This is a genomic window from Streptomyces sp. NPDC002537 (assembly GCF_053594975.1).
The window spans coordinates 1-56,967 of the sequence record NZ_JBSFWT010000023.1; the positions used below are offsets into that span (position 1 = coordinate 1).

Here is a 56,967-nt window from a genome sequence, read left to right on the forward strand (position 1 = left end):
GGTGCGGGACGTAAAGCGAAGCAGTCCCGCACCACCCCGGAGCGGCACGGCCCCGCGCTTGAGGACGGCGCCGAGCCAAAATTCAGCCCGTCCGGCGATTGAGGACGCGGCCGCAGGCCGCCCCCGCCGCAGGCGGCCAACCGGCCCGCACCCGGCAACGACGCCGCACCCGACAACGGCTCACCCCCGCCGGAGGCGCACCGTTCGGTGGACGGGATCGGTATCGATCTTCGGAACGACGTGCTCCCCGATCAGCCGGATCGTCCGCACCGTGTCCTCCCGCGGCACCCCCACCGGCAGCCCGAACGCGAGCTGGTCGGCCCCCGCCTGCTCCCACCGCTTGCACTGGCGGAGCACCTCGTCGGGGTCGCCGCAGATCATCAGTTCCTCGGCGATGAGGAGTTCGATGATCTCCTCGGTGTATTCCGGCAGCAGCTCGGGCCACCGCGGGATCCCCTCGGGACGAGGAAACGTGTCGTGGTAGCGGAAGAGCAGCGACTGGAGGTAGTGCAGTCCGCCCGCGGCCGCGGTCCGGACGGCCTCGGCATGGGTCTCCGCGCAGATCGCGGTGGAGGTCACCATGACGTTGTCGTTGACGAAGGCGCCGACGGGCTCGGCGTCCTTGACGGCCGTCTTGTAGGAGTCGACGACCCATTCCATGTCGGAGACCTTCTGCACGCTGAAGCCGAGCACACCGAGCCCCTTGCGGGCGGCCATCGCGTAGGAGGAGGGCGAGCCGGCCGCGTACCACATGGCCGGGTGGGCCTTCCCGTACGGCTTGGGGAGGACCTTGCGCGGCGGGAGGGACCAGTGCTTCCCCTGGAATCCCGGGTACTCCTCGTGGAGCCACATCCGGGGGAATTCGGCGATCGTCTCCTCCCAGATCTCCTTGGTGAGGTTCATGTCGGTCACACCCGGGAGGAATCCGAGGATCTCATGGCTTCCGGCGCCCCGTCCGGTGCCGAACTCGAAGCGCCCGCAGGTGAGATGGTCGAGCATCGCGGCCTTCTCGGCGACCTTGGCGGGGTGGTTCACCTGTGGCAGCGGATTGAAGATCCCGGAGCCGAGGTGGATGCGCTCGGTGGCGTGCGCGAGATAGCCGAGGAAGACGTCGTTGGCGGAGAGGTGGGAGTACTCGTCCAGGAAGTGGTGTTCGGAGGCCCAGGCGTATTTGAAGCCCGCCCGGTCCGCCTCGATGACGTATTCCGCCTCCTCCAGCAGCGCGTGGTGCTCCGCCTCGGGGTCGGTCCGCGACCTGCTCGCCGGAACGTAACCCTGCACAAATATCCCGAATTCCATGGCGATTCACCGTCCCAGGAGTCCCGACGGTTCCTGACGATCCGTCAGATGAACCGACTCTGGCATCGGCGGCACGGACCGTCAACCACCCGCCCAGGAGAACGCCGAGGAGGACACCAAGGAGAACACCCGGCAGAACGCTCAGGAGAACAGCGACGTGCCCGCGAGCAGCCCGCCGTCCACGACGAACGGCTGGCCCGTCACATAGGACGAGTCGTCGCTCGTCAGGAACAGCGCCATGCGGGCCACTTCCCCCGGCCGTCCGATCCGCCGGAGCGGCACCGTTCTCCGGTACAGTTCGGCGGCTTCGGCCGCGGCCCGTTCCGGGTCCGCCGTGGGGTCGAGCCGGACCGGGTCCGTCATCGCCGTGTCGACCGCGCCGGGGCACAGCGCGTTGACCCGTATGCCTTTGCCGGCGAGCTCCAGGGCGGCCACGCGGGTCATGGCGAGGACCGCGCCCTTCGTCCCGGCGTACGCGGCGATGAACGGCATCCCGGCCAGCGCGGCGTACGAGGCGGTGTTGACGACCGTCCCGCCGCCCGCCGCCGCCAGCTCGGGCACGGCGGCGCGCATCCCGAGGAACGTCCCGAGCTGGTTGACGCGCACGACCTCCATGAACTCGTCGCGTGAGGTGTTCACCAGCTCGTTGAAGCGGACGATCCCGGCGTTGTTGACGAGCCCGTCGAGCTTTCCGAACGCGTCCTTCGCGGTGGCGACGGCCGCGGTCCAGTCGCCCTCCTCGCCGACGTCCAGGTGCGCGTACACGGCCGATCCGGGGCCGATCTCCTCGGCGACCGTCCGCCCCTCGCCGTCGAGCACGTCGGCGAGGACGACCTTCGCCCCTTCGGCGGCGAAGAGACGGGCTTCCCGCTCGCCCTGCCCGCGGGCGGCTCCGGTGATCAGGACGACGCGGTCGGTCAGCTTTCCCATGGGTGTGCGGCCCCCTTCTCGCCAGTCGTTCAGTCGTTCAGCAGCGGCGCCACTTCGCCCGCGAACAGCTCCATCTGGTCGAGCAGTTCGGCCAGTCCCCTGCTGCGGAACCGGACCTGGATCTGGTCCACGCCCATCGCGCCGTACACCCGCAGGGATTCCGCGACCGTCCCCGGTTTCCCGCACAGCGTGAGCGGGCCGACGTCCCAGCCGGGCGCGCCGATGTGGAGCGCCTCGGAGATCGCCCCGACGGCGAACGGCCCGTCCTGTCCGGCCTCCTCGCGCAGCCGCCGCAGCGCGGCGATCCGGGCGGGCAGCCGCTCGCGGGGGTCGCCCTGCGACAGCCAGCCGTCGCCCCGGAGGGCCGCCCGGCGCAGCGCGGCGGGCGAGGAGCCGCCCACCCAGACGGGCGGCCGCGGCGTGCGGACGGGGCGGGGTCCCTGCCCCAGGCCGCGGAAGGCGAAGCGCGCGCCGCGGAACTCGGGGAACTCCTCGGGCCCCAGGGCCGTTTTCAGTGCGTCGACGGTCTCGTCGAGGATCGCCCCGCGCCGCCCGAAGTCCACTCCCAGCGCCTGGAATTCCTCCCGCACATGCCCGGCCCCCACCCCGAGCACCAGGCGTCCGCCCGAGAGCCGGTCGACGGTGGCGTACTGCTTCGCCAGCACCAGCGGGTGCCGCAGCGCCGCGACGGACACATGGCTGAGCAGCAGCGTCCGCTCGGTGACGGCCGCGAGGTACGCCAGCGTGGCCACCGGGTCGTACCACACGGTGCCCATCGCGGCCGCGAGCCGCACGGGCACCGCCACGTGGTCGCACGTCCCCAGATAGGCGAACCCGAGCCGGTCGGCGGCGCGGGCCACCTCCCGCAGCTCCCCGGGCCCGGCCTCGACCTCCCAGGGCTCGGCGTACAGGGTGCTCAGGGAGGTGACGGGCACCTGCATGCCGTACGAGAGCCACCCCTCGGGCAGCACGCGCAGCCCGTCGGCGCCTAGGCCGCCCCCGCCCACAGCCCCTCCTCCGTCAGCCCGAGAAGCTCGATGGCGTTGCCCCGGACGATGCGTTCCACCACGTCCGGCGGCAGGTGCCCCATCTGCTCCTCCGCGACCTCGCGGGAGCGGGGCCAGGTGGAGTCGGAGTGGGGGTAGTCCGTCTCGTAGAGGACGTTGGCGGCGCCGATGGCGTCGAGGTTGCGGAGGCCGAAGGCGTCGTCGAAGAAGCAGCCGTGGACGTGGTCGGCGAAGAGCTCGGAGGGCGGGCGGAGGACCTTGTCCGCGATGCCGCCCCAGCCGCGGTTCCCGGTCCAGATGGTGTCGGCACGTTCCAGGATGTACGGGATCCAGCCGATCTGTCCCTCCGCGTACATGATGCGCAGTCCGGGGAAGCGGTCGAAGACGCCGGAGAGCAGCCAGTCGGCCAGGGAGAAGCAGCAGTTGGCGAAGGTGAGGGCGGAGCTCACCGCGGGCGGCGCGTCCTCGGAGGTGGACGGCATGCGGGAGGAGGAGCCGATGTGCATGGCGATGACGGTGCCGGTCTCGGCACAGGCGCGCAGGAACGGGTCCCAGGCGTCGGTGTGGACGGACGGCAGGCCCAGGTACGGGGGAATCTCCGAGAAGCAGACGGCGCGGACGCCCCGCGCGGCGTTGCGGCGCACCTCGTCGGCGGCGAGCCCGGCGTCCCAGAGGGGGACGATGGCGAGCGGTATCAGGCGCCCGTGCGCGTCCGGGCCGCACCACTCCTCGACCGTCCAGTCGTTGTAGGCGCGGACGCCCAGCAGGGCGAGCTCACGGTCCTTCGCCTCGGTGAAGGTCTGCCCGCAGAACCGGGGGAACGTGGGGAAACACAGCGCGGACTGGACATGGTTGCGATCCATATCGGCCAAACGTTCCGGGACACTGTAGGACCCCGGTCGCATTTGTTCGTAGGTGATTCCCTCCAGCTTGACGTCATCCCTGGAGTATCCGACGGCGGTATCCAGCCGGGTGAGCGGACGGTGCAAATCCTCATAGACCCACCAGTCCGCCACCGGACCGGACTCCCCCGGGTCCCCCATGACGGGGGCGAACCGTCCGCCCACGAAGGTCATTTCCCTGACCGGCGCGCGCACGACACGTGGTCCGACGTCGTGGAACCTGGCCGGGAGCCGGTCCCGCCAGACGTGCGGCGGCTCGACCGTATGGTCGTCGACGGAGATGATCCTGGGGAAACTCTCCATGGCCGACACGTTAGCGACTGACTGACGATCCGTCAGTACCGAGTGGGGCCCGGCTCTTGCAGGGCTTGTGGAGAGGCTGGACCACTGCTGACGCAGGGGCCGCGGACAAGGCAGACTGGCCGGTGGGACCGAGCAGGACAGGCAGGGGGTCACAATGGCCGGCGACACAGGGCACGGGCACCAACTGCGCTTCACCGTGCTCGGGCCCGTGCGGGCCCGGCGCGGCAGGGAGCTGCTGCACACCGGTTCGCCCCAGCAGCGGGCGCTCCTCGCCGCCCTGCTGCTGCGCGGCGGCCGCACCGCCACCGCGCCCGAGCTGGTGGACGCGCTGTGGGGCGACGAGCCCCCGCACGCCGCTCTCGCCGCGCTCCGCACGTACGCCTCCCGGCTCCGCAAGGCGTTCGGCCCCGACGCCGACGCCCTGGTCAGCGAGTCCGGCGGCTACGCGATCCGGGTGGGGCTCGGCTGCCTCGACATCGACAAGGCCGAACACCTCGCCACCGAGGCCGAGAAGGCGCGCGCCTCGGGCGACCGGGCGCGCGCCCGCGAGCTCATCAACGAGGCGCTGGGCGTCTGGGACGGCGAGCCGCTGGCCGGCCTGCCCGGCCCGTACGCGGAGACCCAGCGCGCCCGGCTGGAGGAGTGGCGGCTCACCCTCATCGAGGCCCGGCTCGACCTCGACCTGGAGGTCGGCGCGCACGCCGAGGCCGTCTCCGAGCTCACCGCGCTGACCGCCGCCCACCCGCTGCGCGAGCGCCTGCGGGAGCTGCTGATGCTCGCGCTCTACCGCAGCGGGCGGCAGGCGGAGGCCCTCGCCGTCTACGCCGACACCCGCAAGCTCCTCGCCGACGAACTCGGCGTCGACCCCTGCCCGGAGCTCGCCGAGCTCCAGCAGCGCATCCTCCAGGCCGACGCGGACCTCACGCTGCACATCGCGCCGGACGACCGCCCGCAGGCGGGCCCGACGTTCATCCGGCCCGCGCAGCTCCCGGCGACGGTGTCGGACTTCACCGGCCGCACGGCTTTCGTGGACGAGCTGAGCGACCAACTGGCCACCGCCGAGGGCCGGGTGATGGCGGTCTCCGCGGTCGCGGGCATCGGCGGCGTGGGCAAGACGACGCTCGCCGTGCACGTCGCGCACGCGGCCCGGCACCACTTCCCGGACGGGCAGCTGTATGTGGACCTCCAGGGGGCGGGGCCGGTGCCCGCCGAGCCGGAGGCCGTCCTCGGGTCGTTCCTGCGGGCCCTGGGCACCCCGGACGCCGCGATCCCCGACGGCCTCGACGAGCGGGCAGCGCTCTTCCGCTCCACGCTGGACGGCCGCCGCGTCCTGGCGCTGCTGGACAACGCGCGCGACGCCGCGCAGATCCGTCCGCTGCTGCCGGGCACGGAGGGCTGCGCGGCGCTGGTGACCAGCCGCTCGCGCATGGTGGACCTCGCGGGCGCCCACCTCGTCGACCTCGACGTGATGAGCCCGGACGAGGCCCTGGTCCTCTTCACCCGCATCGTCGGGCACGAGCGGGTCAACGCGGAGCGGGACGCCGCGATGGACGTCGTCGCCGCCTGCGGCTTCCTGCCGCTGGCCATCCGCATCGCCGCCTCCCGGCTGGCCGCCCGCCGCACCTGGACGGTCTCCGTCCTGGCCCGCAAGCTCGCCGACGAGCGCCGCCGCCTGGACGAGCTCCGCGCCGGCGACCTCGCCGTCAAGGCCACCTTCGAACTCGGCTACGGCCAGCTGGAGCCCGCGCAGGCCCGCGCGTTCCGGCTGCTCGGCCTCGCCGACGGCCCCGACATCTCCCTGGCCGCCGCCTCCGCCGTCCTCGACCTGGACCCCGACGCCACCGAGGAACTCCTGGAGTCGCTCGTCGACACCTCGCTCCTCGAATCCGCCGCCCCGGGCCGCTACCGCTTCCACGACCTCGTCCGCCTCTACGCGCGTGCGTGCGCCGAGCGCGACGAACAGCCGCCCGCCGAACGCGACGCCGCCCTGTCCCGGCTCCTCGACTTCTACCTGGCCAGCGCCGCCGACGCCTATGCCGTGGAACGCCCCTGCGACAAGCTCCTCACCCACCTGGCCCCCACCACGCACCCGGGCCTGTCCTTCACCGACGGACAGGCGGCCAGCGACTGGCTGTTCGCCGAGGCCGGCTGCCTGCTCGCCTGCGTACGCCAGCAGGCGTGCGCCACCGGCGACACCCTGCGGCGCGCTGTCGACCTGCTGCTGACGGCCAAGGACCTCGCCGAGTCCGGCGCGGACTCCCGCCAGTACGAGCAGGCCGCCACCGCCCTGCTGACCGCCGCACAGCGGGCCGGGGACGAACTGGCGGAGGGGCGCGCCCGGACGGTGCTGTCCCATGTGGACCGCATCGCGGGCCGGTTCACCCCGGCCGACGAGCACGCCCGGCTGGCGATCCTGCTCGGGAAGGCCTGCGGGGACGCCATTCCCGCCTGCCACGCCGCGAACATCCGCGGCATCATCGCCATCTACCAGCACCGCTACGACGACGCGGAGCTGTACCTGGAGCAGGCCCTGGACGCGTTCCGGGCCGACGGCAACCGTCCGGGCGAGGCGAGCGCGCTCAGCAACCTCTCGCGCGTCCTGCTGGACACCGGCCGCACCGCCCAGGGCGTACAGCTCGCGGAGCAGGCGCTCGCGCGCTACTACGAGATCGGCGCCTCCTGGCGGGTCGCCAACGGCCTCTACGCGCTGGGCGTCGCCCTCACCCACGCCGCACGGTACGAGGAGGCGCTCGGCAGGCTCAGCGAGGCACTGCCGATCTTCCGCGACAACCGGCAGCGGCTGTGGGAGGGCATGACGCACTACCGGATGGCGGACGTCCACCTCTGCGCGGGCCGCCCGGCCGCGGCCGCCCACCACGCGGAGCAGGCGCTCAAACTCCGCAACATCGGCGGGGCATGGCGCCGCGGCAACATCCTCACCCTCCTCGGCCGCTCCCTCGACGCCCTCGGCCAGCCCGGCCGCGCCCGCGCCTGCTGGGCCGAGGCCCTCGGCATCTACGAACAGCTCGGCGCCTCGGAGGCGGCGGACGTACGGAGTCTGCTGTCAGGGGTGGTGGCAGCGGCGTAGGGGCGGGACGGGCGACCCCGCCCGTCCCGGGGACACTCTTTCGGGATCCGGGGCGGAGCCCCGGTTTCGGGAAGGGGCGGGATTGGGGAAGAACCCCAGACGGACCCGCGGTCGAGGGGTGCGGTCGAGGGGTCTGCGAGGTCTCTCCCACTCCGGCAGAGGACCCGCGAAAGACACCGGAGCAACCCCGCAGCAACGCTGTCACGTGCCCGTTCATCGATCGTTTATCGCCCCGGGGCACTCTTACTCATGTCGATCCGTCGCGTCGGGGGGCAGGCGGGTCGTAGGTGAAACCTCACCTAGGGATGGTCAGCACCTGATCAGCCCTCACACCCGTCCGGCGATCCTCGGGGGAGTCGCCGGGCGGGTTCGCGGTCCCCGAGGATCACCTCCCCTTCACCAAAAGACTCGCATCCATCATCGGAGTTGATCGACATGAGCGATGAGCGCAAGCTCAAGCCAGTCGTGGCCACACCGCAGGACGATCACGTGACAGGGGGTGGCGGCGGTACCCTCGCCGCCCCGGATCTCTCTCCGGAATTCGCTCCGCCGCCGGACGACCACGCCACCATCGGTGAGCCGCTCGTCATGGACGACGACCACGTGACCGGGAACCCCCTCAAGCAGAGCTGATCCGACCGGATTCGTCCTGGGCGGCCACGCCCGACCCGGACGAACCCTGGACGACACGGGGGAATCACGGGGGAACTACGGGGGAACCAGGGAAAGGCCCTACGGGGGATGTCCGACGGGGGAACGGGGGACGTCCGAGGGGGACGGACGAACGGACAAGGGCCGGACCGACGGGGGAAACACCAAACGGGGGGAAGAACGGAGGGGGCCACACACGGGGGAAATCACGGGGGGAATACGGGGGAAACACGGGGGATGGAAAACGGGGGGAAAGCTCAACGGGGGAACAACGGGGGGAATCGCGAACGGGAACGCTTCAAGGGGTCGATCCAACGGGGGAAACGGGGGACAGATCCCAGAAGAAACGTTCATCGGGGGACCGTTCACGAGGAACAGCGCAAACGCGCCCCAGGGCCAGGGGACTCTCCGCCAGGGGAGTCCCACGGGGGAGCCCGACGGCGCGCGTTCGACGGGGGAAGTCCGGGAAGTCCGGCACGACAACTGAATCACGACAACTGAACGACAACTGAACAGGGACGTCCCAACGGGGGGACAGACCAACGGGGGACTGACAGGGGCCGGCGTCGGCAGCGCGGAGGGGGAGCCGTCGACGCCGGCCCCTGCGGTCATATCTCAGCGACGTCAGCGATCGTCAGGACCGCAGGCCCCGGACGCGACGACCGGAGCGCGGACGCCGTCCTCGCCACCCGCCGCGTTCGCCGCCGAGTACATCGCACCTGCAACACCGCCCCCGATCCAGAGGAGTTGAAATGCCAAGCACCACTACGCGCGTCAAGAAGTCCGTCGCCATCGCCGCGTTCGCCGCGGCCGCGGCCATAGCCACCGCGGTGCCCGCCACCGCCGACGAGCACGCGGGGATTTCCGCCCCGGTCTCCATACAGCTCAAGGGCGACGTGAGCCCGCACGACGACCACACCACCGGCGGCACGGACGACCACACGACGGGCGGGGCGGACGACCACAGCACCCTCGGGGCCGATGACCACACCACGGGCGAGCACCGCTAGACCCTGAACCCGCCCCTGAGAAAGGCGCGGCCCGCACCCACACCAAGCCAACCGTGCACCGGGCCGCGCCTTTCGCGTGGGTGCACGAACCCGGCCTGTCCGGGCAACAACTCAGCTCACCTGGGCGACATTTTCGGCCCGCCGGGGCAACAACTCAGCCCGTCCTGGGGGCACCTCCCAGCGGTAGCTGGGGGAGTTTGAGGACGCGCCCGAAGGGCGCTCTCCGCCGCAGGCGGGAACGGTGCCGCACCCGGAAGCGCACCCTCACCGCCGCAGCTCCCCCTTCACCACCTTCCCCGCCGCGTTCCGCGGCAACTCCCCCACGAACTCCACCACCCGCGGCACCTTGTAATGAGCCATCTCCCGCCGCGCCCACCGGATCAGCTCGTCGGCCGAAGGCGCCCCCGCACCCCGCCGTCGCACGACGAACGCCTTGCCCGCCTCCCCCAGCCGGCCATCCGGCACACCGATCACGGCAGCCTCGAGCACCCCCGGGTGCCGGGCCAGCACCTGCTCCACCTCCGCCGGGTAGACGTTGAAGCCGCCGGCCACGTACATGTCCGTGATCCGGTCGGTGACCCGGAGGTTGCCCTCGTCGTCGAGCACGCCGATGTCGCCGCTGTGCAGCCACCCGTCCGCGTCGACGGCCGCGGCCGTGGCCTCCGGGTCCTCGAAGTAGCCCGACATCACCTGGTAGCCGCGCACCAGGATCTCCCCCGGCTCGCCGGGCGGCAGCGCCTTGCCGTCCGCGCCGACCACCTTGACCTCGGTGTCCGGGACGGCGCGGCCCGACGTGGCGGCGACCACCTCGTCCGCGTCGCCGCGCCGGCACATCGTGACCATGCCCGTCGCCTCGCTCAGCCCGTAGGCGGTCAGCACGGTCGTTATGCCCAGCTCCCCGCGCAGCCGGCCGATCAGCCGCCGCTCCACCGGCGCCGCGCCCGTCACCGCCAGCCGCAGGGACGAGAAGTCGTACGTCCAGCGCGCCGGATGGTCGAGCAGCGACTGGAAGAGCGTGGGCGGCCCCGGCAGCACGGATATGCGTTCCGCCGCGATCTGCGCCGCCACCGTCTCCACGGCGAAGGCGGACTGCGGAACCATCGTCGCGCCCCGCATCAGACAGGCGAGCACCCCCGCCTTGTAGCCGAAGGTGTGCGAGAACGGGTTGACGATCAGATACCGGTCCCCCTCCCTGAGGCCCGCGAGGTCGCACCAGGCCCCGAAGGCGCGCAGGCTCTGGGCGTGGCTGGTGACCACGCCCTTCGGCTCACCCGTGGTGCCGGAGGTGAAGACGATGTCGGAGGGCGCGTCGGGCGCCGTCGCGTTGGCCCGCGCCCGTACCGCCCAGGCGGGCACCGCCTCCCCTGCGGCCAGGAACTCCCGCCACGTACGGAACTCCGCGGGCGCGTCCTCCGCCAGGACCACGACCTCCCGCAGGCAGGGCAGCCCGGCCAGCGGCGGCCCGGCCACCCGGTCCCGTGCCCCGGCGCGCCGCCCCGCCGCCCCGCGCAGCGCGGCGACGTAGGACGTGCCCAGGAACGTGCCGGTGACGAAGAGCAGTTCGGCCCGCGTGCGCTTCAGCACCTGGACCGCTTCGGCGCCCTTCAGCCGCGTGTTGAGGGGGACGAGGACCGCACCCGCCGAGACCGCGCCCAGCGCCGCGACGATCCAGTCGACGGTATTCGGTGCCCAGACGGCCACCCGGTCACCCGCCTGCACCCCCATCGCCAGACACCCCGCGGCGGCCCGCTCGACACGCGCGGCGAGCTGCCCGTAGCTGATCCGGGTCCGGCCGTCGACCACGGCCTCACGGCCCCCGTACCGCGCCGCGGCCGTGCGGACCAGCCGGGGTACGGACATGAATTCCAGATCCCCGCGCATCGCGCACCCTCCCCCACTGGCTGACTATGCGTCAGATTAGCGATAGCCTTCCGCGCTGTCAGCAGCGACAGTGCCCGGAGCACGGAGGTGGCGATGACCGCAACGCTCAAGGACACCACCGCGATCGCCGGCATAGGACAGACCCCCTTCGCGCGCCGACTTCCCTCATCCGAAAAGGCCTTGGCCTGCCAGGCGGTCCTGGCGGCGCTCGACGACGCCGGCATCCCCCCTTCCCAGGTCGACGCCTTCGCCTCGTACACCATGGAGGAGACCGACGAGGTCGAGGTCGCCAAGGCCATCGGCGCGGGCGACGCGACCTTCTTCGCCAAGGCCGGATACGGCGGTGGCGGCTCCTGCGCGACCGTCGCCCACCTCGCCGCCGCGATCGCCACCGGACAGGCGACCGTCGGAGTGGCCTGGCGCTCCCGCAAACGCGGCTCCGGCCCGCGCCCCTGGCAGAACACCACGGCCCAACTCCCCACGCCCGCCCAGTGGACCCGCCCCTACGGTCTGCTGCGCCCGGTCGACGAGATCGCCATGCTCGCCCGCCGCTACATGCACGAGTACGGCGCCACGCGCGACCACTTCTTCAACGTCGCCCTCGCGTGCCGCAACCGCGCCCGCCAGAACCCGGCCGCGATGATGCGCGACCGCCCCCTGACCCGCGAGGCGTACATGACGTCGCGCTGGATCAGCGAGCCGCTCTGCCTCTTCGACAACTGCCTGGAGACCGACGGCGCGCTCGCCTGCGTGATCGTCTCCGCCGACCGGGCCCTCGACTGCCGCCACGCCCCGGTCTACGTCCACTCCGTCGCGCAGGGGCTGCCCGCCCAGCACCACGGCATGGTCAACTACTGGAACGACGACCCGCTGACCGGCCCCTCCTGGACCGCCGCGCGACATCTGTGGAAGACGGCCGACTTCGGCCCCACCGACGTCCAAGTCGCCCAGATCTACGACGCGTTCACCCCGCTCATCCCGCTCTCGCTCGAAGGCTACGGCTTCTGCGGGCGCGGCGAGGGGGCGGCCTTCACCGAGGACGGCGCCCTCGAACTCGGCGGCAGGCTCCCGCTCAACACGGCCGGCGGCGGGCTCGGCGAGGCCTACGTCCACGGCTTCAACCTCATCAACGAAGGCGTCCGGCAGCTCCGCGGCAGCTCCACCGCGCAGGTGCCCGGCGCCAGGACATGTCTGGTCACGGCGGGCGAGGGCGTCCCCACCTCCGCGCTGCTGCTGAGGAGTTGAGTATCCATGTCCTCCATCATGAAGGGCACCACTGACAACGGGCTCCTCGTGCCCTGGCCGGACGCGGACGGCGCCCCCTTCTGGGACTTCGCCGCCCGCGGTGAGCTGCGCGTACAGGAGTGCGCCGACTGCCACCGGCTGCGCTTCCCGCCCCGGCCCTGCTGTCCCGCCTGCCAGTCCTTCGCCGACGAGTGGCGGGCGATGAGCGGCCACGGCCGCATCTGGTCGTACGTCCTGCCCCACCCGCCCCTCCTGCCCGCCTACGCCGAACACGCCCCGTACAACGTCGTCGTCGTGGAACTCGCCGAGGCCCCGGCCATCCGCCTCGTCGGCAACGTCGTCGCCGCGCCCGACGCCCCGCCCGACTCCGTGGACCCCGCGCTGCTGTACATCGGCGCGCCCGTGCACGTCGCCTTCGCGGAGCTCACCGAGGGCGTGACCGTGCCCCGCTGGCTGCTGGAGCGCCCATGACCGCCGACGGCCCGCCGCCCGTCCGCACGGAGGTGGGGGACGACGGGGTCGCCCTCGTCACCCTCGACCGGCCCGCCCGGCACAACGCGATCGACCTGGCGACCGCGGCCGCCCTGGCCTCCGTGTGGCGTCGCTTCCGCGACGACGACGCCGTTCGGGCCGTCGTGCTCACCGGCGCCGGCGACCGGGCCTTCTGCAGCGGCATCGACCGCTCCGTGACCGTTCCCCAGCCCGCCTCGCCGTACTCCGTCGACGACCCGCTCCGCACGGTCGGCCCCAAGGCCGCCGACCTGTGGAAGCCCGTGCTCGCCGCGGTCGGCGGCATCGCCTGCGGCGGGGCGTTCTACCTGCTCGGCGAGGCCGAGTTCGTGATCGCCGCCGAGAACGCGACCTTCTTCGACCCGCACGTCGCCTACGGCATGGTCAGCGCGTACGAGACGCTCCACATGGCCCAGCGCATGCCCTTCGGCGAGGCCGCCCGCACGGCCCTGATGGGCACCGCCGAACGCCTCTCCGCGCGGCGCGCCTACGACATCGGTCTGGTCTCCGAACTGACCCCGCCCGGCGGGGCCGTCCCCGCGGCCCTGCGCGCCGCGCGCGTCATCGCGTCCTGCCCCACCGAGGCCGTGCAGGGAACCGTACGGGCCCTGTGGGCCGCCAAGGAGGCCGCGTACGAACGGGCCCTCGCCCTCGCGCCCCACCTGATCTCGCTCGGCAATCTGCCGCCCGGCCGTCAGGAGGGACTCTTCGCCGCCCGCGACCGGACGTACCGCCTGCGGTGAGCCGTGGATGGCGGGCCCGGAGGAGCCGCCGTAGCGTTCGGGACATGGCGATCCTGCGCAACGCGCTCGGCTCCCTCCTGGCACTCGCCGGGGCCGTGGCAGCCGTCTGGAGCCCGTTCCGGCCCTGGTACGCGGGGCGGCGCGGCACGGACTACGGCGTCAGGAACCTCTTCCGGAGCGTGGGCGTCACCGGGGGCCACGCCGATCTGCTCGGCTCGCTCTTCGCGCCGATGCTCGTCGCCGCGCTGGTGGCGCTGCTGGGCCTGCTGAAGCGCTCGCGGCCCCTCCTGGCCGCGGCGGGCGTGCTCGTCCTCGGCTTCACGGTGCTGTGGGCCGTCCGCCAGGGGCAGGTGGCGGGCTCCCTCAGCATCGGCGACGAAGGCCACGGCCTGAACGCGGGCGGCGTCACGGCCTTCACGGCGGGCTGTCTCCTGCTCCTGGCGGCCGCGGTCACGCCCGGCGGACGCCGCCCACGCGACGGCACCGGAACACCGCCGCCGTACGAACGGCCTCCGCATGAACGACCGCCGCATGAACCGCCGTCGTACGAGCGGCCGCCGTACGAGCAGGAGCCCGTCGAGCCGCCTCCGTACGCCCCGCCCCCGGGTACGCCGCCCGAGCCGCCGCCCTGGCCCAGGCCGCCCCACGACGCGGGCTGAACGCGCGCCCCCGGCCGCCCCCGACCGGGGAGCTCAACGCCGCGACAGGCCCGTCCCCTTCGCCGCGTCCAGCGCGTAGACGCACCGGTCCTTGCTGCAGGCGTAGACCACCCCGCCCATCGCCACCGGCGACCCGGTGATCTCGCCGCCGGTGGCCAGCTTCCAGCGCAACTGGCCGCCCGCCGCGTCGACCGTGTACAGGCAGTGGTCCGCGGAGCCGAAGTGGACCCGGCCGTCGGCGACCACGGGCGCGCCCACCACGTCGCCGCCCGCGGCGAAGCGCCACCTCGGCGTGCCGGTGACCGCGTCCAGCGTGTACAGCGCGCCGCCGCTGCCCAGGTGGACGGCTCCGGACGCGACCAGCACCGGCTCCGTCGACTGCCGGGGCTCGGTCGCGATCCGCCAGCGGTCACGGCCCGTCGCCGCGTCCAGGGCGTACACCGTGCCCAGGTAGTCGGCGGCGTAGACGCCGCCGCCCGCCACCGAGGGGCCCGGCGCGAAGGCGGGCGGGCTGAGGAAGACCGCCGGTGCCTCGAACCGCCAGCGCACGTCCCCGCGCGCCACGTCGATGGCCAGCACGCGCGTACCCGCGGCGACGTACACCACGCCGTCCGGGGCGGCCAGCAGCCGCACCGGCACTCCGCCGCACGACGCCGCGTCGCCCACGGGGTACGACCAGCGCTCGGCGCCCGTGCGCGCCTCCAGGGCGCGCAGCCGCCCCTCGGCCCACACGTACACCGTGCCGTCCTGCACGAACGGGCCGCAGTCGGGTGTCTCGAAGTCGGTCTGGAGACCGCCCGTCTCCCACAGCAGTTCGCCGTTGGCCGCCTCCCACGCCTGGACGCCGCCGCCGCGCGTACCGGTGACGATCGTGCCCCGGTCCGCACGGAGCGAGTACACCCAGCCGTCCGTGGCGAGGCGCCAGCGCTCGGCGCCGTCGGCCGCGTCCAGCGCGTAGAGCGTCGGCCCGTCCGATGCGTGGATGCGGCCGTCCGCGACGGCCATGGCCCAGGCCACGTCCCGGGTCTTGAACTGCCGCCGCCCGCTGGCCACATCGAGGGCGTGGACCTCGAAGGACGTCACGTACAGCAGGTCGCCGGCGACGGTCGGGGTGCCCCATACGTCATTGGACATGCGGAACCGCCAGGGCCGCCAACGCCCCTGGTCGCCCTGGGCGTTGCCGGCGTCCGGGGCGGGCGCGGGCGCCTGCGCGGGGACGGCGGCGGGCGCGCCGCCGGTCACCCCGGCCGGCGGGCGGACCCAGCCGGTCGCCGCCCCGGCGCCCGTGGCGGCCTGCGGCTCGCGCGCGTCGGCGACGCGCGGGCCGGGCCCGATGGGGACCTGCGACCCGGCGAGCCGTACGGAGCTGTCGGGCGCGGGCGCGCCCGCGTGCCTGCCCTGCCCGCCGCGGCCGGCGCCGACCGCGGCGGGCGCCTCGGGCGGCCCGCTCAGGCCGCCGCGAGGGTCGGGGGCGGCCGTCCCGGTCCGCCCGGTCCCCTCGCCCCAGGCGGGGCCGCTGCGCGCACCGGTGCCCGGCGGAGCGTACGAGGGCACGGGCGCGCGGGACGGCGTCGGCGGCTGCGTCGGCCGGGGCGGCACACCGGGGCGGCTGCGGCCGCCGCTCCGCGCACCCGGCGCGGCGGGCCGGTGGCCCGCCCTGCGCTGCTCGATGAGGGTGACGGCGTTGTCCGGCAGCCAGGCCGACGCCGTGCCGCTGTCGTCGTCCCCGCCGGAGGCGAAGAGGTGCGGGGCGAGCTGCGCCTGGAGGTCCGCCGGAGTGGGGCGGTGCTCCGCCGCCATCTGCATGCAGGAGTCGATCAGGGGGCGCAGTTCGTCGGGCAGGCCGCTCAGGTCCGGGCCCTCGCGCAGCAGCATGAAGACCGTCTCGACCGGGTTCGCCCCGTGGAAGGGCGCGTGCCCGGTCGCGGCGAAGACCAGTGTCGAGCCGAGCGAGAAGATGTCGCTGGCCCCGGTCACGCTGCGGGAGTCGCGCGCCTGCTCGGGGGACATGTAGGCGGGGGTGCCGACCGCGACGTTGGTCATCGTCAGCCGGGTGTTGGAGACGCCGGAGGCGATGCCGAAGTCGATGACCCGGGGGCCGTCCTCCACCACCAGGACGTTGGACGGCTTGAGGTCGCGGTGGACCAGGCCCGCGCCGTGGATGGACTGGAGCGCCTCGGCGACACCGGCGGCCAGCCAGCGGACCGCCTGCGCGGGCAGGGGCCCGCACTCGTTGATGATCTCCTCGAGGGAGGGCGCGGGCACATAGGCGGTGGCCAGCCAGGGCACGGCGGCGCGCGGATCGGCGTCGACGACGGCGGCGGTGTAGAAGCCGCTGACCGCCCGCGCCGCCTCCACCTCACGGGTGAAGCGGACACGGAAGAGCTGGTCCTCGGCGAGCTCCGTGCGCACCGTTTTGATAGCGACCCGCCGGCCGGACGCCGAGCGGGCGAGATAGACCAGCCCCATGCCACCGGCACCGAGTCGGCCGAGCACCTCGAACGGGCCGATCCGTCTCGGGTCGTGCTGGGTAAGCTGCTCCACCACTGGCCTGCCACCTCCCCGTGGGGGCTTGAAGGGTTTCAGCCCCGTGCAGCGTCTCACCGCGAATTATCTCCGGGGTACGCATACTGATTCTTCCTGGCGACGGGCGCGGTTGCGAACCCGGGTCGCGCTTCGCCGTGTCTCCGCCCCGCGCGGAGCGCCCCGCCCCGCGCGCCGTGCCCCTCACTCCCGAACCATGACTCTCCGTTACCTCCGCGGGGCTCGTCGCCCGCCCCGGGAGGAGTTCCCACTGCCACGTTATCGGGGGAACGCGGATTCCACGTGGCCTGTGGACAACTGTGGGAAAGCCCTCCCGAGCGGCCCCGTCCACAGCCTGTCGATAAGACGATTCACCGGTACGGGCCAATCCGCTCCGCTTCTCGCGGAGACCTCCACATGCCGCCTGAGCTGGCCTTACGCACCACCCTTGCCCCCTCCCCCCATTTGCATGCGGCCGAATCGCGCTCCGATCACCCCTCGGTAAGCTGACGGCATGACAGGACAAGTACGCACCGTCGACGGCCGCGTGGCCGGCCGACGCGGACAGGCGACGCGGCAGAAGCTGCTCGACTGCCTCAGTGAAATGCTCAGCTCCTCGCCGTACCGCGACGTGAAGGTCATCGACGTCGCGCGCAAGGCAGGCACCTCCCCCGCGACCTTCTACCAGTACTTCCCGGACGTCGAGGGCGCCGTCCTCGAGATCGCCGAGGAGATGGCGAAGGAGGGCGCGAGCCTCACCGACCTCGTCGCCGGGCGCTCCTGGGTCGGCAAGTCCGGCTGGCAGGCCGCCGAGGAACTGGTCGACGGCTTCCTCGGCTTCTGGCGGAAGCACGACGCCATCCTGCGCGTCGTCGACCTCGGGGCCGCCGAGGGGGACAAGCGGTTCTACAAGATCCGCATGAAGATCCTCAACGCGGTCACCAACTCCCTCACGGACTCCGTCAAGGAGCTCCAGTCCAAGGGCAAGGCGGACAAGGACGTCAACGCGGCCGCGATCGCCGGTTCCCTCGTCGCGATGCTCGCCGCGGTGGCCTCGCACCAGAAGGGCTTCCAGAGCTGGGGCGTCAAGCAGGCCGAGCTCAAGCCGAACCTCGCGCTGCTCGTGCACCTGGGCATCACCGGCAAGAAGCCGACCAAGTAGCGCGGCAGCGCCTCGCACGTCCTGTCATCGCAGCGGCGGGCCGCCACCGGCTCGGGCCGGAGCGGCCCGCCGCAGTGACATCACCCACCCGACGCCGACCGCGCCGTCACCGCGGTTCCAGCCGGAACAGCCGGATCTCACGCTCCACGCGCGCCTGGTACCGCGCGTACGGGGGCCAGAATTTCACCACCGCCGCCCATGCGGCAGCCCGCTCCGTGCCGCGCAGCAGCCGTGCCCGCACGGGGACGTCCCGACCCTTCCAACTGATCTCCGCGTCGGGGTGCGCCAGCAGGTTCGCCGTCCAGGCCGGATGGCCGGGCCGGCCGAAGTTGCTGCCGACTACCACCCAGGCGCTCGCGGGATCGCCCTCCCGCATACAGGCGAGCGGCGTCCTCCGCGGCTGCCCGCTCCGCGCACCGGTCGACGTGAGGACGACACTCGGCAGCAGACGCGCGCTGAGCATCGTCCTTCCGCCCGACAGCCGGTGCACCGCGCGGTCCAGCGCCGGCAGGAAGTACGGCCCGATACGCGCGAACGTCCGGGTGGACGACATCTTCTGCACCACGCGTTCCAGAACGGTCGTCACAGGGCCACCGCTTCCCGTGCGTCACGGGCGACAAACAGGCCGGCGATGTCCGCCGCGCGCGCCCTCAGCCGATGGACCGGGCCGAACAGCAATTCATCCGAAGCGGCCCGCTTGAAGTACAGCTGCACGTCGTGCTCCCAGGTCACCCCGATGCCGCCGTGCAGTTGGACGGCCTCTCCCGCGACCGTCCGCAGCGCCTCCAGCGCCTGCCCGAGGGCGAGCCCCCCGGCCACCGCGGCCCCGGCGCCGTCCCCTTCCGGCCGTTCCCCGGCGGCCCATGCCGCGTAGTACGCGGCCGAACGTGCCGTCTGCACCGCCACGTAGAGGTCCGCCAGCCGGTGTTTGACCGCCTGGAAGGACCCGATCGGCCTGCCGAACTGTTCCCGGGACCGGACGTACGCGACCGTCCGCTCCAGCGCCCGGTCCGCCGCTCCCACCGCCTCCGCCGCCAGCACCGCCGCCACGGTGCCGCCGAGCCGGGCGAGCGCGCCGGGAGCGTCGCCACCGTCCCCGAGGAGCTCCGCCTCGGCATCGCGCAGTTCGACGCGGGCCTGCGGCCGCGTCTCGTCCAGGACGGTCAGCCGGACACGGGTCACCCCTCGCGCCCGCTCGGGCCGCAGGACGAACAGCGCGGTCCCGCCGTGCGCGTAGTCGCCCCTGTGGGCCGCGACGAGCAACAGGGCCGCGCTGTGCCCGTCGAGGACCCGCGTCGCCTCCCCGTACAGCCGCCAGCCGGAGCCGTCCGCGGCCGGGCGCGCCTGGACGCCGCCCGCGCGGCCGCCACCGGCCCACGGCCCGTCGTTCGCACCGGTCAGCCCGAGCGCGGCCGACGGCTGCCCGCCGGGCAGCACGAGCGCCCCCGTCAGCCCACCCGCGGCCAGGGGCGGCAGCAGTTCCGCGCGTTGCGCCTCCGTGCCGAAGGCGGCGATCAGCGGCGCCACCAGCCCGGCCGTGGCCAGCAGCGGGGACGGCAGCAGCGCCCGGCCGGCCTCCTCGCCCGCCAGCGCCGCTTCCACCGGCCCGCAGCCCGCGCCGCCGTAGCGCCGCTCCACCGCGAGCCCCGGCAGGCCCAGTTGCTCCGCGAGCCGCCGCCACAGCGCCTTGTCGTATCCGGCGGCCGTACGGACCGCGGCCCTGACCTCTTCCGGCCCGCAGCGCTTGAGCAGCAGCTCGCGCAGAGTGCGCCGGATCTCGTCCTGTTCGTCGCTCAACGCGGCATCCATGCCGGACTCCTCCCGAACCTGACGTCCGTCATGCTAGGTGGAGCAACCCGGCTTTCCCAGCCCTCAACTGATGTACCGTCAGATCCATGAGCCCGGACCGCCCGCGCAAGGTCGCCGTCGTCGGTGTCTCCCTCTCGGACTGCGGCCGCGTCGACCATGCCACCCCGTACGCCCTGCACGCCCAGGCCGCACGCCGCGCGCTCGCGGACTCCGGCCTCGACCGGTCCGTGATCGACGGCCTCGCCTCCGCCGGTCTGGGCACGCTCGCCCCCGTGGAGGTCGCGGACCATCTGGGGCTGCGGCCGACCTGGGTGGACTCGACCGGCGTCGGGGGCGCGGCCTGGGAGGTCATGGCCGCCCACGCGGCCTGCGCCATCGCCGCGGGGCACGCGAACGCCGTCCTCCTCGTGTACGGCTCCACCGCCCGCGCCGACCTCAAGGCCGGCCGCCGCACCGCCGCCCTCTCCTTCGGCACCCGCGGCCCCGCGCAGTTCGAGGCCCCGTACGGACACACCCTCATCGCCAAGTACGCGATGGCGGCCCGGCGTCACATGCACCAGTACGGCACGACGCTTGAACAGTTTGCCGACGTCGCCGTTCAAACCCGCGCCAACGCGGCGTGCAATCCGCACGCCATGTACCGCGACCCGATCACGGTCGACGACGTGCTCGGCGGGCCGGTGATCGCCGATCCGTTCACCAGGCTGCAGTGCTGCATACGGTCCGACGGCGGCTGCGCGGTGCTCCTCGCGGCGGAGGAGTACGTGCCCGCCACGGTCAAACCACCCGTGTGGGTGCTGGGCGCCGGAACCGCGGTCTCCCACGCGACGTTGTCGGAGTGGGACGACTTCACGGTGACCCCGGCCGCGGTCTCCGGGCGGATCGCCTTCCGGCAGGCGGGAGTCACCCCGCAGGACATCGACGTGGCGGAGCTGTACGACGCGTTCACCTATATGACGCTGGTGACGCTGGAGGACCTCGGCTTCTGCGCGAAGGGGGAAGGGGGCGCGTTCGTGGAGAAGGGCCGGCTGACGATCGGCGGCGGGCTGCCGGTCAACACCGACGGCGGCGGGCTGTCCGCCTGCCACCCCGGCATGCGGGGCCTGTTCCTCCTGGTCGAGGCGGTGCGCCAGTTGAGGGGCGAGGCGGAGGAGGGCCGCCAGGTACGCAGGCGCGGCGGCTCGCTCCCCCGGCTCGCCGTCGCCTCGGGCACGGGCGGCTGGTTCTGCTCGTCGGGCACGCTGATACTGGCCCGCGACTGACACCCGTGGCACGTCCGGGCCGGGCCGTCGGCACACGGACGCCCGGCCGGGCTCCGCGGACGCTTGGATGGGCACCATGAACGACGACACCATGAACGACGGCATCTTCAGCGACGGCATCTTCAGCGACGAAACTTTCGACGACGAAACCGCCGGCAGCCGCCAGGAGTCCTTCCGCGCCCTGCTGCGCTCGCTCCGGGTGTGGGACACGACCCTGCCGCACTTCGACCCGGCCTCCGCGCCCGTCGATCCGCTGCCCCTCTTCCAGCAGTGGCTGCGCGAAGCCGCCGAGGCCGGAACGCCGGAGCCGCACACCATGACCCTGGCGACGGCCGACGCGAACGGATGGCCGTCGGTGCGGACCGTCATGCTGCACGACGCGGACGAGCACGGCTGGCACTTCGCCACCCACCGCACGAGCCGTAAGGGCCGGGAGCTGGCCGCCCGCCCGGAGGCCGCGCTGGGCTTCTACTGGCCCGCGGTCGGCCGCCAGGTCCGGGTGCGGGGCACGGTGACGGCCGCCGGCCCCGCGGAGAGCCGGGCCGACCTGGCCGAGCGCTCACCCGGAGCCCTCGCGGCCGCACTGGTGGGCAGGCAGAGCGAACCGCTGCCCTCCCTCGCGGAGCTGGAGCGCGCCTCCGACGCGGCGTGGGAGCGGGCCCTGCGGGAGCCCGACGCCCCCGTCGACACCTGGACGCTGTACGTCCTGCGGGCGGACGAGGTCGAGTTCTTCCAGGGCGACGCCCGGCGACGCCACGTGCGCCTCGACTACCGCCGCGCCGAGGGCGGCCAGTGGGTCACCGGGCTGCTCTGGCCATGAGATCGGGCTCCGGGTCGGTGGCGATCCGGGCGTGCAGGTGGACGTCCCACATCTCGCCGTCACCGCCCGGCATCTCGCCCCGCAGGGTGCCTTCGAGAAGGTACGCGCAGTGCTCGGCGACCCGGCAGGAGGCGCCGTTCCCCAGGGCGTGCCCCAGTTCCAGCCGGTGCAGGCGCAGTTCGTCGTGGAACGCCCACCGCGTGAGCGCCTCCAGGGCCCGGGAGGCATAGCCCCGGCCCCGGTACTCGGGCAGGATCCAGTAGCTGACCCGGGCGCTGCGCCGCACCGGGCTGATCATGGACAGGGCGACGCTGCCCACGACCGTATCGGGCCCCTCCGCCTGGGCCGTCACCGCGAACGACACCCCCTCCCCCTGCTCGCGTTCGGCCGCCCGGCGCCGCAGGAAGGTCCGCGCGCCCTCCTCGTCCGGGGCCGGCACGGTGCCGCCGTTCCAGCGGCGGAACTCCTGGTCGGCCATCCCCCGCAGCACGGCGTCCAGGTCGCTGTCCTCCCAGGGGCGCAGCAGGAGGTCGAACTCACCGATCCAGGCCGGGTCCCACGCATGCGATTCCGTCATGTGCGGCATTCAACAGGGGCGGAAGACCGGTACCTCCAGTGGGGTTTCGGCCACCGCGCGGAACGTCACCCGGAGGTCCATGCCGATCCGCAGCAGGCTCTCGGGGCAGTCGACCACCTCGGTCGTCATGCGTGGCCCTTCCGCGAGGTCCACGACGGCGGCCGTGCAGGGCGGTCGCCCGTCGAACGGTGGAAGGTCGTTCACATGGACGACGGACCAGGTGTAGAGCGTGGCGCGGCCGCTCGCCTCCTCCCAGACGACGTCCTCGCTCCAGCAGCGTGGGCAGATCTCCCGTGGATAGTGGTGCGCCCTTCCGCATCCCCCGGCGCGGCAGCGGCGTATCAGCAGCCTCCCCTGTGCGGCGGCCTCCCAGTAGGGACGGGTGAAGGCGTCGGTCTCCGGAATGTCGAAGCGCGCCCGCATATCCAATGCGCCAACCCCCTTGCATCACAGATCATTTGCCGCCTTTCCCGGTGCCCTCACATCTTTCCTGACGTCACGTCAGATCGGTAGCCTGGCCGTACGTCAGTCCGTCGGCCCTTGAGCAGGAGTGGACGAGAACGATGCTTGGATCGACTCACGGCACCCTCACCACCACCTCCCGCCCGGCCCGCGTGGCGGCCTGCGGCGAACGCCGGAGGCCCGCCGTCCACGGCAGCACCGCCGAGGACCTGGACGTCAGCGGCCGCCCGCTGCACTCGGACGTGCCCGACCTCGACCGGTTCTTCCGGCCCGAGAGCGTGGCCGTCGTCGGCGCCTCGGACACCGACGGCCGCCCCAACACCGGGATCACCCGGCAGCTCGTCGCCTGGTCCGAGCGCGTCGGCGCCCGCCTCCACCCCGTGCACCCCACCCGCGCCGACGTCTTCGGCCGCCCCTGTCACCGCTCCGTCGCCGAACTCCCCGAGCGCGTCGATCTCGCCGTCCTCCTCGTGGCCGACCCCCTTCCCGTCATCGAGCAGCTCGCCGATGCCACGGCGGACCGCAAAGCGGCGTTCGCCGTCGCGTTCGCCTCCGGCTTCGCCGAGTCCGGCCCGGAGGGCGCGGCCGCCCAGGCCGGGCTCGCCGCCGCGGCCCGGCGGGCGGGCGTCCGGCTCCTCGGCCCGAACACCAACCTCAACGCCTTCGAGGAGTTCCGCGACGACCTCGACGGCCCGGCCATCGCGCTGATCACCCAGTCAGGCCACCAGGGCCGTCCTCTCTTCTCCCTCCAGCAACTGGGCATCCGGCTCTCGCACTGGGCCCCGACCGGCAACGAGGCCGACCTGGAGTGCGCGGACTTCATCTCGTACTTCGCCACCCGGCCGGAGGTCGGGGCCATCGCCGCGTATGTGGAGGGCTTCAAGGACGGCCGCTCCTTCCTGCTGGCCGCGGACCGGGCGGCCCGGCACAAGGTGCCCGTGGTCACCGTCAAGGTCGGCCGCACGGACGCGGGCGCCCGTACCGCCGCCTCCCACACCGGCAAGCTGACCGGCGCCGACGACGTGGTGGACGCGGCCATGCGGCAGTTCGGCGTGATCCGCGTCAACGGCCTGGACGAGCTCCAGGACACCTCGGCCCTGCTCGCCCGCGCCCGCCCGCCGGTGGCCACCGGCGTCGCCGTGTATTCGATCTCCGGCGGCACGGGTGCCCATTTCGCGGACCTGGCCGCCGCGGCCGGTCTCGACCTCCCCGCCCTTCCAGCCGCGAAACAGCGCGAACTCCACCAGTGGATACCGGACTACCTGACCGTCGCGAACCCCGTCGACAGCGGCGGCCACCCGGTCGGCGACCGGCGCGGCCGCAAGATTATCGAAGCCGTTCTCGCCGACCCCTCCGTCGGCGTCCTCGTCTGCCCGATCCCCGGCCCCTTCCCGCCCCTGAGCGACATCCTCGTACGGGACCTCGTGGCGGCCGCCGAGGAGACGGACAAACTCGTCTGCGTGGTCTGGGGCTCCCCCGTCGGCACCGAGGACGCCTATCGCGGCACGCTCCTCGGCTCCTCGCGCGTGGCCACCTTCCGCACCTTCGCCAACTGCGTCACCGCCGTCCGCGCCTATCTCGACCACCACCGCTTCGTCGCCTCCTACCGCTCCCCCTTCGAGGACGCGCCCCGCGCCCCGTCCCCCTCCGCCCGCAAGGCGCGGGCCCTCCTGCGGCCGGGCGAGCAGCTCAGCGAGCACGCGGCGAAGCAGCTCCTGCGCGCGTACGGCATCCGCGTCCCCCGGGAACAGCTGGTGACCAGCGCCGCCGCGGCCGTACGGGCGGCCGGACTGGTCGGCTATCCCGTCGTGATGAAGGCGTCCGGCCCCCAGCTCGCCCACAAGACGGAGCTCGGCCTGGTCAAGATCGGTCTGACCTCGGCCAGCCAGGCCCGGGACGCGTACCGCGAGCTGACCGACATCGCGCGGTACGAGGGGCTGCCCCTGGACGGCGTGCTCGTCTGCCAACTCGTCGGTCACGGTGTGGAGATGGCGGTCGGGATCTCGCCCGACCCGCTCTTCGGCCCGACCGTGACGGTGGGCCTGGGGGGCGTACTGGTGGAGGTGCTGCGCGACACCGCCGTGGGCGTCCCCCCGTTCGGCGAGGACCGCGCCCGCGCGATGCTGCGCGAACTGCGCGGCAACGCCCTCCTGGACGGCGTCCGGGGGGCGCCGCCCGCCGACGTGGACGCGCTCGTGGAGACCGTCCTGCGCGTCCAGCGCATGGCCCTGGAACTGGGCGACGAGCTCGCCGAGTTGGACATCAACCCCCTCGTGGTGCTGGACCGCGGCCAGGGCGCCGTGGCCCTGGACGCGCTGGCCTTCTGCCGCTGAGCCGCGCGCGGCAGCCCGGAGAACCAGGAGTACCGCCATGTCCGTCTCCCCCCGTGAAGCGTCCGCCGACGAGCCCGTCGAGCCCTCCGGCCCCCACGACCAAGTGATACTCCACGCCACTGACAACGGTGTCTCGTGGATCACCCTCAACCGCCCACAGGCCCTCCACGCCATCACTCCTGACCTGCGGGAACAGTTGATCTCACGGTTCGTCCAAGCCTCCGCCGACCCGGCCGTGCGGGCCGTCGTCGTCACCGCGTCCGGCAGGGCGTTCTGCTCCGGGGCCGATCTGCGCGCGGCCCCCTCGCACCAGCCGGCCGGGGCCGTGACCGGCGATGTCGCGCGCACGCTCCGGCGCGGCGCGCAACGGCTGATCGGCGCCGTACTGGACTGCGAGAAGCCCGTGCTCGCCGCCGTGAACGGCGTCGCCGCCGGGCTCGGCGCCCATCTCGCGCTGGCCTGCGATCTCGTCCTGGCGGCCGAATCGGCCCGGTTCGTCGAGGTGTTCGCGCGCCGCGGCCTGGTCCCCGACGGCGGCGGCGCCTATCTGCTGCCCCGGCTCGTCGGACCGCGGCGCGCGAAGGAGCTGATGTTCTTCGGCGACGCCCTCGGCGCCGCCGACGCGGAACGCCTGGGGCTGGTGAACCGGGTGGTGGCCGACGCCGAACTCGCGGACACGGCCCGGAACTGGGCGGAGCGGCTGGCGGCCGGGCCGACCCGCGCGCTCGCCCTGACCAAGCAGCTGGTCAACGCCTCGCTCGACACCGACCGCGCGACGGCCTTCGCCGCCGAGGCCGCCGCGCAGGAGATCAACATGACGACGGCGGACGCCCGGGAGGGCATCGCGAGCTTCGTGGACCGCCGCGCCCCGGAATTCCGGGGCCGTTAGCCCGTGCCACACCCTTCCTGACTGACACTCCGTCAGATTCAATGGACCCATGATGGGACACGCGGGCATGGCGGAAGCCGCCGTGCGCTACCTGCGGTCGGCCGGAGCGCCGACCTCCGCACCACCGCGGCCCGTCGGGCCCGCGCCGCGCCCCGCGCTGCGCGCCGTACGGGCGGACGAATGGACGGACGAACGGGCGGACGAGCGGATTCCGCCGAGCCTGGAGGAGTTCCGGCGCGTGCTCGGCGCCTTCGCCAGCGGGGTCACCGTCGTCACCGCGCCGGGCCGGGACGGGGAGCCGCCCGCGGGCTTCTCCTGCCAGTCCTTCGCCTCGCTCTCCCTCGACCCGCCCCTGGTCGTCTTCATGGTGGCCCGCACGTCCGCCACATGGCCGCGCATCGCCCGCGCGGGGGTCTTCTGCGTCAACGTCCTCGGCGCGGGCCAGGAGGAGCTCTGCCGGGCCTTCGCGGTCAGCGGTTCCCGGACCGCCGACAAGTTCACGGGCGTACGGCACGGACCGTCGCCCGCGACCGGGTCGCCGCTCCTGTCCGGCGTACCGGCCTGGGTCGACTGCGCGGTCCACGCCGTGCACACGGGCGGGGACCACCTGATCGTCGTCGGACGCGTCGAGGCGCTCGGGACGGACGAACGCGAGGCGGCACGGCCCCTGCTCTTCCACAGGGGCGCGTTCGGGACATTCAGTCCCTGAGGCCGGGACGTCGATCCCCTGGGGAGCGACAGGAGTCACACGCCTGAGAGGGAGCCGACGCCCCGGCCTATTTCTTGTGCCCGACGACCTTCGTCAGCACGTACCGCTTGCCGGAGCCCGGCTTGCCGATCTCGTGGTAGATCCGCGGCTTCTTCTGCGTACCGCCGACATCCCAACTACGGGCAAGCGAACATGTCTTGATCCTGAGGTTCACGCCCTCGATCCGGCCGCTCTCCTTGAGCGCCTTCCAGGACCCCGTGCCGTCGCAGTCCGTCGATCTGTCCTTGCCCGTCTCGTCCCACACGTAGTTGTCGAGTCCCTGGGCGACAGCGCGGCCGTCCTCGTCGAGCTTGACCGTGCCACCGTGGCCGTCGGTCCAGGTGCCCGCCAGATCCGACCTGTGCAGCCGCGGCGGCTCGTACACCTTCACCAGGCCGGTGCCGTACACGCCCGCACCCAGGACACCGACCGCGAGCCACGCGAGCGCGCCGTCGCGCGCGATCCTGCGGACCAGCCCCGTGGTGCGGCCCGCGCGGATCCGGCGGCCCGCGACGGCCGCGAGCAGAGCGGCGGGCAGCAGGCCGACCGTGAGGGAGCCCCACCACAGCACGTACGACAGGGCGGGCGCGAACGCGAGGCTGCCGAGCGCCGCCACGCCGCCGAAGGCGGCCACCACGGCCGCGGCCACCACCGGCACGGCGGCCAGGAGCCAGCGCAGGCGCTCGGGGCGCCCCGTACGCCGTGCCACGCGCCGTGCGAGCGCCAGGGCGGGCATCACCGCCACGCCCGTGACGAAGCCGCTGACCAGGACGGCGAAGAACGCGATCCCCAGGACCACGCCGATGATCGCGACCACGTTGTGCGGCAGCCCGTCGTGCTCACGCGCGAGCATCACGAGGACGGCGATCGTCCCGCCGATCACCGCTTCCGCGAACAGCCCGGCCATCGACGCGCAGAACGCCGCGCCGAAGCCGTCCGCGTGCATCACGCGCTTCGGTGTCCGCTCGGACTCCTCGGGCGTGGCGTCCGCCTCCGCCTCGGCCGGCATGGCATCCGGTTCGGCCTGCTGTGTCATTACCGCCCCTCTCTCCAAGAATGATTCCCCCAGAGGCCGGGAGGTTGCTTCCGCGCGCGGACCGGGACCCGTGAGCGGTCCACCGGTCCGGCGACTCCGCCGACAAGGAGGCCGGGCACACGGCGACAGCGGCGCCGATCGCCCGGTGGGCCATTCTTACCGAATGCCCCGTCTTGGACTGAATGAGGGCCGGTGCGACCGCACGCCGCGGGAGGGTGGGAGGCGTCGGCAGACACGAGCCAACAACACATCGGGGCCGTGACCGGCGCAAGACCCCGTACCTCGATCGCAGTGGGGATCACAGGGGGATCGCATACGGCCCCAGGGGCACCGCTCAGGCGACCGCCACGGTCCGCGCGGGGCGCCTGCGGATGACCAGTGCCATCAGCGCGGCCATCGCGCACAGCGCGCCGGAGGCGTACCAGACGAGGTCGTACGAGCCGAGGGCGTCGCGGGCCACGCCGCCCAGGAAGGCGACCAGGGCCGCGCCCAGCTGATGGGAGGCGAGCACCCAGCCGAAGACGATCGCACTGTCGTCGCCGTAGTGCTCACGGCACAGGGCGATGGTGGGCGGCACGGTGGCGACCCAGTCGAGGCCGTAGAAGACGATGAAGAGGATCATCGGCGGGTGGACCGACGGTGCCATCAGCATCGGCAGGAACATCAGGGAGACTCCGCGCAGCCCGTAGTAGACGGCGAGCAGCCTGCGCGCCTCGAAGCGGTCGGTGAACCAGCCGGAGGCGATCGTTCCGGCGACGTCGAAGACCCCGACCACGGCGAGCAGCCCGGCGGCCGCGGTGACCGGCATGCCGTGATCGTGGGCGGCGGGCACGAAGTGGGTCTTGACCAGTCCGTTCGTGGACGCGCCGCAGATCGCGAAGGTGCCCGCGAGCAGCCAGAACGGTCCGGTGCGGGCCGCGTCCGACAGGGCCCGCACCGCCCGCCGGCCCGCACCGGTCACGGGCGGCGGCTTCGGAACGTACTCCCGCGCCCCGTACGCCGCGAGGCCGACGTCCGCCGGGTGGTCGCGCAGCAGCAGCCAGACGAACGGGACGACGGCGAGCGCGGCCGCCGCCACGATCAGCGCCGCGGGCCGCCAGTCGTGGTGTTCGACGATCCAGGAGAGCAACGGCAGGAAGATCAGCTGCCCGGAGGCGCCCGCCGCGGTGAGGATGCCGGTGACCAGGCCGCGCCGGGCGACGAACCACCTGTTGGTGACGGTCGCCGCGAAGGCCAGGGCCATCGACCCGCTGCCGAGGCCGACGAGCACGCCCCAGCAGAGGACGAGCTGCCAGGCCTCCGTCATGAAGACGGTCAGTCCCGCGCCCGCCGCGATCACCGTCAGGGCACAGACGACGACCCTGCGGATGCCGAACCGGTCCATGAGGGCCGCCGCGAAGGGTGCCGTGAGCCCGTAGAGGGCGAGGTTCACGGAGGCGGCGAACCCGACGGTGCCGCGCGACCAGCCGAACTCCTGGTGCAGCGGTTCGATCAGCAGGCCGGGCAGGGAGGCGAATCCTGCCGCCCCGATGATCGTCACGAAGGTGACGACGGCGACGAACCAGGCGCGGTGGACACGGGGGCCGCGTCCGGTGCGCGCCGGCCGTACGGGACGAGGGGTTGTCTGGGTCACTCCATCAGGATCAGGAGCGCCCGGACCGCGAACGAGCGGCCCGAAGGACAGCATTCGTCAGGATCAGGCCACGACGGTCCGGAGGGGCACGGGTCTGCGGCAGCCTTGTCGGCGACGGGCCCGCGATTGTCAGTGCCGGGCCGCAGACTTGTCGGTGACGGAGCCGGAGACGGCCGGGAGCGTGTGGGAGGACGGATGGACGGGCCGGAGAACAGCGGGGCCGGACGCGCGGAAGGACGGCCGCACCGGATCGTCGTCCTCGCCCTCGCGGGCGTCATCCCGTTCGAGCTGTCCATCCCCTACCGGATCTTCGGCAAGGCCCGGACGGCCGACGGCGAGCCCCTGTACGAGGTGGTGACGTGCGCGCTCGCACCGGGCCTGGTGCAGACGGACGCCGACTTCGCCATCACCGTGGAGCGCGGTCCGGAGGCGCTCGCGGAGGCCGACACGGTCGTCGTGCCCGCCTCGTACGAGCGGGGCCTCCCCTACATCGAGGGCAGGCTCGAAGCCGCCCAGGCGGCCGCGCTGGCGCACATACGCCCCGGCACGCGCCTGGTGTCGATCTGCACCGGTTCGTTCGTCCTGGCGGCCGCCGGACTGCTCGACGGGCGCCCGGCCACCACCCACTGGAGCAGCACGGACCACTTCCAGCGGCTGTTCCCGTCGGTCCGGGTGGACGCCGACGTCCTGTTCGTCGACGACGGCGATCTGCTGACCTCGGCGGGGGTGGCCTCCGGGATCGACCTGTGCCTGCACATCGTGCGCCGCGACCACGGGAGTGCCGTGGCCAACGACGTGGCCCGGCGCAGCGTGGTGCCGCCGCACCGCGACGGCGGTCAGGCGCAGTACATCCACCGGCCCGTGCCGGAACCGCAGTTCGCGACGACCACGACGGCGCGCGCCTGGGCGCTGGGCCGGCTGCACGAGCCGATCCAGCTGCGGGACATGGCCGAGCAGGAGGCGATGAGCGTACGGACCTTCACGCGCCGGTTCCGCGAGGAGGTCGGCATCAGCCCCGGCCAGTGGCTGACCCAGCAGCGGGTGGAGCGGGCGCGGCACCTGCTGGAGGACAGCGACCTGTCCGTGGACCAGGTGGCGCGGGACGCCGGGTTCGGCACGGCCGCGTCCATGCGGCAGCACCTCCAGGCGGCGCTGGGCGTCTCGCCGACCGCATACCGGCGGACGTTCAGGGCGGCACCGGCGGACTCCCGCCGGTGATCCGCGCGGGCGGTCAGGTGAAGGTCAGCACGGTCCGGGCGACGCGTCCGTGGAGCGTGTCGGCGGCGGCCTTGTCGAAGTCCTCGACCGGGTGGACGGTGGTGACCAGTTCGTCGAGCAGGAGCCGTCCTTCCCCGTACAGCCGCGCGTAGAGGGCGATGTCACGCTGAGGGCGGGACGAGCCGTAGCGGCAGCCGAGTATCGACTTGTCCAGGTAGAGGGACGAGACGAGGAAGGCGGCCTCCGCGGCGGCGGGCGGCACCCCGAGCAGGACGGCCTGGCCGCGGCGGTCGAGGAGGTCGATCGCCAGCCGGATGAGGCGGGGGTTCCCGGCGCACTCGAAGGCGTGGTCGGTGCCGCGCGGGAGGACCGCGCGCACGGCGGCCGGGGTCCCGGCGGGCGAGGAGGCGTCGACGAAGTGGGTCGCCCCGAACTGCCGCGCCAGGGGCTCCTTCGCCGGGTTGGTGTCGACGGCGACGACGACGGAGGCCCCGGCGATGCGGGCGCCCTGGAGGACGTTGAGGCCGACGCCGCCCGCGCCGATGACGACGACCGATTCGCCCTGCCGGACCCGGGCCCGGTTGAGGACCGCGCCGACGCCGGTCAGCACCGCGCAGCCGATGACGGCGGCGGAGGTCAGCGGCATGTCGACGGGGACCCTGACCGCCTGGACGGCCTTCACGACCGTGCGTTCGGCCAGGGCGGAGCTGGCCGCGAACTGGTAGAGGCCGGTGCCGCGCCGGAAGAAGGGCCTGCCGGGCCTGCCGATCGCCTTGCGGCACATGGCGGGGCGGCCGCGGTCGCAGTCGCCGCAGGTCCCGCAGTTGGCGAGGGTGGAGAGCGCGACGTGGTCGCCGGGCGCGACGTGGGCGACCCCGGGCCCGACCTCCTCCACCACGCCCGCGCCCTCGTGTCCGAGGACGGCCGGAACGGGGAAGGGGATGGTGCCGTCGACGACGGACAGGTCGCTGTGGCAGAGGCCCGCCGCGGCGATCGCGACCAGCACCTCGCCGGGACCAGGTCGCCGTACTTCGAGGTCGTCGACGACCTGGGGACGCTCGCCGTCGAAGATGACACCTCTCATGGCTGGTCCGTCCTCTCGGCGGATCGGGACGTACGGGCGGGTGGTGCGACCGTCTCAGGAGGCACCGTCTCAGGAGGCCCAGACGACGGACTGGAGTTCGCTGTACGCGTGCAGCCCGAAGGAGCCGCCGTCACGGCCGACGCCGCTCTCCTTGAAGCCGCCGAACGGTGTCTCGGGGTGCCGCTGGACCGTGTTGATGCCGACGTTGCCGCAGCGCAGGCGGGCGGCGAGGCGCCATGCCCGGCCGGTGTCGGCGCCGAAGACGTAGTCGTGGAGGCCGTACGAGGTGCTGTTGGCGATGTGCACGGCCTCGTCGTCGTCCTCGAAGGGGAGGGCCGCGACGACGGGGCCGAACAGCTCTTCCCGGGCGACGGTCATGCCGGGGGTGACGTCGGTGACGAGGGTGGGCGCGACGTAGAAGCCGGGTTCGAGATCGGGGCGGCGGCCGCCGACGGCGATGCGGGCGCCTTCCGCACGGGCCCCGGAGATGTACTCCTCGACGCGGTCGCGCTGCGCGGCGGAGATCAACGGGCCCACGACCGTGGAGTTATCCACAGGGTCCCCGATCGTCAGCGTCCGCGCGTAGTGTTGGAGACCGGCGACGACCTTCTCGTACAGCGATCGATGGACGAGCACCCGGGTCGGCGCCGTGCAGATCTGTCCGCTGTGGAACGACCAGACCGAACCGACCGCCCCGATCGCCGACTTGAGCACCTTTTCGTCGGCATCCCCCAGGACGATGGCCGCGCCCTTGCCGCCCAGCTCCATCAGGGTGCGCTTCATCGACCTCCCCGCGGCCTCGGCGATCCTCTTTCCGACAGCGGTGGACCCGGTGAAGCTGATCATGTCGACGCCGGGGTGCGACACGAGCGCTTCGCCGGTGGCGGGGCGCGAGCCCGTGACGACGTTGAAGACGCCGTCCGGGAGGCCGGCCTCCCGGAGGAGCGGGCCCAGCGCGAGACAGCAGAGCGGGTCCTGCGGCGCCGGTTTGACGACGACCGCGTTCCCCATGGCCAGGGCGGGGGCGACCTTGCCCGCGAGATTGACGACCGGGAAGTTGTAGGAGGTGATGCAGCCGACGACGCCCACGGGGCGCCGGACCGCGACGGCGCCCAGCAGGGCACCGGGGGCGAGCGGGGTACCCCCGACCGAGCGGGGAGCGAGCGGGACGACGGCCGGCTCGACCGCTCCCCGCGCGTAGCGCCGGAACCGCTCGACCGCTACGGGCAGTTGCAGACCGGCGGTGACGCGCATCGTCGCGCCCGTCTCCGCCTGGAGGAGGGGCAGCAGCTCTTCTCCGTGTCCATCGATGAGATCCGCGATCCGGTCCAGCACGGCCGCGCGCTCGCGCGGTGGTGTCCGGGACCAGCCGTCCTGAGCGGCCCGCGCGGAGGTCACGGCGTGGGCGACTTCGGCGGGAGTCGCCTCCGGGGCCTCCCCGACGACCTTCTCGGTCGCCGGATTGACAACTGCATAGTGCCCTTTTTCCGGCGTGTGCCAGGAGCCGTCGATCCACAGCCCGTACGACGTCATGGACGCGGCTCCTTCGGCAGGCCGAGGACGCGCTCGGCGATGGTGGTGCGCTGGATCTCGTCCGATCCGCCGTAGATGGTGTCGGCTCGGGAGAAGAGGAACAGGCGTTGCAGGGCGTCGAGTTCATAGGGTCGCAGACCGTCCCAGTCGTCCGGCCCGAGGGTGGCGGCCGGGCCGCGGACCTGCATGGCCAGTTCGCCGAGCCCTTGGTGCCAACGGCCCCACAGGAGCTTGGCGACGCTCGGGGCCCCGGGATCGTCGACTGTCCCCAGGGTGCGCAGGGCGTTCCAGCGCATGGCCTGCAACTGGGCCCAGTGCCGTACGAGCCGGTCACGGGTGACCGGCTCCGCTGCGGCTCCCGTTTCCCGGGCGAGGCGGATGACACCCGCGAGTTCGGCGGCGAAGCCGATCTGCTGGGCGAGGGTGGCCACGCCGCGTTCCCTGCCGAGAAGGTCCAGGGCGACCCGCCAGCCGTTGCCCTCACCGCCGACGAGATGCTCGGCACGGGCCTCGGCGCCGTCGAAGAAGACCTCGTTGAAGTCGGCGGTCCCCGACATGTCCCGGATGGGCCGGACCTCGATCCGGCCGGGCTGGTCCATCGGCAGGAGCAGCAGGGAGAGCCCGTGGTGCCGGTGCGATCCTTCGGTGGTGCGGACCAGCGCGAAGCACCAGTCGGCCTCCCTGGCGCAGGAGGTCCAGGTCTTCTGCCCGTTGACCCGGTAGATGCCGCCGCCGTCGGTGAGCACGGCGGAGGTGCGGACGGCGGCTAGGTCCGAGCCCGCGCCGGGTTCGCTGTAGCCCTGGCACCAGAGTTCCTCGCCCCGGGCGATGGCAGGGAGGAACCTGCCGCGCTGGGCGGTGTCGCCGTGCGCGAGGAGGGTGGGGGCGAGGAGGTTCTCGCCTATGTGCCCGACGCGGGCGGGCGCTTGGGCACGGGCGTACTCCTCCGCCCAGACGACCTGCCCGGCCAGGGAGGCGGTGCGGTTGCCGTAGGTGCCGTGGGAGGTGTCCCAGCCGAGGCCGATCCAGCCCGCGGCGCCGAGTTCGCGTTCCCAGGTCCGGCGTGCGGGGGGCGCTCCGGTGGCGAGGTGTTCGGCGAGCCAGCCGCGTGCCTCCTCCCGGAACGTCTCGTCCTCCGGTCCGAATGCGAAGTCCACGCCCTCTCCTCACCGTGCCGGTCCGCGCCCGCTCGGTACGGAATCGGCGCGTGGCAGCTCTTGTCGGGGTGTCGGCCCGGGTCGGCGGCGGCCGGCCCGAGCCGTGGTCAGGAGCGGTCGCGGTCCTCGGCCGCGGTGGTGCGGGGTGCTGTTCGCGGTGCGGCGAGCAGGGGCATGGGGTCGGCGCCGATGGTGCCCGGGAGGAATTCGGCGATCTTCTCGGGGGTCCAGGCGCCGTCCGCGTAGGCGGCGCGGAGCTCGCGGGGCTGGGCCCATACCGCGATCTTGGGTCCTGCGACGGTGTAGACCTGCCCGGTGATGTCCTGTTCTCGGGCCCGGTCGCCGAGGAGGTAGACCACCATGGCCGCCACGTCCTCGGGGTCGCCGATCTCGGCCAGTTCCCCCGGGACCTTGGCGGACATCCGCGTACGGGCCACCGGGGCGACGCAGTTGGCGGTGACCCCGTATTTGCGCAGGCCCAGGGCGGCACTGCGGACGAGCGAGATGACGCCCCCCTTGGCGGCGGAGTAGTTGGCCTGGGAGACGCTGCCCTGATGGCTGCCGCTGGTGAAGCCGATGAGGGTGCCGTACCCCTGGCGGCGCATGACCGCGGCGGCGGCGCGGAAGACGGTGAAGGTCCCTTTGAGATGGGTGGCGACGACCGGGTCCCACTCCTCCTCGGTCATGTTGAACAGCATGCGCTCCCGGAGGATGCCGGCGACGCACACGGCCCCGTCGAGCCGTCCGTACCGGGCCAGCGCGGTGTCGACGATCCGCGCGCCGCCCGCCATGGTCGACACGTCGTCCGCGAGGGCCGTCGCCCGGCCGCCCGCCGCCTCGATCTCCTTGACCACCGCCTCGGCGACCTCGCTCGCCGGTTCGCTCCCGTCGACGGACACGCCGTAGTCGTTGACGACGACGCTCGCCCCTTCGGCCGCGCAGGCCAGGGCGACGGCCCGGCCGATGCCACGCCCGGCCCCGGTGACGGCGATCACCTTGCCGGTCAAGAAGTCACCCATGCGGCACCCCTTCCCCATTTCTGACGGGCCGTTAGATTTTTGAGCAGAGCGGGCGTGGGCACAAGACCCGTCGCGGCCCGGATCCAGGGAGGGACCCAATGGCACTGCCGCCGGAGTTCTACGACGCGGCCAAACGCGTTAACAACTGGGGCCGCTGGGGCGAGGGCGACGAGATAGGGACCCTCAACCTGATCACGGACGCGGTCGTGCGCGACGCGGCCGGGGCGGTACGGACGGGGCGCCGCGTCCCCCTGGCGGTGCCACTGCGGCAGGAGGGGATCCAGACCGGGGTGATCCCCGGCAGGGTCAACCCCCTGCACACCATGGTCGCGATCAACATGGAGATGTTCGGCCCGGACACCATCGCCACCAGCGACGACATCGTGACCCTGGGCCTCCAGGCGGGCACCCACTGGGACGGGCTCGCCCATGTCTCGCACGGCGGCAGGATCTACAACGGCCGCCCGGCGAGCTCGATCACCGCGCACGGAGGCGCGGCGTACCACGGCATCGAGAAGGCCCGGCACATCGTCTCGCGGGGGGTGCTGCTCGATGTCGCCCGAGCCCATGGCGTCGAGCGGCTCGACGCCGACCACGTCGTCGGCCCGGAGGACCTGGCCGCCGCGGAGGAGCTGGCCGGGGTCGACGTCCGGCCGGGGGACATCGCGCTGGTGCGGACCGGGCAGATCCAGCTGTATCTGGCGGGCGACAGGCAGGCGTACGGATTCCCGTCCCCCGGACTGTCGTTCCGCACACCCGAGTGGTTCCGCGCCCGCGATGTCGCCGCGGTCGCCAATGACACGCTGACCTTCGAGATCTTCCCGCCGGAGATCGCCGATCTGTGGCTCCCGGTGCACGCCCTCGACCTCGTCGAGATGGGGATGCCGCAGGGCCAGAACTGGAATCTGGAGGAGTTGTCGACCGCGTGCGCGGAGGAAGGCCGCTACACCTTCCTGCTCACCGCCACCCCGGAACCCTTCACGGGCGGAGCGGGGGCTCCGGTCGCACCGGTCGCGGTGCTCTGACGGCCGACGCCCCGGACGGGCGGCTCCGGGGCCGCCGGGGCCCATGGAGCGAGGCCACCAGGAGCGAGGTCACCACAGGAAGTCGGGCGGGCGGCGGCGCGTCGATGCGCACCCCGAGCACGGCACCGCACGCCGCCGCCGGCTCCGGCGCTTCAGCCCTGCGCGCGCCGGACCGCGACCCGTACTCGCCAAGACAGCCCCGTACGAATGGGCTTCTCGACGTCCCCTCGCAACGAATCGCTGCGTCCAAGGGTGATCACGTGGACACTTCACGTCAACACCTGGTCTGGACTTTGTCGACTAAGCCCGATTTGTGACGGCGCGTGGTGACTCGAAAGCGCCGACCCATGATGCCCGCCCACGGTCGACCTCACACCAGATGCGCTTCCCCGCGCCCTCGGGCTGCCAGCCCCAGCGGTCCGCCAGACCGTCCACCAGCTCCAGGCCCCTGCCGCCGGTGTCGTCGCCCTCCGCGCGGCGGGGGCGCGGGGGACGGGCGCTGATGTCGGCGACCTCGACCCGGACGGTGCCCGAGCAGACCCCGGTCGCGCCGGAGGAGTCGCCGACGTCCGGGAACAGCATGCGCAGGACGGCCGGACAGCCGGTGTGCACCACGGCGTTGGTGACCAGCTCCGAGATCAGCAGGATCAGCGTCTCCGCCAGGGGCTCGTCGACGCCTATTCCGGAACCGGCGAGTCGCGACCTCGCCCACCTGCGGGCCCGTCCCACCTCCGCGGGATCCGCCCGGACCTCCATCTGCATCTGAAGCACCTGCACCGCTCACACCATCCGAACCGGCGGACACAACGCCTCGCGTCTCCGAGGGGTCACGCAACGTGACTCCATTCCGAGACAGCATGGTTGACGCTCAGTCACCTCAACAAGCGCTTCGGGCATATTCCGGCGCAAAGGAGTATGCGTGCTGCATACTGTGCGACGCGCGCTGCGGAGACTCGAACATCGGGGGACCACGGGCCCCATTCCGACGCGAGTGCCAGACATTTTCCCGCCCGGCATCGCCACAAGGACGACACCCGGCTTGCTGCGCCTCTGAACAACTCGCATCCAAGGGAGAGTACCCGAGGGCGGAGCCGACTCCGCCCTGTCACGAGTAACGCACCGGACACAGCCTGATATCGGCGTTCTGCGAACTGTTATGTATGACATGACCGGCATTTCGCCCATGCCGATTACACCCGGATATTTTCACTGCCCAGGGCGCCCGTCCAAACATCTGGCGCATTTCCCGCGGCACCGCTCATGAGCAGCTCATTCGCAAGGAATTCCTCCGATTCTGCGGTCGATTGCCACTGCGCGGCCCGCACCCAGGCCCGTTTCACGTGCAGATGAATGTCGGCTTCCCAGGTGAAGCCCAGGCCACCGTGTACTTGCAGACAGTCACGGGCGTTGCGGATGGCTGCACTGTCCGCAAGCAGCTTGGCGCCGGAGATTTCGGCGGGGTCCTCCGTCAGTGACGCGGCGTAGACGCTCGCGCGGGCCAGGTCCACCCGCACGAGCATGTGGGTGCACAGGTGTTGCACGGCTTGGAAGGCGCCGATCGGCCGGCCGAACTGGGTGCGGCCGCGGGCGTGGGCGACGGCCAGCTCAAGGGTGCGCCGGGCGCTGCCGAGTTGCTGGGCCGCGGTCAGCAGGGCCGCTTCGCGCCGCAGTCGTGCGGTGTCGGCGGGCGGGTCAACGGGGCGTGCGGCCAGGGAAGATGGCGGCTCGCCCACCCGGTGCAGGGGGGTCGCCGGGTCGACGGAGCGGAAGGGCCGGGCGTCGAGCGCGCACGGGGCCTCGCCCGTTTCCGTCCGCAGCACGCGGGCGGTGGGGCGGTCGAGGAGCAGTACGGCGTCGGCGGTCGCGAGGTGTTCGGCCGTGCCGGGTCCGTCCACGGCGGTGACGATCCGGGTGCCGTCGGCCGCGCCGGGGACGAGCCCGGCGGCGAGGTGGGTGACGGCCAGGGGGCCGGGCAGCAGGGCGCGTCCCGCCTCCTCGAAGAGGAGCACGGCTTCCGGTAGTCCGAGGCCCGCGCCGCCGTCCTCCTCGGGCAGGCGCAGGGCGAAGAACCCGGCGTCCCCGAGAGCCCGCCACAGGTCCCGGTCCGGGCCGGGACCGGGTCCCGGGCCCGCTCCGGGGTCCGGGGCCCGCTGGGGGCCGTCCACGGCCGCTCGTAGCCGCTCGCGCGGGAAGCGGGCGGCCAGGAGGGCGCGCATGCCCGCCTGAAGGGCGCGCTGGTCGTCGTTCGGCCGGAAGGTCATGGGTCACCACGCTCTGGGGAGTCCGAGGACGCGCTCGGCGACGATGTTCCGCTGGATCTGGGAGGTGCCCGCGGCGATCGTGTAGGAGAGCGAGGAGAGGCGGTCCGCCGTCCACGGGTGGTCGGCGTCGAGGGATGCGGGCCCGAGGACGTCGGCGGCCGCGTCGTAGAGCTCCTGGCGGGCTTCCGAGTAGCGCAGTTTGAAGACGGAGCCACTGGTTCCCGGCACCGTGCCGCCGCCCGTGCGGGCCGGGTGTCCGGCCTCGCCCGCGTTCCACTGGATCAGCCGCCAGAGCGCCGTGAACTCGGCGTTCAGCCGCCCCAGACGACGGCGGAGCACGGTGTCGTCCCAGCGGCCGTTCGCGCGGGCCGTGCGGGCCAGGCCGGCCAGGACGCGGCGGCAGGCGACGACCTCGCCCGCGAAGGCCGTGCCGCGCTCGAAGGCGAGGGTCACCATGGTGACGCGCCAGCCGTCGTTCTCCGCGCCGAGGCGGTGGGCGGCGGGAATCCGCACCCTGTCGAGGAACACCTCGGCGAACTCGTCGGACCCGGCGAGGGTCCGCAGGGGCCGCACGGTCACCCCGGGCGCGTCCATCGGCATGGCGAGCCAGGTGATTCCCCGGTGCCGGGGGGCCGACGGGTCGGTGCGGACGAGGAGTTCGCACCAGTCGGCGACCTGGGCGTGCGAGGTCCAGATCTTGCTGCCGGTGACGACGTAGCCGTCGCCGTCGCGCTCGGCGCGGGTGCGCAGGGCGGCGAGGTCGGAGCCCGCCTCGGGCTCGGAGAAGCCCTGGCACCAGACCTCCTCGCCACGCAGGATGGGGGGCAGCCAGCGGGCCCGCTGGGCGGCCGTGCCCTCGGCCGCGATGGTGGGTCCGGCGTGCAGGAGCCCGACGAAGTTGGCTCCCACGTAGGGGGCCCCGGCCCGTTCGGTCTCCTCCAGGAAGATCAAGTGCCGGGTGGGGGTGGCGCCTTGGCCACCGGCGTCGACGGGCCAGTGGAGTCCCGCGTAACCGGCGTCGTGCAGGGCGCGCTGCCAGGCGCAGTCGTGGACGCGGCGGGCGGGCCAGTCCGTGGCGGGCGGCTTGGGCGGCAGGGCCGGCAGAGTTCTTCGCAGCCAGGCACGCAGCTGCCGCCGGAAGGCCTCGTCCTCTTCCGTGGCGGTGAGGTCCATGGGCGGTCAGGCGCGCGGCCGGTCGAGGTCGAGACCGAGCATGCGGATGGCGTTGCCGCGCATCAGTTTGTGGACGGTCTCGTCGTCCAGCCCCCGTACGTGGTCGAGGGCGACGTCCCTGGTGTGGGGGAAGGTCGAGTCGACGTGGGGGTAGTCGGTCTCGAAGGTGGCGTTGTCGCGGCCCACCGTATCGAGTGACGCGATTCCGTGTTTGTCGCGGAAGAAGCAGCAGAAGATCTGCCGGTAGTAGTAGGTGGAGGGCGGTTCGGGGATCAGGTCCCGCACTCCGCCCCAGGCGCGGTGCTCCCGCCAGACGTCGTCGGCGCGTTCCAGTGCGTACGGGATCCACCCCATCTGGCCCTCGCTGTAGGCGAGTTTGAGGCGGGGGAAGCGCACCAGGACACCGCTGAAGAGGAAGTCGGTCATGGACGCCATGGCGTTGTTGAAGGACAGGGTGGCCTGGACCGCGACCGGGGCGTCCGGGGAGGCGGCGGGCATCTGCGAGGACGAGCCGATGTGCATGTTGACGACGGTGCCCGTCTCCTGGCAGGCGGCGAAGAAGGGGTCCCAGTGGCCCGAGTGGATGCTGGGCAGGCCCAGGTGGGTGGGGATCTCGCTGAAGGTCACGGCGCGCACGCCCCGCGCCGCGTTGCGGTGGATCTCGGCGACGGCGAGGCCGACGTCCCACAGAGGAATGAGACAGAGCGGTACGAGGCGGCCTGCGCTGTCGCCGCACCACTCCTCGACCATCCAGTCGTTGTAGGCGCGCACACAGGCGAGCGCGACCTCCTTGTCGCGCGCCTCCGCGAAGGTCTGGCCGCAGAAGCGGGGGAAGGTCGGGAAGCAGAGGGACGCCTCCACATGGTTGAGGTCCATGTCCTTGAGGCGCGCCGCCGGGTCCCAGCAGCCGGGCCGCATCTCCTCCCGGGTGATGCCCTCCAGGGTCATGTCGTCGCGGTCGAAGCCGACGGCGGCGATGTTGCGCTTGTACGGGAAGGCGAGGTCCTCGTAGACCCACCAGTCGGCGGGCGGCCCCTCGGGGTCCATGGAGGTGACGTACTTGCCACCCACATAGGCGAGTCGGCCGATACCCGTGGTGACCGGCCGGGGACCCCGGTCGCGGTACCGGGCGGGGAGCCAGGCGGCGAAGAGGTGGGCCGGCTCGATCACATGGTCGTCGACGCTGACGATGCGCGGCAGTTCCACGGCGGACCCTCCCATTTTTCTGACGCTCCGTCAGAATGGAGGCTAGTGCGGCCCCTCCGGGCCGACAAGCCGTGGCATCGAGGCGGGGAGGATCCCATGACCGGTACCGAAGACGACCTGGCCGCCTCCCGCACCCTGTGGGAGCTGCTGGAGCGCCGCGCCTCCCGCACCCCCGGCGCCACCGCGCTCGTCCAGGCCGACGACCCCGGCCCCGCAGGGGACGACAGACGGCTGTCCTTCGGCGGGCTGCACGCGCACGCGGAGCGGGTCGCGGCGGGGCTGTACGGGCTCGGGGTGCGCCCCGGCAGCAGGGTCGCCTGGCAGTTGCCCACCCGCGTCGAGACCGTCGTCCTCACCTTCGCGCTGACCCGCCTCGGCGCGGTGCAGACGCCTCTCGTCCCCTTCCACCGCGACCTGGAGGCGGGCCACGCGCTCCGGGCCACCGGGGCGGAGTTCCTCGCGGTGCCCGGCGTGTGGCGCGGCTTCGACCACACGGCGATGGCCCGCCGCCTGGCAGCCGGACTCCCCACCCCGCTGCGGGTGTTCACCGCGTACGACGCCCTCCCCCAGGGCGACCCGGCAGTCCTCCCGCCGCCGCCCGCCGACGGCACGGCCGTCCGCTGGGTCTACTGGACGTCCGGCACGACCTCCGACCCCAAGGGCGCCCTGCACACGGACCGCGGCCTGATCGCCGCCGGGGCCGCGCTCGCCGACGCCCTCCGCCCCACCCCGGACGACGTCGGCTCCATGGCCTTCCCGTACGCGCACGTGGCCGGGCCCGACTACACGGTGATGATGCTGCTGCGCGGCTTCCCGTCGGTCCTCCTGGAGCACTTCGCGCTCCCCGCCTCGCTCGGCGCCTACCGCCGCCACGGCGTCACCCTGGCGGGCGGCTCCACCGCCTTCTACGCGATGTTCCTGGCCGAACAGCGCAAGGACCCGGCCCGCAGGCTGCTCCCCGCGCTCCGCCTCATGGCGGGCGGCGGCGCGCCCCGGCCGCCCGGACTGCACCACGAGGTCGTCCGCGAACTGGGCTGCCGGCTGATCCACGGTTACGGCATGACCGAAGCCCCCATGATCACCATGGGGGACCCGGACGACACCGCGGAGCACCTGGCCACCACGGAGGGCCGGCCCGCAGCGGGTATGGAGCTCCGGATCGTCGACACGGACGGCTCCCCCGTACCGCCCGGCGTGGACGGGGCGGTACGGCTGCGCGGCGAGGCCGTCTGCCGCGGCTACCTCGACCCCGCGCAGCACGCCGGGGCGTTCGACGCGGACGGCTGCCTCGTCACCGGGGACATCGGTCACCTCACCGCGGAGGGGCACCTCGTGCTCACCGGGAGAGCGAAGGACATCATCATCCGCAAGGGCGAGAACATCTCCGCGCAGGAGGTCGAGCGGCTCCTCCACGCGCACCCGGGCGTCGAGGACGTCGCCGTGATCGGCCTCCCCGACCCGGTGCGCGGGGAACGCGTCTGCGCCGTCGTCCAACAGCGCGCCGGAGCCGCCCCGCTCACCCTCGGCGACATCGGTTCCCACCTGCGGGACGCGGGGCTGTCCGTGCGCAAGTTCCCCGAGCAGCTGGAGCTCGTCGACGCGCTGCCCCGCGGCGGGCCGCTCCGGAAGGTCCGCAAGCAGGAGTTGCGCGAGCGCTTCTCCGGCGGATGACTCAGGACAGATGACTCGGGGCGGTCGACTCGGGGTGAACGACTCAGCGGGTGCGGTAGCTGGCGGTGGCCTGGTCGAAGTAGCCGTCCACGGCCCGCTGTTCGTTCATCGGGCCGATCACCTGGAGCACGTGGTAACGGCCGTCCAGGATCATCGCGGAGTTGCGCACATAGACCTGGCGGCCGCTGCTGTCGTTCCAGTTGAAGGCGCCCTCCGCCGAGGCGCTCTTCCCGACGTCGATGCGGCGCAGGCCGGAGGCGCCCGACCAGGAGGACGAGCGGTACGCGTCGAGCTCCGGTTCCTTGTCCTGCTGGTAGGCCATCGGGTCGCCGCCGAACTCCGCGACCTTGTCCCGGCCGGGAACGACGACCAATTGGCAGTCGTCGCCGAAATAAACCACCTGGCCCCGGTCGTTCTCGCCACGGCGCTGCCAGTCCTTGGCGACGGCCACCGTGAAGCCCTTGGGGTCCTGACGCAGGGCGAAGCCCTTCGCCGGGCCGTCACCGTCGGCGGTCCGCCCGTCCAGGGGCGCGGCGGTGGCGGATCTGCCCGTGGTGGCCGGGGCGTTGGGGGCGGGGACGTCGGAGGCGGTGCTCCCCGCCGCGGTCGCGCCCGTCCGGCTTGTCGGCGACCGGCCCGCGCTCTCGTCCGCACCCGGCATCAGCAGCAGGGCGTACAGCACCGCGCCGATCAGCAGGAGCAGGATCAGGCCCAGCAGCAGCCTGCCGAGGCTGCGCGGGGTGCGCTGCACGAGCTGCCCCTGGAGGTGCCCGGTGGTGTGCGTCCGGGCGCGGGGCTGCAGCTGGTCCTTGGCGGTCTTCTTGTGCCGCCCATGGGCGGCCGCCGGGTCCGCCGCCGTAACCGCGCGGCCGCGCCTGCGGCGCACGAGCTCGCCCTTGCGCCGTATGGCGGGCAGCCGGTGCTGGTCGGCGGCAGCGCCCGGCCCGATCGACGGCACGGTGACCGTACGGCTGCCGACGTCCGGCTCCGGCGCGGACCGGATCAGGGACCGCAGCCAGCCGCGCAGCTCCTCGAACTCCGGCCGCTCCGCGGGGTCCTTGCGCATCAGGGACTCGACCACGGGGCGCAGCGCCCCGCACTCCTCCGCGTACGCGGGCGGTTCCACGCAGACGAGCTGGACGAGGTCGGTGGTGCTGTCCTCGGGGTACGGGGCGTGGCCCTGCACGATGCGGAAGAGCAGGGCGCCGAGGGCCCACAGGTCGGCCGCGGGGCCGACGGGCGGGGCGAGCTGCCAGCTCTCCTGCACCGGCCACGCCTGCTCGGGCGCCCAGCGCTCGGTGACGGCACCGACCACCACCATCCGCGCCTGCCTGGCCCGTTCGGCGGCGTGGGCGCCTCCCGTCCGGGTCTCGGAGCCCCAGCCGGTGGGTCCGCCGGGCGGCACCGTGCTCGTTCCCTGACCACTCCCAGGGCCCTTTTCCGACCCGCCTTGGGACAACGGAGATTGAGGCACCGGAGATTGAGGCAATGGGGATTGGGACAACGGGGATTGAGGCACCGGGGAGTTGTGCCGCTCGGGGGCGGCAGGGCGGGGTCCGGGCAGGGCCTTGCCGCCCTTTCCCCCGGTGGGGAGCGCGGGCGCGGGGGCGGGTGCCGTACCACTGGCCGCGCTGCCGCCGCCCCAGGTGGACGTGCCGGACGAGGTGTGGGCCGCGTTCCCCGCCGCCGTACGGGCGGCCGCGGCGCGGGCGCCCGCGCGGTAGGCGGCGATGGCGCCGCTGCGCGGGGCACGGACGGGGCGTGGGGTGCCCGGGGGCTGGGTGCCACCGCCCGCCGCCGTGGGAGGCGGGGGCTTCTCCCCCGCCCCGTCCCTTCCCGGAACCGGAGGCCGCGCCCCCGGACCCCCCGGACCCCCCGGACCCGGGCTCCGCCCCGGCCCCTGGGCCTCGTTCGCCGGGCGGGACGGATCGCCGGCCCCAGGGCGCGCTTCCGGGACCGGGTCGTAGCCGCAGAGGGCCTCCTCCGCGGCGCCCGCCGCCAGGCCCGTGAGGATGGCACGGCCGTCGTCGCAGATGAGGACGGTGCGGGTGGTGATGTTGCGGTGGGTCCAGCCCTGGGTGTGCAGGGCGCGGAGGGCGGTGAGGACGTCGGCGGCCACTTCGGCGGCGCGGTGCGGGGAGAGCGTGCGCTCGGCGAGGAGCGCGGCGAGCGGCCGGGCGGAGACGAGTTCGCTGATGATCCAGAGGCTGCCCGCCTCGGCGAAGACGTGGAAGACCTGGTCGAGTCTGGGGTGGTCGGGAATCCGCGCCGCGGCCCCGGCGGCGGCCAGCGCGCGCCGCACCGCCGGTTCACCGGGCTCACGGCGCGCGGAGCCGGCCCCGCTCCCGTACGCCGCGTCCCCGCCCACGACTTCGGCCTCGACGACCTCGGGCAGAGGGATCTGCCGGACGAGGACCTCCTGCCCGCTGTAGGTGTCGAAGGCGCGGGTCTCGACGAGTTCGAAGACGTCGGACGGCGGCAGCGGCAGGCGATAGCGGTCGGCGAGCACCCGTCCCGCGTAGTCGTCCACGACGCCTCCCCATGCGTGTGATCCGCACCGTCGCCCGCAGAACGGCCCCACTGACCGTCAACACCGGTCATTCAGCCGCCTATTGCGGTTGCGTACCGTCCACGACAACTCACGATACGTGCCGAAGGCGCCCCTTCGGGCGCGTACGGCTCAGTACGTCGCTCACTACGTGGTCAGTCCAGCCACATCAGCCCTACGAATGGGCCGGTCCCTCCCTGGCCCCGCGCCACCGGCCCTGGGAACCGACCGGGAACCGGCGGCCCCGCAGTTCAGTCCCCCGCGGTTCAGTCCTCCGGAGTGAACGTCCTCAGCGCCGTCTCGCGGAGCTCACGGCACTCCGGGCCGTCCCACTTGGCCTTCTCACAGGTGATCATGATGGCGTAGCCGTGGTCGTCGTCGACCTTGAAGCCGCGGTCGAGGACCCGGACGCGCTTGCCGTCCTGGTCGCGCTCGAAGGACCAGTCGGCGACGGTCGGGTAGTCGCGGCCGTCCCAGCCGTGGACCTCGTCGATGCCGAGGCCCTTGTAGTTCTTCATGCTGCGCTTCGCGCCGGTCTCGGCCTCGCGCCACGCCTTGGCGGCGTCCGACTGCGGATCGGGGCCGAAGTCGACCTGGAGGCGGGGGAAACCGCCCGCCGCGCTGTAGACGGCACCGGAGTGGTCCCCCGCGGTGCCCGTCTGCTGCCAGCCCTTGGGCATGTCGATCTCGAACTGGTAGGCATCGTTCTCGACGCGCGCGAAGGACGCCTTGCCCGCCGTGCCCGGCTGTCCGCCGGTGACCGCGCCGGGCGGCCCGCCGGGGACGGACGCGGAGGCGGTACCGACGCCCTTGCCCTCGGCGCCCTTGTCCCCGCCGTTGTTGTTCATCGCGAAGGCGAGCACCGTGCCGATGACGGCGAGCACGACGACGACCGCGACGATGACCAGAGTGCGGCGCGGCACGACCTCCATGACCGAGGCCTTCTCCCACTGCACCCGCTGGAGACCGCCGCCCGCGCCGGGCCCGCCGTTCCCGGCCGCGGGCCTCGCGGCCGACGGCGTCTGCCGGGCACGCTCGGGCTCGGTGGCCTTCTGCTGCGCCGACTTGGGCGAGGGCTTCGCCGGGGACTTCGGTGCGGCCTTCCGCTCGGGTCCCGACGGAGCCTTCGCCTCCGGGATCGACGGAATGGCGATCGCCTGCGTCGCCTCCATCTCGGGCTCGGCGGGCACCGGGGGCAGCCGCTCGTCCGGGGCGTTGACGGCACCGTTCAGCAGCGCCCGCGCCCCCGCCTCGTCCAGCCGCTTCTCCGGGTCCTTGGCGAGCAACCCGTACATGACCTCCGCGAGCGGCCCCGCGTTGCGCGGCGGGCCGAGCGGTTCCGTCATGACGGCGGTGAGGGTCGCTATGGCCGACCCCTTGTCGTACGGCGGGGCGCCCTCCACGGCCGCGTACAGCAGGCCGCCCAGGGACCACAGGTCCGCGGGCGGGCCGGGCTTCTGGCCGCGTGCGCGCTCCGGGGATATGTACGAGGGCGCGCCGACGAGCATTCCCGTGGAGGTGACCGACGGGTCGCCCTCGACCTGCGCGATGCCGAAGTCGGTGAGGACCACCCGGCCCTCGTCCGCGATCAGCACGTTGGACGGCTTCACGTCGCGGTGCAGGATGCCCTGGCGGTGCGCGGCGCCCAGCACGTCCAGGACGGCCAGCCCGACCTCGGCGGCCCGCCGCCACTTGAGCGGGCCGTCCTCACGGATGACGTCGGCGAGCGAGCGGCCCTCGATGAGCTCCATGACGATCCACGGCCGGTCGTCCTCGTGCACCACGTCGTAGACGGTGACCGCGCCCGCGCTGCGGATGCGGGCGATGGCCTTCGCCTCGCGCAGCGTGCGCGTGATCAGGCGGCGCTTCTCGTCCTCGTCGATGTTGGCGGGGAACCGCAGTTCCTTGACCGCGACCACACGGCCGAGGGTCTCGTCGGTCGCCCGCCAGACCGTGCCCATGCCGCCGCGCCCCAGGACGTCCCCGAGGCGGTACCGCCCGGCCAGGAGGCGCCCTGCCGTGCCCTGCGTCTGCTCCGCCTCCGACATGCGTCCCCTCTGGCAATCAGCTCTGCGACCAACCCACCCTGGCAGAGCCACCATTGTCTCTCATCCGCGGACCTGTGGAAGGCCAGGGTCCGCGGGCCCTCCGATGATGGCCGCATGCCGACGCCCGTTCTTCAGTTAAGGGACCGGGTTTCGGCCGTGGCGGTTCCCTCACCGGGAAGGCTGTCACGGGATGCTCATGACTGCCCGGTTAGTGGCGCGTATGTACGGTTCGTCAGGCGACGCCCCCTCAGCTCGGACCGGCCGTTGAGCCACCCATGACGTCAAGACGCCCGTAAAGCGCCTAAATCGGCTGGACGTCCGGCGCGCCCAGCCGCGCCGCGTCCGCCGTCTGGTCGTCGGGCTGGAGTTGGGACTCGCGCTCCGCCTCGACCCGCTTCTCGTAGCGCTCGATCTCCTTCTCGACCTGGAGGTGGTCCCAGCCCAGCACGGGGGCCATCAGCCCGGCGGCCTCGCGGGCGGAGCGGGTGCCGCGGTCGAAGGTCTCGATCGAGATACGGGTCCGGCGGGTCAGCACGTCGTCCAAGTGGCGCGCCCCCTCGTGCGAGGCCGCGTAGACGACCTCCGCGCGCAGGTAGTCGTCGGCGCCGGAGAGCGGGTCGCCGAGGGTCGGGTCGGACGTGACGAGGTCCAGCACCTCGTCCACCATCGAGCCGTACCGGTTGAGCAGGTGCTCGACGCGCGCCACATGGAGACCCGTGCGCCGGGCGATCTGCGCGCGCCCGTTCCACAGCGCGCGGTAGCCCTCGGCACCCACCAGCGGCACGTCCTCCGTGACGCAGTCCGCCACCCGCTGCGTGAGCCCGTGCACCGCCTCGTCCACCGCGTCCTTGGCCATCACCCGGTACGTCGTGTACTTGCCGCCCGCCACGACCACCAGCCCCGGCACGGGGTGCGCCACGGTGTGCTCGCGGGACAGCTTGCTCGTCGCGTCCGACTCCCCCGCCAGCAGCGGACGCAGTCCCGCGTACACGCCCTGTACGTCGTCCCGGGTGAGCGGCACGGCGAGCACCGAGTTGACGTGCTCCAGCAGGTAGTCGATGTCCGCGCTGGACGCGGCCGGGTGCGCCTTGTCCAGGTCCCAGTCGGTGTCGGTCGTGCCGATGATCCAGTGCCTGCCCCACGGGATGACGAAGAGCACGCTCTTCTCCGTACGGAGGATCAGCCCGGTGGTGGAGTGGATACGGTCCTTCGGCACGACCAGGTGGATGCCCTTGGACGCCCGCACGTGGAACTGGCCGCGCTCGGCGATCAGCTTCTGGGTGTCGTCGGTCCAGACGCCGGTGGCGTTGACGATCTGCCGGGCCCGGATCTCGAACTCACCGCCCTGCTCCAGGTCGCGCACCCGGGCGCCGACGACCCGCTCGCCCTCCCGCAGGAAGCCCACCACGCGCGCCCTGTTGGCCACGTCGGCGCCGTAGGCGGCCGCGGTGCGCACGAGGGTGGTGACGTAGCGCGCGTCGTCCACCTGGGCGTCGTAGTACTGCAACGCGCCGACCAGGGCGTCCTTCCGCAGGCACGGCGCGATCCGCAGGGCGCGCCCGCGGGTGAGGTGGCGGTGGGTGGGCAGGCCGCGCCCGTGGCCCGACGAGACGGACATCGCGTCGTAGAGGGCCACGCCCGACCCCGCGTAGAACCGCTCCCAGCCCCGGTGCTGCAGGGGGTAGAGGAAGGGGACGGGCTTCACCAGGTGCGGAGCGAGCCGCTCCAGCAGCAGCCCGCGCTCCTTCAGCGCCTCCCGCACCAGGGCGAAGTCGAGCATCTCCAGATAGCGCAGCCCCCCGTGGATGAGCTTGCTGGACCGGCTGGAGGTACCGGCCGCCCAGTCGCGCGCCTCGACGAGCCCGGTCGTGAGCCCCCGGGTCGCCGCGTCGAGCGCGGTGCCCGCGCCGACCACGCCGGCACCGACCACAAGGATGTCCAGTTCCCGCTCCGCCATCCGGGCGAGCGCCTCGCCACGCTCGACCGGCCCGAGTGTCGCTGTCCTCACCGCTGCCTCCCGCTAGACCGCTTCCAGACCGCTTCCAGAGCGCTTCCGGACCACTTCCGGACCGCTCTGCCGTAGACCACTTCGCCGCCGTTCGCACAGCCGCTGTTCGCCTCTTGCTCCGGCTCTGTCGTCGCCACCCGCTGTCGATACCGTCCGCCGGTGCCGCTGTCGCCCGCACCGCCGTGCCGAGCGGGCACGCGCTCCCTTCGATGCTGCCTCAGATCGGCCGCTTCGGCCGCGCCGGAGCCGCGCGAGCACGCGCCGCACGGGACCGCGCACGAGACCGCGCGCGGGCCGTGCGGGGCCGGTGCCGCCCAGTGCCTCGACCACCACGCCGGAGCACACCCGCGCGAGCCACGCCGCAGCAATCCCGCATAACAGTCATATATCCGCTTAACCTGATGTACCCCCGTCCAGGGGCCGTCCAGGCTTCGGCCCTCCGGGAAGGACCGTCTCGCCATGCCCGCAGATCTCGCCGTCATCGGACTGGGCCATCTGGGCCTCCCGCTCGTCCGGGCGGCCACCGCCGCCGGCATCGCCACCATCGGCTACGACCCCGACCCGCACACCGTCGCCGAGCTCCGGGCCGGGCGGCTGCCCTCGGAGGGCGCCGACGCCGCCCTCACCGCCGCCGACGTCCGCAGGATGCTCGCCGCGGGCTTCCGGCCCACGACCGCGGACGCCGAGCTCGACCGGGTCCGTACCGCCGTGATCTGCGCGCCCACCCGGCTGGGCGAGGACCGGGCGCTGGACCTGACGCCCATCGGCGACGCCGCCCGCACCCTCGCGGCACGGCTGCGTCCGCACACCACGGTGCTGCTGGAATCGGCCGTCTACCCCGGAACCACGGAGGAGTACCTCCGCCCGCTGCTGGAGGCGGGCTCCGGGCTGCGCGCCGGGCGCGACTTCCACCTCGCGTACTCCCCCAGCCGGGTCGACCCCGGCAACCGCACCCACGGCTACGCCACCACCCCCAAGGTCCTCGGCGGCCTCACCTCCGCCTGCACCGAGGCCGCCGCCGCGTTCTACGGGCGGATCTGCGAGAAGGTCGTCCGCGCCCGCGGGCCGCGCGAGGCCGAGGCGGTCCGGGTCCTGGAGAGCAACTACCGGCACGTCAACATCGCACTCGCGAACGAGATGGCGGTCTACTGCCACGACATCGGCGTGGACATGTGGGACGTGGTGCGCTGCGCGGAGACCAAGCCGTTCGGCTTCCAGGCCTTCCGGCCCGGCCCCGGAGTGGGCGGCCACGGTGTCCCCGTCGACCCCAACTACCTCTCCTACAAAGGGCGCAGCCTCGGCTACCCCCTGCGCATGGTCGAGCTAGCGCAGGAGGTCAACGGGCGGATGCCGCGCTACGTGACCCAGCGCTGCGCCACGCTCCTCAACGAGCACGGCAAGTCCGCGCGCGCCGCCCGCGTGCTGCTGCTGGGCGTCAGCTACAAGGCGGACACCGGCGACCAGGAGGGCTCGCCCGCCCGCGAGATCGCCTCCCGGCTGATGGAACTGGGGGCGCAGCTCAGCTACCACGACCCGTACGTGCCGCAGTGGCGCGTGCTGGGCCGCCCGGTGCCACGGGCGGACTGCCTCTACGAGGCGGCGGCGGAGGCGGACCTGACGGTGCTGCTCCAGCACCACCGGACGTACGACCTCCAGGGGCTCGCCGTGAAGGCGCAGCTGCTGCTCGACACCCGCGGGGCGACCCCGGCCGGTGCCGCTCACCGGTTGTGAAGTCACTCGGGAAGTCACAGGAAGTCAGTCGGGAAGCCACTCGGGAAGTCACTCGGGAAGTCACTCGGACGGGCCGGAGGAATCGGCCCGTCCGAGGTTTGGGAGCCGGACGCCCGCTTACAGTCGGCCGGTTCCGAGCAGGCGTCCCGGCTGCGCGTCCAGCACCGTCTTCAGGGACGCGAAGTCCTCCACGCACCGGCCCGTGCCCACGGCGACGCAGTCCAGGGGCTCGTCGGCCACGAGCACCGGGATGTCGAGCTCCTTGCTGAGCCGTACGTCCAGGCCGCGCAGCAGCGCGCCGCCGCCGGTGAGGACGATGCCGCGGTCCATGATGTCGCCCGCGAGCTCCGGCGGCGTCTCGTCCAGCGTCTGCCGCACCGCCATGACGATGGCGTCGACCGGCTCGGTCAGCGCGTGCCGGATCTCGTCGGCCGTCAGCTCCAGCGTCTTCGGCAGACCGCTGACCTGGTCGCGACCGCGAATGGTGAAGCGGTCCGGCGGCAGCAGGCCCTGGGTCTCCTCGGGGTCGCCTCCCGCGTCCTCCAGGCCGTCGTTCTTCTCCAGCTGCCGGGCGAGCGCGGTCAGGCCGGCGGCGGTCCACGAGCCGGTCGGCGAGGCCGAGCCGATGCTCATCTTGATTTCCTCGGCGGTCCGTTCACCGATCGCGAGCGCGTACTTCTTCTTCACGTACGAGGTGATGGCCACGTCCATCGCGTCGCCGGCCGTCCGCACCGAGCGCGCCGTGACGATGCCGCCCAGCGAGATCACCGCGACCTCGGTGGTGCCACCGCCGACGTCGACGACCATGCAGCCGGTCGGCTCGCTGACCGGCAGCCCCGCGCCGATCGCCGCCGCCATCGGCTCCTCCACCAGGTGCACCTGCCGGGCCCCGGCCCGGGACGCGGCCTCGATGACCGCGCGGCGCTCGACGCCGGTGATGCCGGACGGCACGCACACCACGACGCGCGGGCGGGTGAACAGGCGGTTGCCCAGCACCTTCTTGATGAAGTGCCGCATCATCCGCTCGGCTATCTCGAAGTCGGCTATGACGCCGTCGCGCAGCGGTCGGACCGCGACGATGTTCGAGGGGGTGCGGCCGATGGTCTCCTTGGCCTCGTGACCGACCGACAGCACGCTGCCGTCCTCGGCGTTGACGGCGACAACTGATGGCTCGTTGAGCACAACCCCCTTACCCCGCACGTACACCAGCGTGTTCGCCGTGCCGAGGTCGATCCCCATGTCCCTGCCGCTGAACGACTTGCTTTGCGCCATAAGTTGCCATTATTCCTTAGAGTCGAACTTTTATACGGAGTTCACAGCGGTACGTTCGCTGTCGGTGACGGCGGTGTCGTCAGGGCCCCGGAGTTCCGGCCCGCGGCACCGGGCTCGCGCCCGCGCCCGCGCCCGCATGACGAGAGGCCTGGCACGGCGAGAGGCCCGGCATGCCGAAGGGCCCGGACCGCAGCAGCGGTCCGGGCCCTTCGGTACAGCCTTGCGGCAGTACGACCTCGGAGGTCAGTGCTTGTCGTGCTGCGACGGCGCGACCGTCACCTCGACCCGCTGGAACTCCTTGAGCTCGCTGTAGCCCGTCGTGGCCATCGCGCGGCGCAGCGCGCCGAACATGTTCATCGAGCCGTCCGGGGTGTGCGAGGGACCGGTGAGGATCTCCTCGGTGCTGCCGACCGTGCCCAGGTTCATGCGCTTGCCGCGCGGCACGTCGGCGTGGACGGCCTCCATGCCCCAGTGGAAGCCGCGACCCGGCGCGTCGGTGGCGCGGGCGAGCGGGGAGCCCATCATCACGGCGTCCGCGCCGCAGGCGATGGCCTTCGGCAGGTCGCCGGACCAGCCCACGCCGCCGTCGGCGATGACGTGCACGTAGCGGCCGCCGGACTCGTCCATGTAGTCGCGGCGGGCGGCGGCCACGTCGGCGACCGCGGTCGCCATCGGGACCTGGATACCCAGCACATTGCGGGTGGTGTGGGCGGCGCCGCCGCCGAAGCCGACGAGGACGCCCGCCGCGCCCGTGCGCATCAGGTGCAGCGCGGCGGTGTACGTCGCGCAGCCGCCGACGATGACCGGGACGTCGAGCTCGTAGATGAACTGCTTCAGGTTCAGCGGCTCGGCGGCGCCGGAGACGTGCTCGGCGGAGACGGTCGTGCCGCGGATGACGAAGATGTCCACGCCCGCGTCGACGACGGCCTTGGAGAACTGCGCGGTGCGCTGCGGGGAGAGCGCGGCAGCGGTCACGACACCGGAGTCGCGGACCTCCTTGATGCGCTGCCCGATCAGCTCCTCCTTGATCGGAGCGGCGTAGATCTCCTGCAGGCGGCGGGTCGCGGCGGTCTCGTCCAGCTCGGCGATCTCGGCGAGCAGCGGCTCCGGGTCCTCGTAGCGGGTCCACAGGCCCTCGAGGTTGAGCACGCCCAGGCCGCCCAGCTCACCGATGCGGATGGCGGTCTCGGGCGAGACGACCGAGTCCATGGGTGCGGCCAGGAACGGCAGCTCGAAGCGGTAGGCGTCGATCTGCCAGGCGATCGAGACCTCCTTCGGGTCGCGGGTACGGCGACTCGGGACGACGGCGATGTCGTCGAACGCGTACGCCCGGCGGCCGCGCTTGCCGCGCCCGATCTCGATCTCAGTCACGTTGTGGCCTTTCCTTCTACGTCTGCCGCATCCCAGTATCCCCGACGCGGCGAAGCCCGCGGCCTGAACGGCCACGGGCTCCTTGAAACCTGGACTACTACCGTCGGGAGTAGTTCGGCGCCTCTGTCGTCATCTGACCGCACCGCCCGGGGGCAACCCCCGGACCCCCGGCCGGAAGCACCGTCTAGCGTCGCGAGTAGTTCGGCGCCTCGGTCGTCATCTGGATGTCGTGCGGGTGGCTCTCCTTGAGGCCCGCCGACGTGATGCGGACGAAGGTGCCCTTGTCCTTGAGCTCCTGGACGTTCGCCGAGCCGACGTAGCCCATGGAGGCGCGCAGGCCGCCGATGAGCTGGTGGGCCACCGAGGCCAGCGGGCCGCGGTAGGGCACCTGGCCCTCGATGCCCTCGGGGACGAGCTTGTCCTCGGAGAGGACGTTGTCCTGGAAGTAGCGGTCCTTGGAGTACGAGCGGGCCTGGCCGCGCGACTGCATCGCGCCCAGCGAGCCCATGCCCCGGTACGACTTGAACTGCTTGCCGTTGATGAAGACCATCTCGCCCGGCGACTCCTCGCAGCCCGCGAGCAGCGAGCCGAGCATCACCGTGTCCGCACCGGCGGCGATCGCCTTGGCGATGTCGCCCGAGTACTGCAGACCGCCGTCGCCGATCAGCGGCACACCGGCCGCGTGGCACGCCTGCGCGGCCTCGTAGATCGCGGTGACCTGCGGCACGCCGATGCCCGCGACGACGCGGGTGGTGCAGATCGAGCCCGGCCCGACGCCGACCTTGACGCCGTCCACGCCCGCGTCGATCAGCGCCTGGGCGCCGTCACGGGTCGCGACGTTGCCGCCGACGACATCGACGTTGATGTTGGACTTGACCTTGGCGATCATGTCGAGGATGCCGCGGCTGTGGCCGTGGGCGCTGTCGATGACCAGGAAGTCGGCCCCGGCCTCGACCAGCGCCTGGGCGCGCTCGTACGCCTCGTCGCCGACACCCACCGCGGCACCGACGACCAGCCGGCCCTCGGAGTCCTTCGCGGCGTTCGGGTACTTCTCCGCCTTGACGAAGTCCTTGACCGTGATCAGGCCCTTGAGCACACCGGCGTCGTCGACCAGCGGCAGCTTCTCGATCTTGTGGCGGCGGAGCAGCTCGATGGCGTCCTCGCCGGAGATCCCGACCTTGCCCGTGACCAGCGGCATGGGGGTCATGACCTCGCGCACCTGACGGCTGCGGTCGGACTCGAAGGCCATGTCGCGGTTGGTGACGATGCCGAGGAGCTTGCCCGCCGGGTCGGTGACCGGCACACCGCTGATGCGGAACTTGGCGCACAGCGCGTCCGCCTCGGCGAGCGTGGCGTCCGGGCGGACCGTGATCGGGTCGGTGACCATGCCGGACTCGGAGCGCTTGACCAGGTCGACCTGGTTGGCCTGGTCCTCGATGGAGAGATTGCGGTGCAGGACACCGGCGCCGCCCTGCCGCGCCATGGCGATGGCCATGCGCGCCTCGGTCACCTTGTCCATCGCCGCGGACAGCAGCGGGATGTTCACCCGGACGTTGCGCGAAACCCTGGACGAGGTGTCCACGGCGTTCGGCAGAACCTCTGAGGCGCCCGGCAGCAGCAGGACGTCGTCGTATGTCAGACCGAGCATCGCGAATTTCCTGGGCATTCCGTCGACGTTGTCAGTCATGACACCTTCCCAAATGGTCTTGCCTCAGCGCGGACTCCCATGCTAACGGCCGTCACACGTGTCCCATTCCACGACGGCTGAGTCCCGCATCACTTGGACATTCACACAAGGAGCCCGTCGGTCACTGCTCGGCGAGCGCCCTCAGCCTGCTGAGCGCCCGGTGCTGGGCGACCCGGACCGCGCCCGGCGACATGCCGAGCATCTGACCGGTCTCCTCCGCCGTCATCCCGATGGCGACGCGCAGCAGCACCAGCTCGCGCTGGTTCTCCGGGAGATTGGCGAGGAGCTTCTTGGCCCACTCGGCGTCGCTGCTGAGCAGCGCCCGCTCCTCCGGACCCAGCGAGTCGTCGGGCTGCTCGGGCATCTCGTCGGAGGGCACGGCCGTGCTGCCCGGGTGGCGCATCGCGGCCCGCTGGAGGTCGGCGACCTTGTGCTGGGCGATGGCCACGACGAACGCCTCGAAGGGACGGCCGGTGTCGCGGTAGCGCGGCAGCGCGCACAGCACCGCGAGACAGACCTCCTGCGCCAGGTCGTCGACGAAGTGCCGGGCGTCCCCCGGCAGCCGCGAGAGCCGGGTGCGGCAGTAGCGCAGCGCGAGCGGGTGCACCAGCGCGAGCAGATCGTGTGTGGCCCGCCGGTCCCCCTCGACGGCGAGGGTGACGAGTGCGCCGATCTCCCCCGGGGCGGCCGCGGGGGAACCCGCCGTGTCGTCGTCGCGCATCGGTCCATGGTGCCTTGACGCCAAGCGATCCACGGCACCGCCTTCATAGTCGTGCATCGAACCGTTACGCGTAGGTGTCCTCGTACTCACGTCTAGCGTCTCCCCCTTCCGGGTATACCCGCCCCCGCCCTCACGACTCCACCGATAGCTTGTGCCGGTATCACGGGGCACGGGACAGGGATTGTCCGTCATGGGGTCATCGCCGGCCGAGTGAGAAGCCTCGGCCTCCGGCCGGGGAGGGGTCACACTCCAAGGATGCGGCATCGCTCGGAGTTTCGGCGCTGGACCGCGACGCACTGAGGTCACGGCACGATCACCTACCCGGGTGGCGCGCACCGCGACCTCACGGCGCTGCGCGCCACACCCGGCTCAGCGGACCAGGCCCCAGCGGAAGCCGAGCGCCACGGCGTGCGCCCGGTCCGAGGCGCCCAACTTCTTGAACAGCCGCCGCGCGTGGGTCTTCACGGTGTCCTCGGAGAGGAACAGCTCCCGGCCGATCTCCGCGTTGGAACGGCCGTGGCTCATCCCCTCGAGCACCTGGATCTCCCGCGCGGTGAGGGTGGGCGCAGCGCCCATCTCCGCCGAGCGCAGCCGCCGCGGGGCGAGCCGCCAGGTCGGGTCGGCGAGCGCCTGTGTCACGGTGGCCCGCAGCTCCGCGCGCGAGGCGTCCTTGTGCAGATAGCCGCGCGCTCCGGCGGCCACGGCGAGCGCGACCCCGTCGAGGTCCTCGGCGACCGTGAGCATGATGATGC

Annotated in this window: 45 protein-coding genes (1 of these 45 only partly in view); 17 read left to right on the forward strand and 28 right to left on the reverse strand. The window is 72.8% G+C overall.

The window, feature by feature from the left end:
- Nucleotides 1-180: 180 nt before the first annotated feature.
- The 4 genes from ACWD4A_RS13385 to ACWD4A_RS13400 form a co-directional block, all read right to left on the reverse strand.
- The gene (locus ACWD4A_RS13385) at nt 181-1,299 is read right to left on the reverse strand and encodes an LLM class flavin-dependent oxidoreductase (protein WP_451193215.1); all 1,119 of its coding nucleotides are present in this window, start codon (nt 1,297-1,299) and stop codon (nt 181-183) included.
- A 141-nt stretch (nt 1,300-1,440) separates the two neighbouring features.
- A complete protein-coding gene (locus tag ACWD4A_RS13390; RefSeq protein ID WP_451193217.1) occupies nt 1,441-2,229 on the reverse strand; it encodes an SDR family NAD(P)-dependent oxidoreductase in 789 nt (262 codons plus the stop codon).
- 29 nt (nt 2,230-2,258) lie between these two features.
- Complete coding sequence (locus tag ACWD4A_RS13395; RefSeq protein WP_451193361.1) at nt 2,259-3,170, reverse strand: TIGR03619 family F420-dependent LLM class oxidoreductase; 912 nt, start codon at nt 3,168-3,170, stop codon at nt 2,259-2,261.
- A gap of 47 nt (nt 3,171-3,217) precedes the next feature.
- A complete protein-coding gene (locus tag ACWD4A_RS13400) occupies nt 3,218-4,441 on the reverse strand; it encodes an amidohydrolase family protein (RefSeq protein ID WP_451193219.1) in 1,224 nt (407 codons plus the stop codon).
- A gap of 154 nt (nt 4,442-4,595) precedes the next feature.
- Between ACWD4A_RS13400 and ACWD4A_RS13405 the strand changes: the two genes are divergently transcribed.
- From ACWD4A_RS13405 to ACWD4A_RS13415, 3 genes are all read left to right on the forward strand, one after another.
- Nucleotides 4,596-7,529, forward strand: a complete 2,934-nt coding sequence (locus ACWD4A_RS13405) for an AfsR/SARP family transcriptional regulator (RefSeq protein WP_451193221.1) — start codon at nt 4,596-4,598, stop codon at nt 7,527-7,529.
- 435 nt (nt 7,530-7,964) lie between these two features.
- Nucleotides 7,965-8,162: a hypothetical protein gene (locus ACWD4A_RS13410; RefSeq protein ID WP_451193223.1), complete on the forward strand. Its 198-nt coding sequence runs from the start codon at nt 7,965-7,967 to the stop codon at nt 8,160-8,162.
- A gap of 770 nt (nt 8,163-8,932) precedes the next feature.
- Nucleotides 8,933-9,190 carry a hypothetical protein gene (locus ACWD4A_RS13415; RefSeq protein ID WP_451193225.1) on the forward strand — a complete coding sequence of 86 codons (258 nt, stop codon included), beginning with the start codon at nt 8,933-8,935 and terminating at the stop codon, nt 9,188-9,190.
- Nucleotides 9,191-9,454: 264 nt separating this feature from the next.
- On the opposite strand, the gene ACWD4A_RS13420 is transcribed toward ACWD4A_RS13415, so the two are convergent.
- Complete coding sequence (locus tag ACWD4A_RS13420) at nt 9,455-11,071, reverse strand: FadD3 family acyl-CoA ligase (protein ID WP_451193227.1); 1,617 nt, start codon at nt 11,069-11,071, stop codon at nt 9,455-9,457.
- 93 nt (nt 11,072-11,164) lie between these two features.
- On the opposite strand from ACWD4A_RS13420, the gene ACWD4A_RS13425 reads away from it, so the two are divergent.
- Genes ACWD4A_RS13425 through ACWD4A_RS13440 form a run of 4 tightly spaced genes read left to right on the forward strand, consistent with a single transcriptional unit; the run spans nt 11,165 to nt 14,228 of the window.
- Entirely contained in the window at nt 11,165-12,316 is a 1,152-nt protein-coding gene (locus ACWD4A_RS13425) for a lipid-transfer protein (protein ID WP_451193229.1), read from the forward strand.
- 6 nt (nt 12,317-12,322) lie between these two features.
- A complete protein-coding gene (locus ACWD4A_RS13430) occupies nt 12,323-12,787 on the forward strand; it encodes a Zn-ribbon domain-containing OB-fold protein (RefSeq protein ID WP_451193230.1) in 465 nt (154 codons plus the stop codon).
- A complete protein-coding gene (locus tag ACWD4A_RS13435; protein ID WP_451193232.1) occupies nt 12,784-13,569 on the forward strand; it encodes an enoyl-CoA hydratase/isomerase family protein in 786 nt (261 codons plus the stop codon). Before ACWD4A_RS13430 ends, ACWD4A_RS13435 begins: the two co-directional genes overlap by 4 nt.
- 44 nt (nt 13,570-13,613) lie before the next feature.
- Complete coding sequence (locus ACWD4A_RS13440; RefSeq protein ID WP_451193235.1) at nt 13,614-14,228, forward strand: hypothetical protein; 615 nt, start codon at nt 13,614-13,616, stop codon at nt 14,226-14,228.
- A gap of 33 nt (nt 14,229-14,261) precedes the next feature.
- Here the strand turns inward: ACWD4A_RS13440 and ACWD4A_RS13445 are convergent, their stop codons facing one another.
- Nucleotides 14,262-16,775, reverse strand: a complete 2,514-nt coding sequence (locus ACWD4A_RS13445; RefSeq protein WP_451193236.1) for an outer membrane protein assembly factor BamB family protein — start codon at nt 16,773-16,775, stop codon at nt 14,262-14,264.
- A 490-nt stretch (nt 16,776-17,265) separates the two neighbouring features.
- On the opposite strand from ACWD4A_RS13445, the gene ACWD4A_RS13450 reads away from it, so the two are divergent.
- The gene (locus ACWD4A_RS13450; protein ID WP_451193238.1) at nt 17,266-17,913 is read left to right on the forward strand and encodes a TetR family transcriptional regulator; all 648 of its coding nucleotides are present in this window, start codon (nt 17,266-17,268) and stop codon (nt 17,911-17,913) included.
- Between the two features lie 106 nt (nt 17,914-18,019).
- Here the strand turns inward: ACWD4A_RS13450 and ACWD4A_RS13455 are convergent, their stop codons facing one another.
- Both ACWD4A_RS13455 and ACWD4A_RS13460 read right to left on the reverse strand, forming a co-directional pair.
- Nucleotides 18,020-18,466: a nitroreductase family deazaflavin-dependent oxidoreductase gene (locus ACWD4A_RS13455; RefSeq protein ID WP_451193362.1), complete on the reverse strand. Its 447-nt coding sequence runs from the start codon at nt 18,464-18,466 to the stop codon at nt 18,020-18,022.
- Between the two features lie 29 nt (nt 18,467-18,495).
- Complete coding sequence (locus tag ACWD4A_RS13460; RefSeq protein ID WP_451193240.1) at nt 18,496-19,722, reverse strand: acyl-CoA dehydrogenase family protein; 1,227 nt, start codon at nt 19,720-19,722, stop codon at nt 18,496-18,498.
- Between the two features lie 86 nt (nt 19,723-19,808).
- Between ACWD4A_RS13460 and ACWD4A_RS13465 the strand changes: the two genes are divergently transcribed.
- Both ACWD4A_RS13465 and ACWD4A_RS13470 read left to right on the forward strand, forming a co-directional pair.
- A complete protein-coding gene (locus tag ACWD4A_RS13465) occupies nt 19,809-20,984 on the forward strand; it encodes a thiolase C-terminal domain-containing protein (RefSeq protein WP_451193242.1) in 1,176 nt (391 codons plus the stop codon).
- Nucleotides 20,985-21,060: 76 nt separating this feature from the next.
- Nucleotides 21,061-21,804: a pyridoxine/pyridoxamine 5'-phosphate oxidase gene (locus tag ACWD4A_RS13470; RefSeq protein ID WP_451193244.1), complete on the forward strand. Its 744-nt coding sequence runs from the start codon at nt 21,061-21,063 to the stop codon at nt 21,802-21,804.
- Here the strand turns inward: ACWD4A_RS13470 and ACWD4A_RS13475 are convergent.
- Both ACWD4A_RS13475 and ACWD4A_RS13480 read right to left on the reverse strand, forming a co-directional pair.
- Nucleotides 21,782-22,381: a GNAT family N-acetyltransferase gene (locus tag ACWD4A_RS13475; RefSeq protein ID WP_451193246.1), complete on the reverse strand. Its 600-nt coding sequence runs from the start codon at nt 22,379-22,381 to the stop codon at nt 21,782-21,784. The two genes, ACWD4A_RS13470 and ACWD4A_RS13475, sit on opposite strands and share 23 nt — an antisense overlap.
- 9 nt (nt 22,382-22,390) lie before the next feature.
- On the reverse strand, nt 22,391-22,804 hold the full coding sequence (locus ACWD4A_RS13480) for a Zn-ribbon domain-containing OB-fold protein (RefSeq protein ID WP_451193364.1): 414 nt from the start codon (nt 22,802-22,804) through the stop codon (nt 22,391-22,393).
- A 140-nt stretch (nt 22,805-22,944) separates the two neighbouring features.
- On the opposite strand from ACWD4A_RS13480, the gene ACWD4A_RS13485 reads away from it, so the two are divergent.
- From ACWD4A_RS13485 to ACWD4A_RS13495, 3 genes are read left to right on the forward strand one after another with little or no spacing between them, the layout of a single operon-like run.
- Nucleotides 22,945-25,176 carry an acetate--CoA ligase family protein gene (locus ACWD4A_RS13485; RefSeq protein ID WP_451193248.1) on the forward strand — a complete coding sequence of 744 codons (2,232 nt, stop codon included), beginning with the start codon at nt 22,945-22,947 and terminating at the stop codon, nt 25,174-25,176.
- A gap of 37 nt (nt 25,177-25,213) precedes the next feature.
- Nucleotides 25,214-26,065 (forward strand): enoyl-CoA hydratase/isomerase family protein, encoded by an 852-nt coding sequence (locus ACWD4A_RS13490; RefSeq protein ID WP_451193249.1) that lies wholly within the window; start codon nt 25,214-25,216, stop codon nt 26,063-26,065.
- Between the two features lie 49 nt (nt 26,066-26,114).
- Entirely contained in the window at nt 26,115-26,774 is a 660-nt protein-coding gene (locus ACWD4A_RS13495) for a flavin reductase family protein (protein WP_451193250.1), read from the forward strand.
- A gap of 67 nt (nt 26,775-26,841) precedes the next feature.
- On the opposite strand, the gene ACWD4A_RS13500 is transcribed toward ACWD4A_RS13495, so the two are convergent.
- The gene (locus ACWD4A_RS13500) at nt 26,842-27,849 is read right to left on the reverse strand and encodes a hypothetical protein (protein ID WP_451193252.1); all 1,008 of its coding nucleotides are present in this window, start codon (nt 27,847-27,849) and stop codon (nt 26,842-26,844) included.
- A gap of 334 nt (nt 27,850-28,183) precedes the next feature.
- The gene (locus ACWD4A_RS13505) at nt 28,184-29,482 is read right to left on the reverse strand and encodes an MFS transporter (protein ID WP_451193253.1); all 1,299 of its coding nucleotides are present in this window, start codon (nt 29,480-29,482) and stop codon (nt 28,184-28,186) included.
- A gap of 195 nt (nt 29,483-29,677) precedes the next feature.
- Here ACWD4A_RS13505 and ACWD4A_RS13510 point away from each other — a divergent pair, with 195 nt between their 5' ends.
- On the forward strand, nt 29,678-30,700 hold the full coding sequence (locus ACWD4A_RS13510; protein ID WP_451193254.1) for a GlxA family transcriptional regulator: 1,023 nt from the start codon (nt 29,678-29,680) through the stop codon (nt 30,698-30,700).
- Nucleotides 30,701-30,713: 13 nt separating this feature from the next.
- Here the strand turns inward: ACWD4A_RS13510 and ACWD4A_RS13515 are convergent, their stop codons facing one another.
- The 4 genes from ACWD4A_RS13515 to ACWD4A_RS13530 all read right to left on the reverse strand — a co-directional run bounded on the left by ACWD4A_RS13515 (nt 30,714) and on the right by ACWD4A_RS13530 (nt 35,493).
- Nucleotides 30,714-31,784: an alcohol dehydrogenase catalytic domain-containing protein gene (locus ACWD4A_RS13515; RefSeq protein WP_451193257.1), complete on the reverse strand. Its 1,071-nt coding sequence runs from the start codon at nt 31,782-31,784 to the stop codon at nt 30,714-30,716.
- A 69-nt stretch (nt 31,785-31,853) separates the two neighbouring features.
- Entirely contained in the window at nt 31,854-33,317 is a 1,464-nt protein-coding gene (locus tag ACWD4A_RS13520; RefSeq protein WP_451193259.1) for an aldehyde dehydrogenase family protein, read from the reverse strand.
- Nucleotides 33,314-34,474 (reverse strand): acyl-CoA dehydrogenase family protein, encoded by a 1,161-nt coding sequence (locus tag ACWD4A_RS13525; protein ID WP_451193260.1) that lies wholly within the window; start codon nt 34,472-34,474, stop codon nt 33,314-33,316. The genes ACWD4A_RS13520 and ACWD4A_RS13525 overlap by 4 nt, the downstream gene beginning before the upstream one ends.
- A gap of 107 nt (nt 34,475-34,581) precedes the next feature.
- The gene (locus ACWD4A_RS13530) at nt 34,582-35,493 is read right to left on the reverse strand and encodes an SDR family NAD(P)-dependent oxidoreductase (RefSeq protein ID WP_451193262.1); all 912 of its coding nucleotides are present in this window, start codon (nt 35,491-35,493) and stop codon (nt 34,582-34,584) included.
- A gap of 98 nt (nt 35,494-35,591) precedes the next feature.
- Here ACWD4A_RS13530 and ACWD4A_RS13535 point away from each other — a divergent pair, with 98 nt between their 5' ends.
- Nucleotides 35,592-36,518: a cyclase family protein gene (locus tag ACWD4A_RS13535; RefSeq protein WP_451193265.1), complete on the forward strand. Its 927-nt coding sequence runs from the start codon at nt 35,592-35,594 to the stop codon at nt 36,516-36,518.
- A gap of 300 nt (nt 36,519-36,818) precedes the next feature.
- On the opposite strand, the gene ACWD4A_RS13540 is transcribed toward ACWD4A_RS13535, so the two are convergent.
- From ACWD4A_RS13540 to ACWD4A_RS13555, 4 genes are all read right to left on the reverse strand, one after another.
- The gene (locus tag ACWD4A_RS13540) at nt 36,819-37,295 is read right to left on the reverse strand and encodes an ATP-binding protein (RefSeq protein ID WP_451193267.1); all 477 of its coding nucleotides are present in this window, start codon (nt 37,293-37,295) and stop codon (nt 36,819-36,821) included.
- Nucleotides 37,296-37,708: 413 nt separating this feature from the next.
- The gene (locus ACWD4A_RS13545) at nt 37,709-38,779 is read right to left on the reverse strand and encodes an acyl-CoA dehydrogenase family protein (RefSeq protein ID WP_451193269.1); all 1,071 of its coding nucleotides are present in this window, start codon (nt 38,777-38,779) and stop codon (nt 37,709-37,711) included.
- A 3-nt stretch (nt 38,780-38,782) separates the two neighbouring features.
- Nucleotides 38,783-39,952 (reverse strand): acyl-CoA dehydrogenase family protein, encoded by a 1,170-nt coding sequence (locus ACWD4A_RS13550; protein ID WP_451193270.1) that lies wholly within the window; start codon nt 39,950-39,952, stop codon nt 38,783-38,785.
- A gap of 6 nt (nt 39,953-39,958) precedes the next feature.
- A complete protein-coding gene (locus tag ACWD4A_RS13555) occupies nt 39,959-41,173 on the reverse strand; it encodes an amidohydrolase family protein (protein WP_451193272.1) in 1,215 nt (404 codons plus the stop codon).
- Nucleotides 41,174-41,254: 81 nt separating this feature from the next.
- Between ACWD4A_RS13555 and ACWD4A_RS13560 the strand changes: the two genes are divergently transcribed.
- Entirely contained in the window at nt 41,255-42,829 is a 1,575-nt protein-coding gene (locus ACWD4A_RS13560) for a class I adenylate-forming enzyme family protein (protein WP_451193273.1), read from the forward strand.
- A 43-nt stretch (nt 42,830-42,872) separates the two neighbouring features.
- On the opposite strand, the gene ACWD4A_RS13565 is transcribed toward ACWD4A_RS13560, so the two are convergent.
- From ACWD4A_RS13565 to ACWD4A_RS13575, 3 genes are all read right to left on the reverse strand, one after another.
- Nucleotides 42,873-45,359 (reverse strand): protein kinase, encoded by a 2,487-nt coding sequence (locus ACWD4A_RS13565; RefSeq protein ID WP_451193275.1) that lies wholly within the window; start codon nt 45,357-45,359, stop codon nt 42,873-42,875.
- A 284-nt stretch (nt 45,360-45,643) separates the two neighbouring features.
- On the reverse strand, nt 45,644-47,425 hold the full coding sequence (locus ACWD4A_RS13570; RefSeq protein ID WP_451193278.1) for a protein kinase domain-containing protein: 1,782 nt from the start codon (nt 47,423-47,425) through the stop codon (nt 45,644-45,646).
- A 301-nt stretch (nt 47,426-47,726) separates the two neighbouring features.
- Nucleotides 47,727-49,433, reverse strand: a complete 1,707-nt coding sequence (locus ACWD4A_RS13575; RefSeq protein WP_451193280.1) for a glycerol-3-phosphate dehydrogenase/oxidase — start codon at nt 49,431-49,433, stop codon at nt 47,727-47,729.
- Nucleotides 49,434-49,892: 459 nt separating this feature from the next.
- Here ACWD4A_RS13575 and ACWD4A_RS13580 point away from each other — a divergent pair, with 459 nt between their 5' ends.
- Nucleotides 49,893-51,164, forward strand: a complete 1,272-nt coding sequence (locus ACWD4A_RS13580) for a nucleotide sugar dehydrogenase (RefSeq protein ID WP_451193281.1) — start codon at nt 49,893-49,895, stop codon at nt 51,162-51,164.
- A gap of 117 nt (nt 51,165-51,281) precedes the next feature.
- Here ACWD4A_RS13580 and ACWD4A_RS13585 read toward each other — a convergent pair whose 3' ends face one another.
- From ACWD4A_RS13585 to ACWD4A_RS13605, 5 genes are all read right to left on the reverse strand, one after another.
- Nucleotides 51,282-52,436 carry a rod shape-determining protein gene (locus ACWD4A_RS13585; RefSeq protein ID WP_451193282.1) on the reverse strand — a complete coding sequence of 385 codons (1,155 nt, stop codon included), beginning with the start codon at nt 52,434-52,436 and terminating at the stop codon, nt 51,282-51,284.
- Nucleotides 52,437-52,679: 243 nt separating this feature from the next.
- Complete coding sequence (locus tag ACWD4A_RS13590) at nt 52,680-53,807, reverse strand: GuaB3 family IMP dehydrogenase-related protein (protein WP_451193284.1); 1,128 nt, start codon at nt 53,805-53,807, stop codon at nt 52,680-52,682.
- Between the two features lie 184 nt (nt 53,808-53,991).
- Nucleotides 53,992-55,494 (reverse strand): IMP dehydrogenase, encoded by a 1,503-nt coding sequence (gene guaB / locus ACWD4A_RS13595; protein WP_451193285.1) that lies wholly within the window; start codon nt 55,492-55,494, stop codon nt 53,992-53,994.
- 121 nt (nt 55,495-55,615) lie between these two features.
- Nucleotides 55,616-56,215: a sigma-70 family RNA polymerase sigma factor gene (locus ACWD4A_RS13600; RefSeq protein ID WP_451193287.1), complete on the reverse strand. Its 600-nt coding sequence runs from the start codon at nt 56,213-56,215 to the stop codon at nt 55,616-55,618.
- A gap of 369 nt (nt 56,216-56,584) precedes the next feature.
- A protein-coding gene (locus ACWD4A_RS13605) for a response regulator transcription factor (protein ID WP_003948568.1) crosses the window boundary here: on the reverse strand, nt 56,585-56,967 show its 3' portion. The gene runs 229 nt beyond the window's last position; the window shows 383 of its 612 coding nt (coding positions 230-612); its start codon lies off the right edge, out of view; its stop codon occupies nt 56,585-56,587.

What these genes read in the sequence shown, in the direction of transcription:
- ACWD4A_RS13385 (WP_451193215.1), bottom strand. Translation starts at nt 1,299, where the DNA reads ATGGAATTCGGGATATTTGTGCAGGGTTACGTTCCGGCGAGCAGGTCG.
- ACWD4A_RS13390 (WP_451193217.1), bottom strand. Translation starts at nt 2,229, where the DNA reads ATGGGAAAGCTGACCGACCGCGTCGTCCTGATCACCGGAGCCGCCCGC.
- ACWD4A_RS13395 (WP_451193361.1), bottom strand. Translation starts at nt 3,170, where the DNA reads ATGCAGGTGCCCGTCACCTCCCTGAGCACCCTGTACGCCGAGCCCTGG.
- ACWD4A_RS13400 (WP_451193219.1), bottom strand. Translation starts at nt 4,441, where the DNA reads ATGGAGAGTTTCCCCAGGATCATCTCCGTCGACGACCATACGGTCGAG.
- ACWD4A_RS13405 (WP_451193221.1), top strand. Translation starts at nt 4,596, where the DNA reads ATGGCCGGCGACACAGGGCACGGGCACCAACTGCGCTTCACCGTGCTC.
- ACWD4A_RS13410 (WP_451193223.1), top strand. Translation starts at nt 7,965, where the DNA reads ATGAGCGATGAGCGCAAGCTCAAGCCAGTCGTGGCCACACCGCAGGAC.
- ACWD4A_RS13415 (WP_451193225.1), top strand. Translation starts at nt 8,933, where the DNA reads ATGCCAAGCACCACTACGCGCGTCAAGAAGTCCGTCGCCATCGCCGCG.
- ACWD4A_RS13420 (WP_451193227.1), bottom strand. Translation starts at nt 11,071, where the DNA reads ATGCGCGGGGATCTGGAATTCATGTCCGTACCCCGGCTGGTCCGCACG.
- ACWD4A_RS13425 (WP_451193229.1), top strand. Translation starts at nt 11,165, where the DNA reads ATGACCGCAACGCTCAAGGACACCACCGCGATCGCCGGCATAGGACAG.
- ACWD4A_RS13430 (WP_451193230.1), top strand. Translation starts at nt 12,323, where the DNA reads ATGTCCTCCATCATGAAGGGCACCACTGACAACGGGCTCCTCGTGCCC.
- ACWD4A_RS13435 (WP_451193232.1), top strand. Translation starts at nt 12,784, where the DNA reads ATGACCGCCGACGGCCCGCCGCCCGTCCGCACGGAGGTGGGGGACGAC.
- ACWD4A_RS13440 (WP_451193235.1), top strand. Translation starts at nt 13,614, where the DNA reads ATGGCGATCCTGCGCAACGCGCTCGGCTCCCTCCTGGCACTCGCCGGG.
- ACWD4A_RS13450 (WP_451193238.1), top strand. Translation starts at nt 17,266, where the DNA reads ATGACAGGACAAGTACGCACCGTCGACGGCCGCGTGGCCGGCCGACGC.
- ACWD4A_RS13455 (WP_451193362.1), bottom strand. Translation starts at nt 18,466, where the DNA reads ATGTCGTCCACCCGGACGTTCGCGCGTATCGGGCCGTACTTCCTGCCG.
- ACWD4A_RS13460 (WP_451193240.1), bottom strand. Translation starts at nt 19,722, where the DNA reads ATGGATGCCGCGTTGAGCGACGAACAGGACGAGATCCGGCGCACTCTG.
- ACWD4A_RS13465 (WP_451193242.1), top strand. Translation starts at nt 19,809, where the DNA reads ATGAGCCCGGACCGCCCGCGCAAGGTCGCCGTCGTCGGTGTCTCCCTC.
- ACWD4A_RS13470 (WP_451193244.1), top strand. Translation starts at nt 21,061, where the DNA reads ATGAACGACGACACCATGAACGACGGCATCTTCAGCGACGGCATCTTC.
- ACWD4A_RS13475 (WP_451193246.1), bottom strand. Translation starts at nt 22,381, where the DNA reads ATGACGGAATCGCATGCGTGGGACCCGGCCTGGATCGGTGAGTTCGAC.
- ACWD4A_RS13480 (WP_451193364.1), bottom strand. Translation starts at nt 22,804, where the DNA reads ATGCGGGCGCGCTTCGACATTCCGGAGACCGACGCCTTCACCCGTCCC.
- ACWD4A_RS13485 (WP_451193248.1), top strand. Translation starts at nt 22,945, where the DNA reads ATGCTTGGATCGACTCACGGCACCCTCACCACCACCTCCCGCCCGGCC.
- ACWD4A_RS13490 (WP_451193249.1), top strand. Translation starts at nt 25,214, where the DNA reads ATGTCCGTCTCCCCCCGTGAAGCGTCCGCCGACGAGCCCGTCGAGCCC.
- ACWD4A_RS13495 (WP_451193250.1), top strand. Translation starts at nt 26,115, where the DNA reads ATGATGGGACACGCGGGCATGGCGGAAGCCGCCGTGCGCTACCTGCGG.
- ACWD4A_RS13500 (WP_451193252.1), bottom strand. Translation starts at nt 27,849, where the DNA reads ATGACACAGCAGGCCGAACCGGATGCCATGCCGGCCGAGGCGGAGGCG.
- ACWD4A_RS13510 (WP_451193254.1), top strand. Translation starts at nt 29,678, where the DNA reads ATGGACGGGCCGGAGAACAGCGGGGCCGGACGCGCGGAAGGACGGCCG.
- ACWD4A_RS13515 (WP_451193257.1), bottom strand. Translation starts at nt 31,784, where the DNA reads ATGAGAGGTGTCATCTTCGACGGCGAGCGTCCCCAGGTCGTCGACGAC.
- ACWD4A_RS13520 (WP_451193259.1), bottom strand. Translation starts at nt 33,317, where the DNA reads ATGACGTCGTACGGGCTGTGGATCGACGGCTCCTGGCACACGCCGGAA.
- ACWD4A_RS13530 (WP_451193262.1), bottom strand. Translation starts at nt 35,493, where the DNA reads ATGGGTGACTTCTTGACCGGCAAGGTGATCGCCGTCACCGGGGCCGGG.
- ACWD4A_RS13535 (WP_451193265.1), top strand. Translation starts at nt 35,592, where the DNA reads ATGGCACTGCCGCCGGAGTTCTACGACGCGGCCAAACGCGTTAACAAC.
- ACWD4A_RS13545 (WP_451193269.1), bottom strand. Translation starts at nt 38,779, where the DNA reads ATGACCTTCCGGCCGAACGACGACCAGCGCGCCCTTCAGGCGGGCATG.
- ACWD4A_RS13550 (WP_451193270.1), bottom strand. Translation starts at nt 39,952, where the DNA reads ATGGACCTCACCGCCACGGAAGAGGACGAGGCCTTCCGGCGGCAGCTG.
- ACWD4A_RS13555 (WP_451193272.1), bottom strand. Translation starts at nt 41,173, where the DNA reads ATGGGAGGGTCCGCCGTGGAACTGCCGCGCATCGTCAGCGTCGACGAC.
- ACWD4A_RS13560 (WP_451193273.1), top strand. Translation starts at nt 41,255, where the DNA reads ATGACCGGTACCGAAGACGACCTGGCCGCCTCCCGCACCCTGTGGGAG.
- ACWD4A_RS13570 (WP_451193278.1), bottom strand. Translation starts at nt 47,425, where the DNA reads ATGTCGGAGGCGGAGCAGACGCAGGGCACGGCAGGGCGCCTCCTGGCC.
- ACWD4A_RS13580 (WP_451193281.1), top strand. Translation starts at nt 49,893, where the DNA reads ATGCCCGCAGATCTCGCCGTCATCGGACTGGGCCATCTGGGCCTCCCG.
- ACWD4A_RS13585 (WP_451193282.1), bottom strand. Translation starts at nt 52,436, where the DNA reads ATGGCGCAAAGCAAGTCGTTCAGCGGCAGGGACATGGGGATCGACCTC.
- guaB (WP_451193285.1), bottom strand. Translation starts at nt 55,494, where the DNA reads ATGACTGACAACGTCGACGGAATGCCCAGGAAATTCGCGATGCTCGGT.
- ACWD4A_RS13600 (WP_451193287.1), bottom strand. Translation starts at nt 56,215, where the DNA reads ATGCGCGACGACGACACGGCGGGTTCCCCCGCGGCCGCCCCGGGGGAG.